Genomic DNA, 57,671 nt, shown 5'->3' with positions numbered 1-57,671 from the left:
TCTGTTCTGCAGCCTCATTTTCTGGTACATTATACCCTTTAACATTTGCATTACTAGAATCACTCAGTAATGCTAAAACACCTTTTTGTCCCAACGTACTTATTTTAACAATATCTGATTTGTATTCTTTACTTACTGATTGATCGAATTTAAATTCACCTGTGTAAACAATATTCCCTTGACTAGTTTCAATACATATTCCTAACGAATCGGGCATTGAATATGTAGTTTTGAAAAATGTAACATTAGCATTATTAAATTCATACTTGTTATTTTCTTTTACATAGTAGAACTTAATTCTACGTTTTATTCCTAAATGTTTCAAATGATTTTTTAATAAGTCAATAGTTAGTTTTGAACCATAAACAGGACATTTTAATTTATCAATTATATAAGGTATTGCCCCCATAGAACTAACATGTCCATTTGATAGAAAAATACCTTTTACTTTTTGTTTGTTACGCACAAGGTAACTTATATCAGGAATTACGGCGTCAATACCGATCATCTCCGTCTCAGGGAACATTAGACCAGCATCTAAAACAAATATTTCATCAGCTATTTCAACCATATACATGTTTTTTGCGACTTCTTCAACACCACCTAATGGTGTAATACGAATTTTTGCTATATTTTTTTTACTTCTATTTTCTTTAGAATTTATTATTGAGTTTGAATCTTTTTTATTACTTTTTATATTCTTTATTTCAGACTGTTTAGTAATTACTCTCTCATTAGCTTTTTTCTTAGCAACTACTTTTGTGTTTTTATTCTTATCTATTTTTTTATTATTTCGTTGCTTAGATTGAGTATTTTTTCTCTTACTAGATTGCAGATTCTTTGCAATACTAATATTATTGTTATTGTCCATTATTGCCTCCTCTTTTTATCATAGATTTAATAGGCTCGAAATCTCGTCTATGTATAGGCGTTATTCCATGTTTTCTTAAACCTTCTAAATGTTTTTTTGTTCCATAACCGGCATTATTTTCAAAATCATAATACGGATATTTACTAGCATATTTTTTCATTAAATTATCTCGGTATACTTTTGCTATTACTGAAGCAGCTGCAATCGAAACACTTTTTTCATCACCTTTAACCATACTATAATTAGGGATAGGATAATTTTCAAAAGGCATTGCATCAATTAGTAAAAAGTCTGGTTTTACATCTAGCTTTTCAACTGCTCGTTGCATAGCTATTCTTGCAGCATTGTATATGTTATATTTTTCAATTTCTTCATTATTTACTTCACAAATAGCATAAGCAATTGCTTCATTTGTAATTTTATCATATAGCTCTTCACGTTTTTTTTCTGATAGTTTCTTAGAATCATTTAATCCTTCAAAATAACTATCTTTCTTTAAAATTACCGCTGCCGCCACTACGGGACCTGCTAGCGGACCACGTCCTACCTCATCTATACCACAGATGTATTTACATCCTCTATTATAACATTTATTTTCATAAAATGATTTTTTTTCGTACTCTTTTTTATAAAAAAGTTTTTTTTCTTGCATTTTATCGTAGCTAGACAATAATTTTTTTACACCACTTCGTTCATCATTGCGTAATTCTTCTAGTACTTCTTTAGATATTTCATCTTGCTGAAGCAACTCTTTAATTTCATTAATCTTCATTATTTTCCTCATTATTAACTATTTCATCATAATTATCTAATGTTATTAATCCAAATTTTTGTGTTCTAAAATCTTGAATTAATAGCTTAATAGTTGAATCATAATCATAATCTCCGCCTATTTTTTTAAATCTTTTTTCTGCTATTTTTTCCATAATTGTTAGATTTTCATCTTCGGCTTTAACATTTAATTTATAATGATTATTTAAGTTTTCAAGATAATTATTTTTTAATAATTCAATTAAGTACAAACATACATCATCTAAAGGAGTTATATCATCCTTAATAGAACCAATTAAACTGAGCTTTTTCCCAATTTCTTGATTATCAAATTTAGGCATAAGTATTCCCGGAGTATCTAAAAGTTCTATGTCTTTATTTAATTTTAACCACTGTTGTTTCTTTGTTACACCTGGTTTATTGGCCGTATTAGCCACATTTTTCTTTATAAGTTTATTTATAAATGTCGATTTTCCAACATTCGGTACACCTATTACCATTGATCTAATCGCTCTAGGTTTTATTCCTTTAGCTACTTGTCTTGCTATTTTCTCCGCTAACTCTTCTTTTGCTTTATCTATGACTTTATTAAGATTATTACTATTTTTTGCGTCAGTATATACTACTACATAGCCTTTGTTTTCAAAATAATTTTTCCACTTTGCAGTTTCTTTTCTATCACATAAATCTATTTTATTAAATATAATTATTTTTTTCTTATCTTTAACTACTTCATCTAAATACATATTATGAGAAGACAAAGGACAACGGGCATCTACTAACTCAAAAACTATATCTACTAGCTTCAACTTTTCTTTAACTTCTCTTGTTGCCTTGGCCATATGACCTGGAAACCATTGAATAACCATAAATAACCTCCTTTTTCTAATTTACTATTGTTTTAACATCTTAACTATTTTATCATATTTTCAGCTATTTTTAACGTATTTTGGTAAAAATAAATAAAAAAAATAAAAAAAAGATAGTTTGATTACCAAATCACAAACTATCTCATTTTTTTGATTTATTATCTCTTATCTATTCTCTTAACTACAAAGTCTCCTAGTATTTGAATAGCAAATACTATTACTAATATTAATACTGTAGCTACAAATGTTAATGTATTATTGTTTCTTTGGAAACCATCTAAATAAGCAAGATTTCCTAATCCACCTGCTCCAATAACACCCGCCATCGCTGTTGATCCAACAAGTGCAATTGCCGTTACTGTTAATCCAGAAACGATTGCTGGTAAACTTTCTGGAATTAATACTTTAGTAACAATTGTAATTTTTTTAGCACCCATAGCTCTAGCTGCTTCAATAACACCTTTATCCACTTCACGAAGTCCAATTTCTACAAGACGAGCGTAAAATGGAGCTGCAGAAAGAATTAATGCTGGCATTGCTGCTTGAGGTCCACTTATAGAACCAACTAAAGTTTTTGTGAACGGTAATAATAGAACAATTAAAATAATAAATGGAATTGCTCTGAAAATATTAACTATTGCTGAAACAACTGCATAAAAAATACGTCCAAATGCTCCATTACTATTAGAGCTAAGGTATAGTAATAGACCTAAACATATCCCAATAATAACTACTGCTGCCAGTGATTCAAAAGTCATCACTAATGTTTCTATTGTTTTACTTTGTACTTTTACCCAACTAACACGAGAAAAATCAAACATTATAACACCTCCGTTAAAATACCTAATTCATTCAATCTAGATATTACTTTCTTAATATTTTCATCTGTTCCTAGTAATTGAACAAATAATGTTCCTATATTGGCATCCGCTGTTTTATCAATATGACCGTTGATGATAGTGAAATCAAACTCAATTTCTTTTAATAGCATGCTTAAGATAGGTTTCTTAGATGTATTGTTATCAAATGTAAATTTAATAATAATACCATCTGCAAATACTTTTTTCCATTCTTCAATATTTTCGCGCTCTTCTATTTCAGAAGCAAATGAAGTTTGACTTAAGAATTTTTTAGTTACTTCTTGCGTTGGGTGATAGAATACTTCAGATACTAATCCATTTTCAGCTATTGTACCACCATCGATAACAGCTACTTTAGTACAAATTGATTTAATTACATTCATTTCATGAGTTATAAGTACTACTGTTATATTTGTTTTTCTATGAATTTCTTTAATCAAGTTTAATACTTCAGCTGTTGTTTCTGGGTCTAAAGCACTTGTTGCTTCGTCACAAAGTAAGATTGAAGGTTTACCTGCTAATGCGCGAGCAATCCCTACTCTTTGTTTTTGTCCACCAGAAAGTTGTGAAGGGTAAGCATTTAGTCTATCTTCTAAACCAACTAATTTAGCTAATTCCTCTACTCTTTCTTTTATCTCATTTTTCGGTTTACCTAAAATTTCTAATGGAAATGCAATATTTTCTGCAACAGTTCTACTCCATAACAAATTAAAATGTTGGAATATCATTCCTATTCTTTGACGTTTTAAACGACGTTCTGATTCAGTAATCTTATTAAAGTCATCTCCTTCAATAATAACTTCTCCATCTGTAGCAATCTCTAATCCATTCAGTAATCTTACTAATGTACTTTTCCCAGCACCAGAATATCCGATTATACCGTAAATATCCCCTTCTTCTACTTTTAGATTAATATTTTTTAATGCATGAACTTTGTTATTATAAATCTTATTTACATTTTTTAATTCAATCATAGTATATCCTTTCTCTTTTTTATTATTTAAAAAAACACCCTTACTCTGCTATACAGAATAAGGGCGTTTTACGCGGTACCACCTTACTTTTTTACTTATACTACTAACATAGCTTATCCTATAACGTGGATACCCGAATAAAGTTTACAATCATTGTTTACTTCATTAACCACTCAAACCATTTTCCTAGATTACATAATATGCATTCTCAGCCTACTGCACTCTCTTTGATTATTTCACCTAGTACTTATAAGAGTATTGGTTTTTATTATAACTTTTTTTAGTATAGCATTATATTTTTTAACTGTCAAGACGTTTTTTTTTTGAATATATTCTTAAAATTTCTGAATATACAGTTATTTAAATAATTTATTACTCATTCTCTCTAATATATTCTGCTACAACTCTAGCCATATCATCAAGAAGATCATCTAGTTCTTCCCAATTTTTAACAGTTGCTCCACTAGCTAATGGGTGACCTCCACCAGCATATTTTTCTGCTAAAGTGTTAATAACTGGACCTTTTGATCGTATTCTAACTCTAACTTTATTCCCCTCGTCTATAGCAAAACACCATGCATATAGACCTTCTAAACTTCTAAGTAAATTAACACCTGTAGATACTTCACCTGGATCAACTCCATATTTATCCATATCTTCTTTAGTTATTTTTAAATACGCTACTCCATCTTGATAAACATCATATTTTTCAAATATAAATGCTCTAAAACGCATAAGATTTTCACTTGTTATTTCAAGCTTATCTAATAATTCACTCATATTAAAATTATATTTTATAAGTTCTGATGCAACTTGAAGTGTATTATTAGATGTGTTTGGGAATAAAAATCTTCCTGTATCACCTACGATACCTAAGTACAATAATTTTGCCGCTTCATCATTTAATCTTATACCATATTTCTTATTTAAATATGTATAAAAATTATAAATTAATTCACTACAAGATGATACTTCTGTATCTACTAAATTAATATTTCCATAGTCATCTAATGGTGGATGGTGGTCAATCTTAATTAAGAAATTGTTTTTTGTAAATAACTTGCCATCAATTCTAGGAAAATTAGCTGTGTCTGTTACTATTACTAAAGCATCTTTATAATCTTCTTCACTAACTTCTGTATTTGTAAATAAGAAGTTAAGAGAAGGTGAATCTTTTCCTACTGTTATTAATTCTTTCTCAGGAAAGTTTTCTCTAATTAGTTGATACATAGCACCCTGTGATCCATATGCATCAGGATCTGGTCTTTCATGTCTATGAATAATAATCTTATCATTTTCTTTTATTTTAAGAAAGATTTCTTCGTATAAGTTCTCATAAATTGTAGTCATTTAATTTCTTCTTTCTATTAGTTTCTTTGGAATACTTGACATGTAACCATAGCTTTTGCTACTAATTCTGTTTTATCAAATACTTCAACATCAAATTTTGCTGTTTTTCTACCGATATCTAAAATTGTAACTTTTGTAGTTACTGTTCTATCTAAAGGTACTGATTTTAAGAAGTATAATGTACTATTCTGCATTAACACTTCACTTCTATTGTAATTGTAACTTGTAATATGAATAGATTCATCAATAATACTTAATAAAGCAGAACTAGAAAAAGTACCAAATTGATCTAACATCTGAGGAATTACTTTTACCTGTAGTCCATCAGCACGAGGTACAATACCTTTTCTCATTATTTCATCAAACGTATCATTATTATGTCCTTCTTGATATCTATTGTTCGTTAATAATGAGTTTATTACTATTTTTCTAGTAACAACTCCTAGTAATGTATTTTTATTATCTATTACAGGCATTAGCTCATACCCTTCTGATAACATAGTATTAGCTACAGAAGATATTGGAGTATCTAGAGTAGTTGTAGCAACTTTTCTTTCCATAACCTCTTTTATTAATGTATCTTTTTCTTGTAAAAATACATCACGCGCTGTAACTATACCGACTAATTTTCCATATTCATTCACAACTGGATATCTAGTATGACCAACTTCTAACTGCAAATCATACCAATCTTTAACAGTACTGTTTAGATTTATTGTATATAGTCTCTCTGCTTTAATATAGATACTATCTACTGCAATAATATCTCTCTTAATAATTTGGTCATTTGTAACACGGTTTATTAAATGTGTCACTGAAAAAGTATCATGTGGTGTTACAATAAGTGGTAAATTCTTTTTATCAGCTATTGCTTTAATACTATCACTTGGCATATATCCACCAGTAACTAGAATTGCACATCCTTTTTCTAGCGACATTTCTATTATTTTTGGACGATTCCCGATTATTAATAACGTACCCTGTCTAATATGCTGACCAACTTGTTCATAATCCATGGCCCCAATTGCAAAGTCTTGAACGATTTCATGAACTCCACCACGACCTGCAACTAGCTGACCACTAACAATATTTACTATTTCAGAATAAGATAGTTTTTCTACATTATCTCGTTCTTTCTTCTGGATTCTTACAGTTCCAACACGTTCGATTGAAGACACAAAACCGCGGTTTTCCGATTCCTTAATAGCTCTATATGCTGTTCCTTCGCTCACTTTTAATTCTTTGGCTACTTGTCGTACTGAAATTTTACTACCAATCGGTAAGCTTTTAATATATTCTAATATTTTTTGATGTTTTGATTTCACTGCTTTGCCTCCTCATTTATTATTATAATACAATTATTTTTTCTAGTACACTTTCTCTTTATAGTAATTATATACTTTTCATCTTTTTATTTCAAGTTAAAAAAGAGTGAAATTATAGTTATTTCACTTATAATTCACTCTTTTCCTTTTTATATTTTCTTGTATATATAAATTAAAAATAATTCTTTCTTTTACTACTACAGATTAATAAATTATTTTTTTGTATAACAATTATTCATTTCCTTTAGCAAAATATATTGTTATTTTCTTCCAGCAGGTAATTTTTTAGCATATCCTACTTTATTCTCTTGTTTCATTCTAGCAATTACTAATGCATCATCTGGAACATTTTCAGTTACCGTAGTACCTGCAGCAACAACAACTCCATCACCGATCTCAAGTGGTGCTATCAAGTTAGAATTACATCCAACAAAAGTATCACTACCTACTTTTGTTTTAAATTTATTTTTTCCATCATAGTTAACTGTTATTGTACCACAACCAATGTTTGTATTATTACCTACAGTAGCATCACCTAAATAACTTAAATGAGCTGTCTTAGAACCATTTCCATATGTTGTATTTTTCAGTTCAACAAAGTTACCAATTCTTACATTTTCACCAAGCTCACAGTTATTTCTAATATGTGCATATGGTCCTACTGTCGTATGGTCTCCTACTTTAGAATCACTAATTGTTGAAGATAATACTTTAACTCCATTTCCTATTACAACATTTTCTAAGAACGAATTAGGTTTAATTTGACAATCTTCACCAATTACTGTGTTTGATTTAATAGTAACATTTGGATAAATTGTTGTATCACGTCCAATAACAGCATTTGGAGCAATATATGTATTATTAGGATCAACTAACGTTACTCCAGCAAGCATATGTTTAGTGTTAATTCTATTTCTCATTACATTTTCTGCATATGCCAGTGCTACTCTATCATTAACTCCAAAAGTTTCATCAAAATCATCACATAAATAAGTTTCGATTATTTCTTTTTGCTCACGAACTAATGCCAATACATCTGGTAGATAATACTCACCTTGTTTATTGTCATTTTTCACTTTCTCTAACATTTCAAATAAAAGCTTATTGTCAAAACAATATATACCTGAATTGATTTCTTTTATTTGTTTTTCTTTTTCAGTAGCATCTTTTTCTTCTACAATTTTAACAAGTCTTCCATTAACATCACGAATAATTCTTCCATACGCAAAAGGATCATCTGCTATCGCAGTAAGAACTGTTGCTTTAGCGTTTGTTCTTTCATGATGGTCTAACATGTTATTAATAGTTTCAGGACGAATTAGAGGAGTATCTCCATACATTACAATAGTAGTACCCTCTTTATCCTGTAATTCTTCTTTTGCCATTTTAACTGCATGAGCTGTACCTAATTGTTCTTCTTGAAGTACAAATTTTGTTCTTTCACCTAAAACTTCTTTTACTTTTTCAGCTCCATGACCAACAACTGTAATTACATCTTCCATCTCTAAATCATTTAAACTATCTAGAACAAGTTCAACCATCGTTCTATCACATACTTTGTGTAATACTTTATACAACTTAGACTGCATTCTTGTTCCTTTACCAGCTGCCAAAATTACTGCATATCTTTTATTACTCATTAGTTAAATCCTCTTTCTCTGCTTCTTTTAGTTTTTCTATTACATTACCTATTTTGACATCAAATGAACCATTGTACTCATCAATATTTTCTATTTTTGATAAATATAAATAATCATTTTCATGCTCTCTAGGTGAGTCATAACATTGTGTTAGTATAACTTTTCCTATAACTTCCACATCAAATTCATTCATCAAACTTTCCATACCTGTAAGTACGCCACCACCACGCATAAAATCATCTACTAATAATACTTTAGAATGATTGTTTAAGCTTCTCTTAGATAAAATCATTGTTTCAATTTTCTTTGTCGAGCCAGAAACATAGTTTATCGCAACAGTAGTTCCTTCCGTAACTTTATTATCTCGTCTTATTGTAATAACTGGTTTATTTAATATAGATGCTATTGCGTATGCTACCGGAATACCTTTAGTAGCCACTGTAACTACTGCATCAATTTCTTTATTTTTATACACAGTAGCTATAACTCTTCCAAGTTTGTTCATTAAACTTGGATTCCCTACTATATCCGACATAAATATATATCCACCAGCTAAAAGTCGATCACCCTCTGATATTTTTTCAATGAATTCGTCAAGTATTTTTCTTGCATCTTCTTCTACTAATGTAGGTGTGAAAATTACACCACCACTCACTCCAGCAAGAGTTTTTACTTCTCCAATATTCTCTTCTTTAAAACCTGTTTTTATAATATGAATATCTTCACTTATTGACGATTTTGCTTGATTAAATTTCGTCACAAAGTAAGTTAAAGGAATTAGTTTATTAGGATTATTTAATAAATATTCCGTCATTACTACTATTCTTTCACTTCGTTTTAATTTCATTTTATACTTCATACTCCTCAATTCGTATATTATAAGTATATAATACCATTATTGTTCGGATTAGTAAAGGGAAATTAATTTATTAAGCCATTACAATCTGTTTACAATAATATTTAAAACGTATTAATTTAATATTTTCTATATTATTATTTATTAATTTAACTAATACCGGATATTTCTGTGTAAATATAAAATAAAAATAACGAAAAAAAGAAACGATTGAAAATTTCCAATCGTTTCTTTATTATTTTTCTTTCCAAACCTCTAACGTTCTGATTTGGTGTTCTTCAACTTTTCTAACAACAAAAGTTAATTTATCTATTGAATATACAGCTCCGACTTTAGCCTCATATTTTTGCATATAAACATATGCACCTATTGTATCGACTTCCTCATGCGGCAATTGCACTTTAAATAGTGCATTTACATCTTGGATAGGAACCCAGCCATCTACTAGGTAATGACCATTTTTTAGTTTTTTAACTAAACTTTGTTCATCTTCATCAAACTCATCACGAATTTCCCCAGTTAGTTCCTCTACTATATCTTCAAGTGTAACTACTCCACTTGTTCCACCATACTCATCTGTAATAACAATCATATGTTCACGATTTTGTTTAATAATAGCTAATACTTGTGAGATTGGAGTATGTTCGAACACCTTAATAGCTGGTGTTATATATTCCTCTAAATCTTCTGTTGATTCAATTTTTTTATCTGTAAATAATAATTTTTTTACATTTAATATCCCTATTATTTGGTCTTTATCTCCATTCTCAATAACTGGATAACGTGTATATTCTTCTTGCTTCATTTGTCTCGTTATGATTCCTAATGAGTCGCTCAGGTCAATAGCTTCCACTTCTGTTCTTGGTGTCATTATTTCTTTTGCTATTTTATTATCAAACTCAAATACTCTTTCTACATAACGATACTCTATATCATTGATTTGTCCGTGAGCACGAGATAACTTCATAATAGTTCTAAGTTCTTGCTCACTGTGTATATCATCATGTTCAGATGCAGGTTCAAATCCAAATAATTTTGCAATTATATTTGCTAATGAATTTAATATCCATACTAGTGGACGCATTACTTTATCAAACCAATACATTGGCCAAGCAACTTTAAAACAAGTTTTTTCTGCAGACTGAATCGCTATTGTTTTAGGTACTAATTCACCTAATACAACATGAAGTAACGTCATAAATCCAAACGAAACAACTAATGAGATAGTATGAGTTAATGTTTCATTTAACTTAAACACTTCAAATATAGGATTGAACAATGCATGAAATGTTGATTCACCAAGCCAACCTAGTCCTAAAGACACAATAGTAATACCTAATTGTGTGGCTGATAAATAGTGATCTAATTGATCAACCATTTTTAGGAGTATTTTAGCCGTTTTATTTCCATCCTCAGCTATTTCTTTAATTCTTGTAGGTCGTAACTTTACTAATGCAAATTCGAACATTACAAACACCGCTGATGCTGCTAATAATAATATTATTACTGTAATTTTAATTAAGATACTGAGATCCATATGGTTTAATTTAACCTCTTTCTTTTATGTATTAATTAAATAATTTTACTATATTTTTAAAAGATTTTCAAATATTATGAAAGTAAAAAAAGATATACATTAAATGATTATCTAACGTATATCTTTTAAAATTAATTTTCTGCAACTTTTATACGAGTAAGAGCCTTCGCAAGTGCAAGTTGAGCTCGACGAACATCTAAACCTTCTTGATTTTCAGCAATTCTTTTCTCTGCTCTCTCTTTAGCACGTTTTGCACGCTCTACATCTATATCTTTGTCCAATTCAGCCGTTTGGACAATTACAGTTATTTTATCTTTATGTGTTTCTACGAAACCTTCGCTTACTGCTAATATTTCTTCTTTTCCATCAGGAAAAACCACTTTTAATGGACCAATTTTTAATGAAGCAACCATAGGAACATGGTTAGCCATTATCCCTACTTGTCCACTTGTAGTCCCTAATACAACCATAGAAGCTTCCTCAGCTCTGTAAGCTTCTCCATTAGGAGTAACAATACTTACATTTAAAGTATTCATTTATTTACCTCCTGTTGTATTATACTTCTACTCCTAGTTTACGAGCTTTTTCTAATACATCTTCAATTCCACCTACAAGACGGAAGCAGTCTTCAGGAATATTATCATATTTACCATCTAAGATACCTTTAAATGCTTGAACTGATTCAGAAACAGGTACATATGATCCTGGTTGCCCTGTAAACTGTTCAGCAACGTGGAAGTTTTGTGATAAGAAGAATTGAACACGACGTGCTCTATCAACTGTTTTCTTATCTTCATCACTAAGTTCATCCATACCTAAGATAGCAATGATATCTTGTAATTCACGATATTTTTGAAGAGTTCTTTGAATTCTTGTCGCAACTTGGTAGTGTTCTTCTCCTACGATTTCAGGAGCTAAAGCTCTTGATGTAGAAGCTAGTGGGTCAACCGCTGGGTAGATACCCATCTCTGTTAACGCACGTTCAAGGTTTGTTGTAGCATCTAAGTGAGCGAACGTTGTAGCTGGTGCCGGATCAGTATAGTCATCGGCAGGTACATAAATCGCTTGGATAGATGTAACAGATCCTTTTTTAGTAGATGTAATACGTTCTTGTAAACGTCCCATCTCTGTAGCAAGAGTTGGTTGGTAACCAACGGCTGATGGCATACGTCCTAATAACGCAGAAACCTCAGATCCTGCTTGTGTAAAACGGAAGATGTTATCGATGAATAAAAGAACGTCTTGTCCTTCTTCATCACGGAAGTATTCTGCCATTGTTAATCCTGTTAATGCAACACGCATACGTGCACCAGGTGGCTCATTCATTTGTCCGAAAACCATGGCAGTTTTGTTTATAACTCCTGAATCTTTCATTTCATAGTATAAGTCATTACCTTCACGAGTACGCTCTCCTACTCCAGTGAATACTGAAAGTCCACCGTGTTGTTGAGCAACGTTATTGATAAGTTCTTGGATAAGAACCGTTTTACCAACTCCGGCACCACCGAATAGACCGATTTTACCACCTTTAATATATGGAGCAAGTAAGTCAATAACTTTAATACCTGTTTCTAATACTTCAACGTGTGTAGATAATTGTTCAAATGTTGGAGCTTCTTTATGAATTGACTCTTTTTGTACTTCTGCTCCAGGTTCTTCACCGTGGTCTACTGCTTCTCCTAGCACGTTAAACACACGTCCTAATGTATAATTTCCTACAGGAACAGAAATTGGAGCTCCTGTATCTACTACCTCAGCTCCTCTATTTAATCCATCAGTTGATGACATTGCAATTGTTCTTACAACGTTATCACCAATTTCTAAAGAAACTTCAAGTACTAATTTTTCTTTTTTTCCATCACCTTTATCTACAAATACTTCAAGTGCATTTAATAGATTAGGCATATGCCCTGATTCGAATTTTACGTCTACTACAGGTCCCATAACTTGGAGAATATAACCTTTATTCATATGTTGTTTGCTAACTTAATAGCTTCTCCTTTCTTATTTACTATTTTGCCGCTGCTGCTCCACTTACAATTTCTGTAATTTCTTGAGTAATAGCAGCTTGTCTTGCACGATTATATTTAATCGTAAGTGTATCAATAATATTACCTGCATTATCAGTCGAATTTTTCATCGCTGTTTTTCTTGCAGAATGTTCACTAGCTTTACTATCCAATATACTTCCATAAATCATACTTTCAGCATATTGTGGTAGCAAGACATCTAATACCGCTGTTTCACCAGGTTCAAATTCGTAAGCACCTGTTACTTTATTGTTAGAATCCTTAAATTGATTAGTGTCTTCTATAGGAAGAACTTGGCTTTCTGTAACAACTTGTTGAATCATACTAACAAAGTGATTGTAGTGTAAATAAATTTTATCGTATTCTTTATCAATAAAGTAACCTACTACCTTATTAGTAATCTCTTTAACCTGTGTGAAACTTGGCTCATCTGGTATATCTCTAAAACTATCAATTACATTATAGCCATTTTTTCTAAAGAATTCTGCCCCATAGTTACCTATTGCAACAATACCATAATCACCTTCAGTATGTCTTTCATTTACTGTGTTGACAAAATTTCTAATTATATTAGAATTGAATCCACCACACAATCCACTATCACTAGTGATTACTACATAAAGAGTTTTCTTAGCTTCTCTTTTTTCTAACATTGGGTGTTTTATATTCGCATTACCTCCGAAAATTGTCCCCATAACTTCTTGCATTTTATTCATGTATGGATAAAATTTCTGAGTGTTAGTTTGTGCTTTTAACAATTTTGATGTTGATACCATCTCCATCGCTTTAGTTATATGACTAGTTTTCTTTGTAGAATTGATTTTGTTTTTAATATCTCTAAGTGACGCCAATTAGTTCACCACCTTTTCTCTACTTTTGGATTCTAAGAAAAAGTTTTTTTGAAAGCTTCAATTGCTTCATTCATTACTTTTTCATCTGGTAAGTCTTTAGTTTCTACTATATGTTTAACTGCTTCTGTTTCATGAGCATCTAAATAAGCATATAGTTCTTGTTCAAATCTATGAATATCTTTAACTTCAACATCATCTAAATACCCATGAGTTAAAGCATAAAGAATCATAACTTGTTTTTCTACAGGTAGTGGTTTATGTAAGTCTTGTTTTAATACTTCAACTGTACGTTTACCACGTTCAAGTTTTTCACGAGTTGCAGGATCTAAGTCAGAACCGAACTGAGCAAAACTTTCTAATTCACGATAAGATGCTAAGTCAAGACGTAATGTACCTGAAACTTTTTTCATCGCTTTAATTTGCGCTGATCCACCAACCCTAGATACTGAAAGTCCAGCGTTAATAGCTGGTCTAATACCAGAGAAGAATAAATCAGATTGTAAGAAGATTTGTCCATCTGTAATTGAAATTACGTTTGTAGGAATATATGCTGAAATATCTCCAGCTTGAGTTTCTACGAATGGAAGAGCAGTAATACTTCCTCCACCAAAATCTTCATTTACTCGAGCAGCACGTTCTAGAAGACGACTATGTAGATAGAATACGTCCCCTGGATATGCTTCACGACCTGGTGGTCGTTTTAATAATAATGATAATTCACGATATGCAGCAGCTTGTTTTGATAAATCATCATAAACAATAACTACATCTTTACCATTAAACATAAACTCTTCTGCCATTGCTACCCCTGCATAAGGTGCAATGTAAAGAAGTGGTGCTGGTTGAGATGCCGCAGCTGTAACTACGATTGTATAATCTAATGCACCATGTTCTTTAAGAGTTTCTACAACACTACGTACAGTAGATTCTTTTTGACCTATTGCAACATAGATACAGATAACATCTTGTCCTTTTTGTGCTAATATCGAGTCAATAGCAACAGCAGTTTTCCCTGTTTGTCTATCTCCAATGATAAGCTCACGTTGTCCACGTCCGATTGGTACTAATGCATCAATCGCTTTAATGCCTGTTTGGAAAGGAACAGATACCGATTTACGTCCCATAACACCAACTGCTGGTGATTCAATAGGACGACGTTTTGTAATATTTATTGGTCCACGTCCATCAACTGGTTGACCTAATGGGTCAACTACACGTCCAATTAGCTCTTCACCAACAGGAACGTCCATAACACGTCCAGTACGACGAACTTCATCTCCTTCTTTAATATCAGTAGTTGGCCCTAAAATTACAATACCAACATTTGTATCTTCAAGGTTTTGAGCAAGTCCCATAACTCCAGTCTTAGTGAACTCTACTAGTTCACCACTCATTATTTCATTTAGACCGTATACACGTGCTATACCGTCCCCTACTTCTATAACTGATCCGACATCTGTTGACTTAACTTCAAACTGATAATTTTCTATTTGTGATTTTAGTAATGCACTAATCTCTTCAGCTTTAATAGCCATTTATGTCCCTCCTTGTTTCAACTTCTTTTAGACAGCAGAAATTTTTGATTTCAAAGCATTTAATCTAGCCTTAATACTAGCATCAACAACTTTATTATTATAAGTTATTTTTAAGCCACCTATAAGACTTTCATCAACTAAATTATTAATTTCTACTTTATCTAATTCTAACTCATTCTTAAGTTTCTCTTTTAGATTTTCTAACTGAATTTCAGTTAATGGCGAAGCTGATTCAACTTTAACAACAACGCTATTTGAATATCTACTATACAATTCATCAAATTGTTCTAAGACAAAATTTATTAATGAGATTTGCAGATTATCTGCTAAAATTTTTACTACATTTATTATGTGTTTATTCACACCAACAAATGAAGCATCTATCAAATTGATTTTTTTTATTCTTTCTATATTAGGGTTGTTCATCAATGTAACAAAATCCGAATTTTCATTTATTACTTTTGCAACTTCATTTAATTCATATGAAACTTCTTTCAAAGAATTATTTTCTTTTGCAACTTCAAATAATGAATATCCAATTTTATTAGCTAATACTGATTTACTCATTATTTCACCCCTACCTCTTTAATGACTTTATCAACATATTCACTTTGTGTTGAGCCATCTAATTCTTTTTCTAAAATTTTCGAAGCTACAAGCACAGATAAATCAGCAATTTGTTTATTGATTTCTTCAAGTGCTCTTTTCTTCTCATCCTCAATATCTCTTTGAGCATTTACTTTTAATTGTTCTGCTTGTTTACGCGCTTCTTCAAGAATAGCTTGTTTTTCAACCTTAGATTGTTCACGAGCATCTTCCATCATAACTTTGATTTCTTGTTGCGCATTTCTTAATTTTTCCTGATTTTCTTCAAGTAAATTCAACGCTTCTTTTTGATTTTTAGCAGCATCATCTAGTTGACCTTCAACTAATTTTTGACGCTCATCTAACATATCAATAAGTTTGTCCCAAGCAAATTTTTTCAGTAATACTAATAAGATTAATACAGCTACAATGTTAATAGCCATATTTCCTAGATTAAAACCTTGATGAGAAGAGTGTTCAGTAGCTAAAAATACTAAATTTTCCATTTACTAACTGCTCCTATTCTTCTTAGTTATTTTATTTTAATACTAAAATTAACTATTTTGCTAAAATGATGAATGAGATAACTATTGCTAAGATAGGTACCGCTTCTACAAGTGCGAATAATACGAAAGCATTTGATTTTAATCTTGACTCTAATTCTGGTTGGCGAGATACACCTTCTATAAATTTACCGAATAAAAATCCGTTACCGATACCAGCACCAACTGCTGCTAATCCTGCTGCTAATCCTGCTCCAATTAATTCTACCATAATTATATTTTCCTCCTTGGATAATAAATGAATTTTATTAATTATTAGATTTTTGCACTTTTAGTGCGTTTTTTAAATTAATGTTCATCACTAATTTTATGTGATAAATAAATGAATGTTAATACAGTAAAGATGTATGCTTGGATAAATCCAATAAATAGCGAGAATCCTTTCCATACTACTAAACCTGCCATTCCAGCTATTGCACCAAAGAACCCTGCTGTTGTAAGTGTAGCTAATAGTGCTAATAATATTTCACCTGCATAGATATTACCGTATAAACGCATTGAAAAAGTCATTAAGTTTGTAAACTCTTCAATAATTTTAAATGGTGTAATACCTATACCTGATGATGTATAAGTTCCTACATAATGCTTTGGCCCTTTATACTTAAGTCCAGCATAATGGGTAAACACAATAACTAAAACAGCCATTGTAAACGTAAATGTTGGATCTGCAGTAATAGAGTTAACATATATAACTCCATCATAGCTCACCTCAATTAGCACCCCTATGGTATTTGCAACAGCTATAAATGTAATTAATGTTAAAGCAGTTGCCCATAAACCTTTACCATATTTTTTCCAGTCCACATTACCTTTAATAACATTATCACTAACAAAAACAGCTAGTAGCTCTGCAGCATTTTGACGCTTGCTATCTGGTCTTAACTTTACTCTGCTAGTTAAAAACATTACAAATATAAAGGTTAAAATAACTGTTAATAAGGTTGTTATTACACTAGGAATATTGACTGTAATATCATAACCAAATAATTTGGTAATAAGGTAAGTATGCTCTTCCATATATTCCCCTCACCTCTTTTCGCTTGGAAATTATTATTACTATATTTCAAAAATGTTTATTTTCATAAATTATAAGAAATATATAATAATTATATTACTTTTTTTTTCAATTTACTAGTTATTTCTTAAATTTTATACAACTTTTTGAAAATATTTTTATTTTTTACTTAGTTCCAAATATTCTGTCGCCGGCATCCCCTAATCCAGGCACGATGTAACCGTGGTCATTAAGTTTTTCATCTAAACCTGCAATAAATATTTCAACATCTGGGTGGGCAGTGTGTAATGCTTCAACCCCTTCTGGAGCTGCTATTAAACACATAAATTTAATGTCACTAACACCTCTTTGTTTTAATGAATCTATAGCGGAAATCGCTGATCCACCAGTTGCTAACATCGGATCTACTACAATGAATAAACGTTCTTCTGGATTACTTGGTATTTTTACAAAGTACTCATGTGGTTGAAGTGTTTCTGGATCACGATATAATCCAACGTGTCCAACTCTTGCTGAAGGTATTAAATTCATTAATCCATCTACCATTCCTAGTCCAGCACGTAAAATTGGAACAAACACAACTTTCTTCCCTGCTAATCTCTTACAAGTTGTTTTTTGAATCGGTGTTTCAACTACTACATCTTCTAAAGGTAAATCTCTAGTAATTTCGTAAGCCATAAGTGAGCCTACTTCATTAGTTAGCTGTCTAAAATCTTTAGATCCAGTCTTTTTATCCCTTATAAATGATAATTTATGTTGAATCAACGGATGATCAAATACATGAACTTTTGCCATTATTTTATTCTCTCCTTTTATTGTATTATTATAATTATTTTACTCTAATTATAAGATTTTCACAAGTGTAAATTAAAACGCTATTATACTTTCAAAAAAATATTATTATATTATCTTATACAAATTACTAGACTTGAAATAAATAAAATATTACAATTATATGTAAAATAACATTTTGGAGTTAAATTATGGACAAAAGAACTTTATTTTACAATTTTGCGTTATCAATTGGACTGTACTATCTTATACCCTTATTATTTATAAAATATTATAATGGTGCCAGTGATAAAGCAGGATTTACTTTAATATTAATGTATACTTTTTCTTCTTTTGCTATTACCTTATTAATATCATATTTTTGCGAAAGAAAAATCTATACACCTATATTAAGTATCATAATTTCATTACCACTATTGTTAATATTTAATACAAGCGCTATAGTTGTCATAATAATAATTGTTGTATTTTCATTTATCTCATATTTAATATCTGGTCTATTTACATAGAAGTTCGGAGGTTTTATATGACAATACTAAAAAGAAATAACTTTGTAGCAACACTTATTTATGTTTTATTTTACTTCTCGCCAATACTAGCCAATCCATTTGCCTATTTAAACATAATGGAAGCTGCTGTATTAGCATTATTAGTTTATGGGTGTTCTTACTTACATTATATTTACTTTTATACTACAAAAAGTAAATTATCAATTCAAACGAAAAATACAATTATCACTATTATTGTCTTGCTTATTGCGGCAATGATTTACTTTGATTTTATTAAGTTCCCTGTAATTTTCAATATTATAATCAATAGATATCTTGCGGTTATTTTATTAGTTTTATTACTCGGATTATTAATATTTTTTGCTAGAAAAATTAAAAGCTCGTTTGTATTTTTTCTATTATTTAGTCCACAAATTATACAAGGAATATTAATGAGAACTTCATATAGTGCCACTATTTTTTATGTTAACAATCCTAATTTTAATATATATATTATATTAGCTATCCTATTTGGATACTATATATATAATGGTAGAAAAAATAAATAATTATAAAAGATTTAGTAATAATTGAAAACTATTACTAAATCTTTTTTTTTTTCTCATTTTTTGATATAATTATAATTAAAAATAATATATGGGGAGAATAAATTTATGATAGATAAAGACAATATATGGGCTCTTTGGGCTATTATCATTTTTATAGCTACACTTAGTATTTATTTAGAAGGAAAATATAAGTGGGCGGCTAAAGTTAGCGGGGCCATAATTGGACTTGTAATAGCTGCAACACTTAGTAATCTTAAAGTTATCCCACTTGAATCACCGGTTTATGATAGTATTTGGGGATATGTTGTTCCTATAGCTGTTGCCATGCTTCTCTTCCAATGTGACCTAAGAAAAATTTGGCAAGATAGTGGAAGGATGACTATTATTTTCCTTATAAGTTCTGTTGGAACAATCATAGGTGCTGCCATAGGTTACTTAGCATTACATAACTTTATACCAGTTTTAAACAAAATAGCTGGAATGATGACAGGATCTTATATAGGCGGTGGCGTGAATTTTGTTGCAGTCTCTTCTGCATTTGAAGTCCCTGGAGATTTAATATCTGCTGCAACAGTCAGCGATAATTTACTTATGGTATTATATTTCTTCGTATTAATATTAATTCCTAACATAACTTTCTTTAAAAAGTATTTTAAGACTTCATATTCTAATGACGTAGAAATCAAAGAGCAAAGTAGTTCTTCAAAAGCCACAGTAGGTGTTACTGATATTGCATTTACTTTTGCTACAGCTGTAGTTATTGTAGCAATTAGTTTTACCCTTTCTAAATATATAGGCAATTTAGGAGACTCATCTTTAATTACATTTATTTCAAATAAATACTTACTAGTAACTACATTAACTGTTGGATTTGCATCAATATTTCCAAAATATTTTAATTCATTTAACGGAGCAAACGAAATAGGTACATTCTTAATATACATTTTCTTTGTTGTTATAGGAATTCCAGCTTCTATAGAAGCAATTATTGAGAAGTCACCTTTATTACTTCTGTTTTGTGGAATTATGGTATTAATTAATATGCTTGTAACATTTATTGCGGCAAAAATATTTGGTTTCACCTTAGAAGAAGCTATTCTTGCATCAAATGCAAATATTGGTGGTCCAACCACAGCAGCTGCTATGGCCATTTCTAAAGGATGGCAAAAACTAGTAGCTCCAAGTATGTTAGTTGGAACTCTAGGTTATATTATAGGTACTTATATAGGAATACTAATTGGACAGTATCTAGGATAAAATAAATAGACCTAAAACATTAAGTTTTAGGTCTATTATTCTAATTATCTATTTCTACTTTTAAAATTTTACCAGTAACTGCATCAACTTTTATATCATATTCAAGACCGTTAGCTCGTGCTTCTACATCATAAATATATAACGATGATCCATTGTTTTTATAAGAATGGTCATCTTTATACTTAGGTCTAACTTTAGTAAAATTAATATCTTGTTCAGACGTTGATATTGCTTCTGAAATTATTTTACGAATATCCTCTTGTGATTTCATATCTTGTAGATTTTGTTGAGTAACATTTGAATTTGAATTACTTTCATCAGTGTTATTATTATTTTCAGAATTCGTTTGTGTACCAACATTCATCTTAATTTTAGAATAAGCTTCTTCTATTTTTGCTTTTTGTGTAGTTTCATACTTATCGTAAGCGTAGACTCCTGCTCCTCCAACCACTAAAGTAGATAATGCTCCGATGATAATTGGTTTTAAGAATCTCCTTCTATTTTTCTGCGATTCTTCCTTAAATTCATTTTCTGTATAGCTTGTATTTTCTGTATCTACACCTTCAGTTGTTTCAATTTCATTGTTATTAATTTTGTTTACCATTTTTATTTCTCTCCATTCTTTTGTATTATTTATTTATTTTATTGGCTAATGTAAAATAAAAGTCCACATCTTTTATTTGTATTTTTATTATATCTATGTATTATGAATATAAAATGAAGATTCTATTTTTTTTGTAAAAAAAAAAAAAAAAGACATACATCATATTTTGTATGTCCTCTAATTTTTATAAATTTACCACAAATTTTGCTCCATTAGGATTATTGTCAAGTACCCCTATTTTCCAATTGTGTAAATCTATAATTTTTTTGGTGATTGATAAACCTAATCCTGAAGAATTATCTTCAGTTGTAGTCCTTGATTTATCTACTTTATAAAATCTATTCCAAATATTAACTTTTTCCTCATCACTTATACCAATACCGTCATCAGCAACCTCAAGAATTATACTATTTTTCTTTGCCAAAACTATATTTACCTCTGATTTAGCATATTTTAAAGCATTAGATAATAAATTATCTATCATTCTCATTATCAATATCTCATTTCCAAATACCTTAATGTTATCTTCAATATCTTGTGTTAATTTAATATTCTTATTATTAAATAGTATTTCATAATCTTTAAGTGTCTTCTTAAGTTTATCTGAAAATAAAATTTCTTCCTTAGTTATTTCAATTTTACTATCTAATCTTGCTAACTCCAGAATTTGGTTTATCATAACTGTCATTCTCTTACTTTGCCTATCAATAACCTCAAAAGATTCTTTTGCTTCTTCTAAAGAGTCTGTATGTTTTTTACCATATTCACTTTCTGCCATAATAACTGAAATTGGTGTTCTAAGTTCATGAGAAACATCCGAACTAAATTGACGCTCTCTTTTTGAAGATTTTTCTAATGAATCTAACATTTCATTAAATACTGAACCTAGTTTATGAATCTCATCAGATCCTTTATCAATATTTATTCTTTTACTTAAATCATTGCTAGTAGCTATTGTCGCTGCTGTTTCTGTCATATCTCTTACAGGTTTTAAAGAATTTTTAATAATTAAATAACCTCCATACATAATTATAACTATCACAATTAAACTCCCTAGAATGATAATAAGTGGTAAAATCCATCCTGTAATATTTTTAGAAACTTGTACTACACCTCTAACATATTTCCCGTTTCCTAATTTATTTGAACTTGATTCTAAATCATAATATATATATCTATTATTACTTGTATCTTTATATTCTGTAGCGACTCCTATACTAAAATCATTAACTTTAAATTTTTTTGGAACAGTACCTGCAATCAAATTCCCATCTTTATCATATACAGACAAGGTAATTCCATCCTCATAGGCTGTAAAGCTATCCGAACCATTTGCTATTTCTGTTACTTCTTCAATTAGCTTTTTCTTACTATTTTTTTCAATAACATTATCTCCTACAAAAAATGCACCTGCCACAAGCGAGCCAATTAGTAACACAATAAATGTTGTATACCATAAAGTAATTTTAAAAGTTAATGACACTTTTTTATGTGGGTAAAACTTTATTCTTTTTATTTTATTTAACAAAATATCCTAACCCCCTTTTTGTATAAATAATTGTATTTCCTTCTCCTCTATCTAGTTTTTTTCTAATGTTTTTTATAATTACATCAACTATGTTAGAAGCTCCCACATATTCATAATCCCATACATGATTAAGGATTTGGTCACGACTTAATATACTACCTTTATTCTTCATTAAGTATTCCAGCACTTCATATTCTTTCCCTGTCAAGTCGATAATTTCACCACTTTTTACAACTTGTTTTTTTGCTATATCTAAAGTAACTTCTTCTATTTGAATAATATTTGTTGCTAGCCCATAATTTCTTCTCATTAAAACCCTAATTCTAGCCAGTAATTCTTCAAATTCAAACGGCTTAACTATATAGTCGTCAGCACCACTATCAAGTCCTACTATCTTATCTTCCAATGTATCTTTTGCAGTAAGCATAATTACCGGTGTATTATTTTTATTTGCACGAAGTTTATCTATAAATTCATAACCATTAACATTTGGCATCATAATATCAGTAATAATCAAATCATATTCACTATAACTAATAAAATCTAATGCTTCTTGTCCATCAAAACAACTATCAACACTATAGTTATTTTTCTTTAAGTGTTTTGTAATTATTCTATTTAAATCACGTTCATCTTCCACAACAAGTATTTTCATAACATTCTCCTCACTTGAATTTCAACTATATTTTACTTAATTAACGTTAAAATGTAAAACAATACTTATCTAACTCTATCATAGCTAACAATTTACATTAAATATATAATCTTTAAATATACATATATTAAACTACATATATTCAATTACTACTGTACATGATTATTATGAATATAAGATGAATAAAACTGATTCCATATTTTTGAAATCAGTTTTAGTATAATTATTCATTTTCTTCTAAGTTATATAATAATTCGTATAGTGCTTTTGCATCTAGTTTTTCTTTTTCTTCTTTCCCTATGTCTCGAACTAACTCTCCTCTATGAAGTACTATTATTCTATTTCCATATTTTACAGCATCTTGAATATTATGAGTAATCATAAGAGCTGTTAAATTTTTTTCTTCAATCTTTTCTCTAGTTAATTCCATTATTTTCTTCTGAGTTTTTGGATCTAATGCAGCCGTATGCTCATCTAGAAGCAAAAGTTTTGGCGTTGTCATTGTCGCCATTAGAAGTGCTATAGCTTGACGTTGTCCACCAGATAATAATCCCATTTCACTATCTAATCTATCTTCTAGACCTAAGTCTAATGTTGATAATAATTCTTTAAATAACTTTCTATCTTCTTTAGTAGTTCCTATTTTAAAACCTCTGGTTTTACCACGTCTAAGAGCCAATGACATATTTTGAGCAACCGTCATACGAGGAGCTGTTCCATCTAAAGGATTTTGGAATACTCTACTAATAAATGCTGCCCTTTTATGTTCAACAATATTACTTACATCCTTACCTTCGATAAGAATTTCACCAGAGTCGACTGAGAAAGAACCTGCAATAGCATTTAAAAATGTTGATTTCCCTGCTCCATTCCCACCTAAAATAGTAATAAAGTCTCCATCTTTTATTTCTAAACTTATATTTTTTAGAGCATGTTGCTCTCTTATTGTACCAGGAAAGAACGTTTTATCTATTTTATTTATTTTTATAAATGACATCTCTATACATCCTTTCTCTTAGCTTTTAATTTTAACTGTGGTAATGTAAGGAATAGTGCAATAACTAAGGCAGAAACTAATTTAAAATCATTAGCTCCTATAATATTTAATTTTAATACCCCTACAAGTAATAATCTATATATAATTGCACCAAATATTACACACGCTAATCGCGTTGTAAAGCTAACATCCTTAAACACAACTTCACCAATTATAATCGCTGCAAGAGCAACTACAATAACTCCAATACCACTATTTACATCAGAATATCCATTGTTTTGTGCAAGAATTGCTCCAGCTAGAGAAATAATTCCATTTGCAAGCATAAGCCCTAAAATAGTCATTGTTTTTGTAGATATTCCTAATGCTGTTGCCATTTTCTCATTATCACCTGTAGCTATTAAACTTTGTCCTAATTCTGTTGCAAAAAATAATGACATTGCCCCAATTATAAGACATGATAGAATAAATCCTACAAGAACTGTATCATAATGAGTTGGTAGATTTAAATTCTGTAATTTACTAAAGATAGTCTCTTTATTTATTAAACTTAAATTTGGTCTACCCATTATTCTTAAATTTACTGATAGTAAAGCAGTCATTGTCAAAATCCCTGCTAATAAACTTGGTATTTTACACACTGTAATTAAAAAACCTGTTACTAATCCTGCAATCATACCTGCTAATATTGAAATCAACGTAGCTATTATCGGATTAATACCATTATGAATACAAATAACACAAACTGCTGCCCCTAAAGGGTACGCTCCTTCAGTTGTCATATCAGCTATATTTAAAACTCTAAAACTTATAAATAATCCAAGCGACAATATTCCCCAAAGCATACCTTGAGAAATCGCTGAAATAATTAAATCCATCCTCTACCTCTTTAATACTTATTTAAAAAATTTTGTAATATTGACTCTTAATACCTAATTATTTTGGAGAGAAAGTTCTTCAAAAAACTTACTCTCCAAATATCATAACAAATTAACTATTTTTTATCTACAACTTTTGCTTTTTCTTTAACTTCATTTGGAATTTCTATTCCTAATTGTTTTGCTTTAGCTTCGTTTAAGTAGATAACACCCTCATTAGCAAGTACTATTGGCATATTTTTAGTATCTTCACCTTTTAATACTTTTGCTACAACTTTTGCTGTTTCAACACCTATTTGATATTGGTCAACACCAATTCCTAATACCCCACCATCTGCTACCATTGTATCTGCTGAAGGGAATACTGGAATTTTTTTAGCATCAGTAACTTTTACAACTGTTGACATTGCACTTGCTATTGTATTATCGATTGGTACGAAAATCGCATCTGTTTCTGAAGCAAGGCTTTCTGTTACTTGTTGAATATCATTTGTATTTGCAATACTAGATACTTTAACTTCTAATCCCAATTCTTTAGCTAGTTTTTCAGCTTCTTGTGCTTGTTTTACTGAATTATCCTCACTTGCTGTATATAAGATACCCACTTTTTTCATTTTAGGTAATACTTTTTTCATAATTTCTAATTGTTGTTTTATTGGAGTTCTATCACTTACACCAGTAATATTATTTCCAGGTTTATCTTCTGATTTTATAAGTCCTGCCTCAACTGGATAAGTAATACCTGCCATTATAATAGGTTTATCTTTTGTTGCGTTTGATAATGATAAAGTTGCTGGTGTTGTTATACCTACTAATATATCATTGTTATCAGTAACTAACTTTTGCCCCATACTCGCTAGGTTACTTTGGTCACCTTGAGCATTTTGAAGATCTATTTTTAAGTTTTCTCCTACTTTATATCCTTCTTTAGCAAGTCCATCCTCTAAACCTTTATAAATCTGATCTAATGCTGGATGACTTAATAATTGAAGAACTCCTACTTTTACCTCTTTATTTTGTGTTTTATTAGTATCTTCTCCTTTATTGCTTGAATATACTCCATAACCTAAAACACAAACTAATAATAATGCGAATGCTATAAAAATTTTATTTAATTTCATTTTCCTATCTCCTTTTTTGTTAATAATAAAATTTTATATTTTTAAGAAGCGTATCCATATAAAAAGACCACTAGTTACTATCTAGTGGTCTTTACATCCTATAAAATATAAAACAAAAAACCACCTAGATAACTCTATGTGGTCTTAATTATATCATCACAAATAATCCACATAGATACTAACTTCTCACTGAGAGTCGTATCTATGCTTTATAATAAAGAAACAAGATCGACTCTGTATCTAGTGGCTTTGCCAACGAATATTTAGTTGTAATATGTCAACACGATACAGTTTCATTAATCTTTTTTTTCCTTACTTTTAATTCTTGACTACATTATAACAACAGTTTTTTTTATTGTCAATATATTTATTGAATTTAATTAAAAAAATTCTGAAAATTCTAAATCACTTTATTTAAATATCTTGTTTTATCTATTTATTCAATTCATATTATTTTTTTTATAAATTTTTTTTTAAAAATATATTAATTAGATTTTATATGAATTTTTTGAACAATATACTTTCTTAAATATGCTCTTGCTACTATATTAATATTATTGAAAATAATTCGTTTTCATTTGCATAACTTGGCATATAAGGTGTATTACTCATCTAAAACCAGAACAAAATCGTTGATTTATCAAGCTTTATAATTAGTACTATTTTTTAATCTAAATCATGTAAATAAAATTTAATATCTATCATTTTTGAAAATTTTTCCCTATTGCAAAACTATTTTCATAGGAGTATTATAGATATTATGTGATTTTTAAACTATATTTTAACTAGGAGAACTTTAATGGATAGTCAGATAAATATTCAAAAAGAAAAATTATTCAACACAGGCTTTATAACAATAACAACAATTAACTTTATTGTATTTTTAATATATTACTGTTTCGTAGTAATTACCGCTAAATTCGCAACATCAGAACTTGGTGCTAGTCCAGCTCAAGCCGGATTTGCTGCAGGTATTTATATTATTGGTACACTAATTGCCCGTCTTTATATCGGTAAAAAATTGGAACTAATCGGACGCAAACAAATGTTACGATTTGGTGCTATTATTTATTTAATAACTACAATTGCTTACCTTATTTCAACTAATATTATTATTTTAGATACTGTTAGATTCCTTAATGGATTTGCATACGGTACTATTTCTACAGCGGCTAACGCTATTGTAACAGCATATATTCCAAAATCACGCAACGGTGAAGGAATTAACTATTATGGTCTAAGCACAAGTTTAGCAGCTGCAATAGGTCCATTTATTGGGATATTATTATTACCAATTGTTGGTTTTAAATCAGTAATCATTCTTGCAATTGTTTTATCAGTATTAGTAACTGTAGCTTGTTATTTATTCCCTGTTCAAAATATTGAACTAACTGATGATCACAAAAAATTACTTAATAGCTGGTCATTAAATACTTTCATAGAATATAAAGTATTATTTATTTCTATTGTAGCATTCCTTATCGGTCTATCTTACTCAAGTGTACTTGGATTCTTATCAATATATGCAGATAACTTAGGACTTTCTACTGCAGGAGCATTCTTCTTTGTAGTATATGCCTTAATCATAACTTTCACTAGACCATTTGCAGGACAAATTTTTGATGCAAAAGGAGAAAATGCCGTTATGTATCCAAGTTTTATTTTTCTTGCAATTGGATTATTAACACTAAGTTATACTACTACTAGCTTTATGCTATTATTATCTGGTGCATTAATCGGTCTTGGTTACGGAACATTTATGTCAAATGGACAAGCTGTGTGTTTAAAACTTGTTGAACCTTCTAAAGTAAGTATTGCACTTTCAACTTACTTTATTGGATTAGACTTAGGTCTTGGTTTTGGTCCTTATGCATTAGGTACTGTTCATTCATTCTTATCATACAGTGGTATTTATGTACTTTGCGCAGTACTAACTGTAGGAGTAGCCATTCTATACGCTATTTTCTACAAAGGAAAAGATGCTAAAGCCTTAAATTAATAAAAACGAAAAGTACAAAGGTAATTTCCTTTGTACTTTTATTTTTCTTCTGGATAGCGTTTCGCTACATCTTCTAATTTTTCTTTTATTAATTCTTTTGGATCAATATCCATATGATAGCACATGGCTAATGAGTATATTAGTATATCTGCTATTTCATAACTTACTTCTTTCTTATTAAAATCATTTTCGTTCCATTGAAAATGTTCTAGTAGTTCAGCTGCTTCAATAATTATACTTTTTGCTAAATTACTTTCACTGTCATATTTATTCCAATCTCTCTTTTTTCTAAAACTAGTAATAATTTCTTTAACTTCTTCCATAAAAAATTCCTTTAAATCAAATCATTATTTTTCAAATTATTATATAAATTATAAAATTCTCTTAAAGATAGAGTTTCACTTCTTCTTGTCGAATCTATTTCACTATCTAAACAAGAATTCTGAAGATCTTGTTTTTTATCCTTACCGTAACTTGAAATTAAATTATTCAACAATGTTTTTCTACGTTGAACAAAGCAAGAACGAACAAATTTAAAGAATTTACTATCTGCTTCAAACTCTTTTTCATCTTTTGTCATTATTTTAACTACCGCACTTTCTACATTAGGTGCTGGCACAAATACTTTTTTAGGTACTGTAAATAAATATTCCACATTTGTATAGTAGTTTAAAAGTATTGTCAATGAATTATAGTCTTTTGTTCCTACTTTTGCATTTAATCTATTAGCTACTTCACGCTGCATCATTACTACATATCCATCTATTCTTTTAGTATTTTCAATTAAATGAGTTAATATTGGTGTAGTAATATAGTATGGTAAATTCGCAACTACCATAATTTTCTCACAGTCAGACATCTTCTCTTCAATTATTTTATCAACATCTACTTTTAAAATATCGTTGTTTATTATTTCTACATTTGAATAATCAGCTAGTGTCTCAGATAAAATCGGTAATAATCTTCCATCTATTTCAAACGAAATTACTCTTTTTGCTCTTTTGGCTACAGCTTCTGTTAACGAACCTATACCTGGACCAATTTCAATTACTCCAACCTTATCGTTAATTCCTGCACCATCTACTATCCTATTTAATATATTTGCATCTATTAAGAAATTTTGTCCTAAACTCTTTTTAAATGTAAAACCATGTTTCTTTAGAATCTCAAAAGTTTTCTTTGGTGTTCCTATCATTATTTTTGTCCTTTACTTATTTTTTTCATTTCATTAATTAATCTATCTTTAGATATATTATACATATTCAACTTATTTAAGAGTTGCTTAGCATTGGTATATCCTATATTGATTCTTTCACATAACTGCTCTCTTAATATTTTTGATGTAGCACCACCTACTAAACCTAACTCTATTAATAATTCATTTGTAATATCATTTTTGACTTCATCCATAGGTGTATAATGATTTTTTATTGCAGCAATTATATCCTCTTTACTCGCTGCTTCAATTCCTATTTTTCCTTTGCTATCCACTGCTTTTTTATTAGAAATATAAGCATGTTTAGCTGTTGGTATATTTTTTTCTATAATATTTCTAATCCTTTTACCTGCGTAATCAGGATCAGTTAATACTATTAATCCACGTGTTTTCTCCAAGAAAATTAATCTTTCTATTTTCTTCTTAGTAAGAGCAGAACCATTAGTTTCAAAAGTATCACAATCAATAGCTTCCTTCACTCTATTTGTATCGTCTCTTCCCTCTACTACTATAATCTCTTTTATCTTCATCTTTTTATCCTTTAAAATTTCCATCAGTATATTATATCATATTTAATCTATTTTTGCTTATTTTTTTAATATCGCTAAGAAGAAACCCAAGCTTTTTAAACAGTCTCAACTAAAAATAAAAAATCTCGTAGAATACATATAGTCTACGAGATTTTTTATTAGTGAATATCTTTTTTCTTAAAGTTACCACCACTTACTTCACTAACTGTACCGATAGATAAGAATGCACCTCTATCATTTTTAAAGACAATTTTCTTAAGCTTAGACTCCTCTATACGAGTAATTACACAAAATATAATTTTTGTTTCATGTCCTGTGTAACCACCTTCTCCATGAAGAAGTGTAACTCCACGTCCTAGTCTATCTTGAATTTCTTGACTTATAACTTGGTAATTACTACTTATAATCATTACCGATTTAGAGTCATTAAGCCCTTCAATTACAATATCCATTACTTTTGATGCAATGAAATAACTGATCATCGAATATAGTGCTGCTTCCCATGAGAAAACAAAGCCAGAAGCAATAAATATTATTACATTTATTCCTAATACCATCTCACCTACTGATATAGGTAATTTTTTTGTAGCATATATTGAGAACATCTCACTACCATCCAAAGTACCACCATTTCTAATAACAAGCCCTACTCCAATTCCAAGTATTATTCCCCCAAAGACACACGCTAAAAATGGGTCTGTTATTAACGGAGGAAACTTATGTAAATATGAAGTAGCTACAGATAGTACGATAATTCCAAATACTGAAGCTACTGAAAATCCTCTCCCTATCTGTTTATAACCTAAAAATAAAAATGGAATATTAAATAGAAATATAAACACCCCTAGCGGCAATCCAATGTAATGACGAGCAATAATTGATACACCTATTACTCCTCCATCCAATATATTATTTGGAATTAGGAAAAATTCTAATCCTGCTGCAAAAATAAGCGATCCTATTATAATACTTATGTATTTTTTCGAAAATTCTATTGTATTCTCCATACAATCCCCTTTCGTTTATTAATTTCTTTTTTGACAAACTGGACAATAATGACTCGATCTGCCTTTGATATTAATATTTTCAACATCATGTCCAAGTGGACATTTCTTCTTACCATATATTTGATGGAAATTCTGCATATTACCTTCGCCTCCATCAGCATGTACATAATCAGATATAGTAGAGCCTCCCTCCTTTATAGCCCATTCTAATATAAAAACTAACTCATCAAATAAATCTTCTTTTTCCTTTAGTGTCAATTCACAAGGTTTAGTTAGTGGATGAATTCTTTTTCTATATAGAACTTCACAGTCATATATATTTCCACATCCACAAAATACATTTCCATCTAATAATAGTGCCTTAATAGATTGATCTTTATATTTTTTCTCTAATAATTTATCTAAAAAATACTGTTTAGCTTTTTTTTCAAATGGTTCTGGGGCTAAATTCACAAATGGTTTGAATTCACCAATTTTTTCAACATACCTTAATTCACCAAAGCGTCTAATATCGCTAAAAACTAGCTTTTCGTTAGTATCTAATTCAAATATTACATGTCTATGTTTATAATAATTTTCATTTGTAATTTCAGCTATGTCATTTACCAAGAAAAATGCTCCTGTCATACCAAAATGCGTAATAATATATCCTTTATTCAAAGCCAAGTATAAATACTTACCTCTTCTAGACAATTCTTTAATTTTTTTACCTACTACATTATTCGAAAAATCAATAAGACTTTGTTTAACTATTGGCATTTTATTTAAATCATGTCCTTCTTTCACTGTATTCGAAAAAGTAACACTTAAAATTTTTTTATTTTTTAAACTATCTTCTAAACCTAGTTTTATATTTTCAACCTCAGGTAATTCTGGCATAATAAGCTCCTATATATCAATATTACTACTTTTATTTTAATATATAGACTAAATTTTATCAAAGATTTTCCCTTAAAATTAAATTTTTTATGGTAATACAGAATAAATTGTAGTATAATAAGAAAATCAAATGTAAATTATTAAAGAGGTTATTTCAAAAATGGATGAAAGAATATCACGAAGAGATAGAAAGAGACAAGAACAAGAACAACAAAGAAAGAAAAAAGGAAAATTAAAACCTATAATTATTTCTATAATTACTATAATTTTATTAGCAACAGGAGCATTTGCATTATATACAATATATAATTTCAACAACTCTACTAATAAAGGCTATAAAAAAGTAGATTATCTTGCAGAAGTTGATCCAAACTTCAATAAGTTTTCTATTCTTATGCTAGGTATTGATGAAAATGATTCACGTGCAGCTGAAGGACAGACAAGAGAAAATAGTAGAACCGATTCAATGATTCTTGCTACAGTTAACAAACAAAAAAATCGTATGGACATGGTAAGTATCCCTCGTGACTCACTTACGTTAATGCGTAAAAAAGAAGATGAAGGTGATAATAGTGCATATTTCTTTGACAAAATTACTCATGCTCACTCTTATAACGATGTAAAAGGTACTGTTAATGCAGTAGAAAACTTACTTGATACACCTATAAACTTCTATGTATTAATTAATTTCAAAGCCTTTGAACAAGCTGTTGATTCTTTTGGTGGAATTGATCTTTATGTTCCATTTGATATGGATGAACAAAATGCTAATGGAGAAATGAATACTATTAAATTAACTAAAGGTTGGCATACACTTAACGGAGAACAGGCGCTTGCTTTCGTACGTAGTAGATATTATGATAGCGATATTGAGCGAGGTCAACGACAACTACAAGCTATTCATGCATTAATTGATAAAGCTAAAAGTTTAAATGCACTAACTAAAATTAATGAAGTTATAAATATAGCTGGAGATAATACAGAACACAACCTTACTTCAACACAAATCGCTTCTGCGATTAAAATGTTTATCAACAACGATATGAAAATTGTTTCTCATAGAATAGATGGTTACAATGTAATGCATAACGGCGTATACTATTATTATCCAAAACCAAGCTCTCTACTTTATACGTCATCTGCTTTACGAAATAACTTAGATTTAGAATTACCTAAAGCTACTGACTTACTGAATATTTACTATCAAAATCATATTCAAATCTTAGAAAAAGAATATAAGATTAAAAATCTACTTCCTAGACGTCAGTATGGCTTATCTTCATTAGTTCACTTTGATTCAGATGATCAACTAACTAATCTTCCTGATAGACTCTCTGAATCAGATCTAAATAATGATCCAACAGTAAGTAATGAAAATAGACCAGACGGTAATGATAACAACAATAAAAATAATTAAAAAACAAGAACTTAGAGATAAAATTTCTCTAAGTTCTTTTTCTTTTTCTCCTAGTTAAGTTTACTTACTTATTGACTTTTTCCATAACCTATATAATAATTATTAATACATGTTAAATTTTCAAATTTTTAAGGAGAGTATATGGCAAAGAATTTTATTACAATTAAAGAAGATTCTTATGATGAATTTGTAGAAAAAAAATCTACTTTTATTACTCATCTTATTAGAATTAATAGCGAAGAAGAAGCTCGAGACTTTATACAAAAAATGAAGAAGAAACACTACGATGCGACTCATGTTTGTTCTTGTTATGTTATAGGAGACAATAATGAAATAACTAGAGCAAATGATGATGGTGAACCTAGTGGTACAGCAGGAGCACCTATGCTTGATGTCCTTGTTAAAAATAATATAAAAAATGTCTGTGCTACTGTGATACGTTATTATGGTGGTACAAAATTAGGAACAGGTGGGCTAGTACGTGCTTATGGCGGTGGAGTTATTAATGCATTAAAGAATGCTACATTAGTCGAAAGAAAAGATGCTTTTGAAATAAAGTTAGAAATAGATTATAGTTTAAACGGAAAAATAGAATATGAAATAGATAAAACTAATTTTATTGTTAATAATATTGATTATACTGATAAACTTATATATACAATATATGTAATGCAGGAAGACTATAATAATTTTGAAACGTGGATTGCAAACCTGACTAATGGTCAATTTAAGATTATTTCTTCTCGTGAAAAACAACTTGAGTTTGATATTCAGTAAAAAAGTGAACAAGTTACGTACTTGATCACTTTTTTTATTTTTATAATGAGTTAATATGCTTTATTAGTTCTTCTTTTGTATTTTCTACTATTGCTTGTTTATCATTATGAACTAAGTCTAATCCTTGAGAACGAATAATTTTAACTTTATCAATTCCTATTACACTAAAGACTCCCCTAACATACTGAACAGCAAAGTCTAAATTTACATATTGAATATGGCTATCAAATTCTCCACCGCTAGTTATAACAAAAGTAACTTGTTTATTTGTATTATCCAAACCTACCATTGTTTCTATTTCACACTTAAATGTTTCATTAACAATAACAATATTATCTATGAAATCTTTAAACTTTGAAACAACATTAAAATTATGCAATGGCATATAAATAAATACACAATCAGACTTTTTCCAAATATTAAGTAGTTCTTCTTGTCTTGTCTTATCAGCTTCTTCCTGCTTAGTTAATTCTTTATCATCATAATTAAACATATGTTTGTCCATTACAGGAATATAACATTTAGGATCATATAGATTTAATGTTGTAATATTATTATATTTTTTCCTTAACTCTTCTTCTCCTAATTCTGCTAATAGATTTGAAATTCTATTTTTATTATCATAATCTGGATGGGCTAAAATCTGTAATATCTTCATTATCTTCTCCTTATTTTCAGTAAAATAAAGTTTCTTAAAAAACTTCCTAACACATTAGTAATGTTAGAAAGTTTTTTATTAACTATTTAAATTCATCATATAGTGTATTTATAGTTTTTTCATAATCTCTATTGTTCACACCAACAATGATATTTATTTCATCATTTGTTTGTGAAATTAACGCTATATTAACACCTACTTTTCCTAGGGCACCAAATAATCTTGCAGAAACACCTAAAGTATTCTTCATAGCTTCACCTACTGTAGCGATAAGAGCTATTTCATTCGTAACATTTATTTCATCAGCACCAATTTCTTCTTTAATTTTGGCAACAAGCTCATGGATAAATGGTTTTACATTATTAGTTTCCACAACGACAGAGAACGAATCAATACCACTAGGGATATGTTCAATACTCACATTAAATGCTGCAAAGATTTTTAGCGCTTTAGCTATTAATCCAACTTCGTTTGCCATATGACGTTTTTTTATTGTAATAATAGAAAAATCTTTCTTACCTGCTATTCCAGTTACAATCTGATCTGAACTAGCACATTTTTTATCACTAATTATAGTTCCTTCAGCAGTTGGGTTATTAGTATTACGTATTTGAATTGGGATATCTTTATCACGAACAGGGAAAATAGCCTCTTCGTGTAATACACTAGCTCCCATATATGATAATTCTCGTAATTCTGTATAGCTAATTACTTTTATCTCACGAGGATTATCAATAATACGAGGATCAGCCATTAATATTCCTGAAACATCTGTCCAGTTTTCATAAACACTTGCATCAGCTATATTCGCTACAATTGCTCCACTAACATCTCCCCCACCACGTGTCATAATTTTAACTTCACCTGTTGGACGACTTCCATAGAAACCTGGAATTATTAATCTATCATGTTCTTTAATAATATTATCAAATGCATTTTGTGTTTTTAAATAATCTATTTTTCCATTATAATTATAGAAAATTAAATCTTTTGCATCTACAAAATGATATCCTAAGTATTCTGCCATTAATAAACCAGTTAGATACTCCCCACGACTTACTAAGTATTCTTCATCTATACCTTTTTTTATCTCACTTTTTAATTTAGCAAGCTCACCTTCTATATCATAATTTAATCCCAATTCATTTTTTATATTAATGAATTTGTCTTCAATCATCTTAAAGATATTATCAAAATTAATATTATACTTAATGTGTGCATAACAAAGATACAGTAAATCCGTAACTTTATTATCATCTTTATCTGCTTTACCTACAGCACTAACTACAACAAAACGTCTTGAATCATCAAGCTCAACTATATTTTTAACTTTTCTAAATTGTTCAGCACTCGCTACTGAACTACCACCAAACTTAGCTACTCTAACCATTATTTGTCCTCTTCCATAATTATTTTTACTTAGTTATATATTACATCTAATATGAAAATATTTCAATGTATTTCCAAAATTATTACCAATATTAATGGAATTTAGCCACTAAGTACTTATCATCTTTTTCTTCTAATTCTTTAGTTAACTCTCTTAATTGATTTAATGAGATTTCTTTAGTTTTAATGTAAAACTCATTTTCATATTTTTCAATAGATTCAATTAATTCTCCTGCTAGTTCAGAAGATGAGCGAAGTAAATATTTCTTACTAGTTAATTCATTTGATTGAACTAATTCATTTTTTATTACTACATCTTTTCTTGGAATATTTGAGTATATATCTACTATGTCTTGAACTATCGCATTACCTGTTGGTAGCTTCCCAGCTCCTTGCCCATAAAACTTAAGTTCTCCAATAAACGAACCATCTAAAGTAATTATATTATTATTTAATTCAACAGCCGCTTCTTGTGAACCTTTATCAAAAATAGATAACATTACTGAAGTTTCATACTTACCATCCGCAACATTAGTTTCACCAATATATTTCACAGCATAATCATATTTTTTCAAGTAATCAATATCATTTTTTGTTATATTTCTCATAGAATATGTTGGGAAGTTTGGCTCAATATGAATATCAAACGCTAAAGCATTACTTAATATTATTTTATTAATAACATCTCCACCATCAATATCAGCACTTGGATCCGCTTCTGCATATCCTAAATCTTGAGCTGTTTTTAAAGTAGAATCAAATTCTTGTTCATTTCTATACATATTATCTAAAATATAATTACTAGTTCCATTAAATATTCCATATACTCTATTAATCTCATCAACACGTCTAGTTCTTTCTAAATTAACTAACCATGGGATACCACCACCAACACTAGCTTCAAAAATAAACTTAACATTGTTTTCCTTAGCTAAAGAAACGAATTCATCTAAATATTTTGCAGCAACAGCCTTATTGGCAGTAACAACATGTTTCCCACTCTCTAGACTTCTTTTAATAAATTCATACGCAGGATTTAATCCTCCTAAACACTCAACTACTACTGATATTTCATCATCATTAATAATTTCATTTATATCATCAGTAGCAAGGTGCATTTTGTCACGACTTCTAGCAAAAACACTTTTTACTTCTATATTCTTTAATTCTTCACTCTTACCATTTGTAATAATTTCATAAACTCCACTTCCAACAGTTCCGTATCCTAAAATTGCTACTTTCATACACTTTTCTCCTATCATTTTTTATTTTTAAGTATGTTTAATAATTTATATATATCTTCTTTTTATCTATATTTATCATAATTTTTTGAAAAAAGTAGATTTTTTTTAATTTACACTGTTTTTACAGCAAATTTTGTTGTAAAATTATAGTTGTATAATTTTTTATGTTCTTTTTGTAAAAAACACTTGTATTTTTATAGAGAACATTGTATCATATATACAACGATAAAGCAAGGAGATTTTACATGATTTACGAAAGTACACGTGATATAAATAGAAAAATAAATCCGAGTGAAGCTATTCTTCAAGGTTTAAGTGAAGAAGGTGGGCTTTTCGTCTTAAGAGATTTAGGAAAAAATAAATTAGATTTAAAAAATTTAGTTGGAAAAAATTATTATGAAGTTGCAGAAGAAGTATTAAAACTATTCGTTGATTTTAGTGAACAAGAAATCAAAGCATGTGTTGAAAATGCATATAAAGGGAAATTCTCTAATGAGAAAATCACTCCCCTTGTTGAGCTTAACGATAGCTATGTTCTAGAATTATTTAATGGCCCTACTAGTGCTTTTAAAGATGTAGGACTTTCACTTCTACCTCAACTTACAAAAACAGCACTTACTAAAGTTAATGATAAAAATGATATTTTAATTTTAACAGCTACTAGTGGTGATACTGGAAAAGCTGCATTAGAAGGATTCAAAGATGTTGATAGAACAAAAATAATGGTATTTTATCCAAATGATGGTGTAAGTACTGTTCAGAAAACTCAAATGCAAACTCAAGAAGGAAAAAATACAAAAGTTTGCGCAATACATGGAAATTTTGATGATGCTCAAAGTGGAATTAAAGAATTATTTGTTGATGAAGAGTTTAAAAAAGAATTACTTTCTAAAAATATTAAGTTATCAAGTGCTAACTCTATAAATATTGGACGATTAATTCCTCAAGTAGTTTATTACGTAGTTTCATATTTAGAATTAGTAACTACTGATAAAATTAAATTAGGAGATAAAGTAAATTTCGTTGTACCTACTGGTAACTTTGGAAATATTCTAGCAGGTTACTACGCTGAACAAATAGGCTTGCCTGTTAATAAACTTATTTGTGCTAGTAACAATAACAATGTTTTATATGATTTCTTACAAACTGGTGTATATGATAAAAATAGAGATTTTCTAAAAACTGTTTCTCCTAGTATGGATATTCTTATCTCTAGTAATTTAGAAAGATTACTATACTATGTAAGTGGTTGTGATAATGCTTATGTAGCTAGTCTAATGAAAGACTTAAAAGAAACTGGACGTTTTGAAGTGACAAAAGAAATACTTACTAGAATTCAAGAAAAATTCCAAACTGGTTTCGCTAATGATCTTGATACTAAAGAAACTATTAAGAAAATCTACGAAAAAGATTCTTACTTATTAGATACACATACTGCAGTAGCCTATAAGGTGTTATTAGATAACTTAGATAAAGAACATGTTAATGTTGTTTTATCTACTGCATCACCATATAAATTTACAGAAAGTGTCTATACCTCTTTAAATGAAGCTACTAATGAAGATGAGTTTACTCTTATGAATAAACTTCATGAACAAACTAAAGTAGCTATACCAGAAAACTTAAAAGACTTAGATAAAAAAGAAATTAGACATAAAGATGTCATTAATAAAACAGAAATGAAAAAATATATTTTAGAGAAATTAGGTGATTTATAATGGTTAATGTTCGCGTACCTGCAACTTCTGCTAATGTTGGTTGTGGTTTTGATAGTTTAGGTATCGCACTTACACTCTACACTACTTTTGGATTTGAAAAGTTAGATAAAGGTGTAGAATTTGTTGGATTTGAAGAACGTTTTTCTAACGAAGACAACTTAGTGTATCAAACATTACTAACAACATTAAAAAAATTAAATAAAACTATTTCAGGTGTTAGAATTTCTATAAAAAACGATGTTCCAATTTGTCGTGGTTTAGGTAGTAGTTCTACATGTGTTGTTGCTGGAATATATGGAGCTTATTTATTAACTGATACCCCTGTAGACAAACAAGAAATATTTACAATTGCTAATGATATTGAAGGTCATCCAGACAATGTGTCACCTGCAATCTTTGGTAGTTTAAGTTCTTCTTGTACTACAGACAATAAAGAAGCAGTAACGGTAAAATATGATGTTGATGAAAGATTTAACTTCTTAGCTCTTATACCAGACTTCGAAACATCAACAGAAGAAGCACGAAAAGTTATGCCTGAAAATATTAAACTGCAAGATGCTATTTACTCATTATCTCGTCTTGGTTCAGTTATTAAGGCATTTGAAACTTATGATTTAACACTTCTAAAAAAAGTTATGGGTGATAAAATACATGAACCTTATAGAAAAGTAATCATCCATGAATATGAAGAAGTTAAGAATATCTGTGAAAGTATAGATAGTGCAGCATTCTTTATTTCAGGTAGTGGTTCAACACTTATGAATATTGTAAGTGATGAAAAAAATATTGAGAAAATCCAATCAGAATTAGATAAGTTAAATTATAATTGGAAAGCTATTCTACTTAAAGTAGATAAAGAAGGAACAGTTGTTCTAAATTAATTTTTTAAAATAAGAAAATTAACTTAGCTCACAGAGTTATTAGATTAAATAAAATATTATACAAATACAAGGAGAGAAAAATTATGCAAAAATCAAGAGTAGCCGTATTAGGTGCAACAGGAATGGTAGGACAACGTTTATTAGTATTATTAGAAAACCACCCATATTTTGATGTAGTTAAACTAGCTGCATCACCTCGTTCTGCTGGAAAAAAATATGCAGACTTAATGGAAAACCGTTGGAAATTAGATCAACCTATCCCAGAATATACTAAGGAATTAGTAGTAGAAGACTTATATAAAATAGATGAAGTATCAAAAGATATCGATATGGTATTTTGTGCTATAAACTTAGACAAAGAAGCATTAGTTAAACTTGAAGAAGATTATGCTAAACATGAAGTTGTAGTTGTTTCTAACAACTCAGCAAATAGGAATAAAGAGGATATTCCTATGATTATCCCTGAAATTAACTCAGCTCACTTAGATGTTATTCCTTCTCAAAGAGAACGTCTTGGTACAAAAAAAGGATTTATTGTTACTAAACCTAACTGCTCTATCCAAAGTTATGTACCAATATTTGAAGCAATTAAAGAATATGGTATTAAAGAAGCATCTATTTGTACTTACCAGGCTATCTCAGGAAGTGGTAAAACATTCAACGAATGGCCAGAAATGGTAGAAAACATCATTCCTTACATTGGTGGAGAAGAAGAGAAAAGTGAAAAAGAACCACTTAAAATTTTCGGTGAAGTAAAAGATGGAAAAATTGTTCCAACAGATTCTATGAACCTTTCTGCTCAATGTATTCGTGTTCCAGTACTTGATGGACACCTTGCTTGTGTATCATTCAATTTAGAAAATAACCCAGGACTAGAAACTTTAGTTGAAAAAATTAAAAACCATGTTCCAGAAATTTCTAAATATGAACTACCACTAGCTCCAACACCATTCATTAAATACTATGAAGAAAATGATCGTCCACAACCAGTTCTAGATCGTGATAATGAAAAAGGAATGCAAATTACTGTAGGTCGTCTTCGTGAGGATAACCTATTTGATTACAAATTTGTAGGACTTTCTCACAATACACTACGCGGGGCAGCTGGAGGAGCAGTATTAACTGCAGAATTAATCAAAAAATTAGGATACTTAGATTAATAAGCAAAAGAGGTATGGCCTTAACCATACCTCTTTTTTAGTTATAAAAAAAGCTTAAGGACACCTCCTTAAGCTTTGGTAATATTTAAATTATTTAACGTCTAGAACTTGTCTACCTTTGTACATACCAGTTTTTCTATCAACACGGTGACCCATTACATAGTTACCGCTTGTTGCATCGATAGAAATTGATGGTGCAGATAGTTTTTTGTGAGTTCTTCTTTTTCTTTTAGCTGTTTTTGATGTTCTTCTAAAAGGAACTGCCATAGTTAATTTCCTCCAATTATTTTAAATAATTCTTATTCTTCTTTAAATAAACCATTAAGGGCTGCAAATGGTGATTCCTTCTTCTCTTTAACTTCTGTTAAATCAGTTTCAGAAACCAACTCCCAGTCATTACCGGAAACCATCTCCAACTCTTCTTCATCTTGTGAAGTTGTAATTGGAATATTTAAAATTATAAGCTCATGTACTAAAGATGTAAGATCTATATACATATCCATTAAATTAACATCGAATACATCTTCTCCCATAAAAAGAGATTTATCGACATATTCTTCTCTCTCTTCGATTTCAAAAGGTACTATAACATTTTTTAATGTTTTCCCTGAAATCATTTCGAAATTTCCTTTAATTAATAGATCGGCATATATTTTATCTTGGCCACCTCGAGTTAATTTACCACTAACAACAACATCTCTAATATCTTTAAGAGAATTATCGTAGTGTCCTACATTAACATTTATTTTTTCTTCAAAAACAAAAGTATCACTATTATTTTTGAATAACGAAGATCTTAACCATTTCATTAAATATCACCTCATAAACACATTATTTATTATATATCTTTTATCGCCTGGTGTCAACAAAAAAAGTTGACAAGTTTAATTTATTTTAAAATTATATTTATTATATTTGCTAATGACATTATAAATCCTATGAAAATTGTTAAATTTGCTGTCAGTAGCATATATGGTGCCATTGTTTTATTATTAGTGTTAGCTTTAAAGCCTTTTATTATTTTTATAGCTAACGGTATTGTGACAAGTACTAATAAATATGATATCGATCCATATTTAGTAATTGAAAAAAATATATTTAATAAATACACTAAAACAAAACTAGCAGCTAATGTCTTAATAGCATTCTCTCTTCCTACTAATATGGCATAAGTTCTTCTCCCCGATTCTTTATCATTTTCTATATCTCGGATGTTGTTAGCCAATAATATAGCTGCTATCATTAAAAATATCGGTAAAGATACTAATATAATATCAATATTAATATAACCTGTTTGAAAATAAAAAGCTAGTGCAATAATAATTGTACCCATAAACAATCCAGAAACAATTTCTCCAAAAGGAGAATACGCTATAGGATACTTACCGCCTGTATAAAAATATCCTGTCAACATGCATATTATACCTACTAAAAAAATATAATAACTTGTCATTAATGTTAAAATTATACCAAGAATTAATGAAACCGCATAAAGTACTATCGCTCCGTTCATCACTTCTTTTGCACTTAACTTACCTTTTACAATTGAACCTGAAATACCTTCAGAATCAATTTTATCTAATCCATGTTTATAATCAAAAAACTCATTAAATAAATTAGTTGCTGCTTGTATAAGTAAACACGCTATAAGAAATAAAGAAAACTTCAAATATGAAACACCATTACTATATACCAATCCATATGTTGTTCCAAATAACACGGGCGCTATTGCTGCTGGAAAACTGTGTGGTCTAGTACATAAAAAGAATTCTTTTATTTTACCTTTATTCAAAGCTACCTCCTAAATATCTTTATTATCTAGATTATTATAACATATTTTACAACATATGATATAATTAAAAATATAATATAAATAATCGGAGGATTTCATTATGAAAATTGCATGGATTGGTACAGGTGTTATGGGAGAAAGTATGGCTGGTCATCTACTAGATGCAGGGCATGAACTTTATGTATATAATCGTACAGTATCAAAAACAGAAAATCTAGTTAATAGAGGGGCTAAACTCCTTACTGAGATAAAAGATGCTCCACTTAATGCAGATGTTGTATTTACAATGGTTGGATATCCTAAAGATGTTGAAGGTGTTTATCTAGGGCATGACGGTTTAATTACTACTGCTAAAGAAGGACAAGTATTTGTTGATATGACTACTTCTTCACCTACTATTGCAAAAAAAATCAGTGAAGAATTTGCTAAAGTTGGTGCTAGCGCATTAGACCTACCCGTAACAGGTGGAGATATTGGTGCAAAAAATGGTACTTTATCTATAATGGCTGGTGGCAACAAAAAAGTTTATGAGGAAAAAGTTCTACCACTTGTTCAACACTTAGGAAAAAATATTACTTATTTCGGAGAAGCTGGAAAAGGACAATATGCAAAACTTGCCAACCAAATAGCTATTGCCACTACTATGATTTCTGTTGCTGAAAGCTTTAAATTTGCTAAAGAGGTGGGTCTTGATTTAGAAGATTTCTTCAAAACTGTTTCAACAGGTTCAGGAGGAAGCTTCTCGATGACATCTTACGGACCAAGAATTCTTAAAAATGATTTTAAACCTGGTTTCTTTGTTCATCACTTTATAAAAGATATGCGTCTAGCACTTGAAGAATGTGAAAAAATGAATATTACACTACCAGGATTAGAAGTAGCTTATAAACTATATAATGAATTAGAAGAAGAAGTAAGAAATACTAATGGTACTCAAGCTATTTCTAAATGGTATAACCTATAATTAATAGAAAAACTTTCAGAGTAATTTATCTACTCTGAAAGTTTTTTTATATTTATTCTACCACCTATAGTAATCATTTTAGAATTTATATCATGCCCTACTTCACTTGTCTTAACTACTGGTAAATCTTTATCTATAAAATCTTTGACTATACTATAAATATCATTTTTATTATATATTTTTTCAATATTAGTAAAAGTTCCAAGTAATAAACCTGAAATTTTATCAAAAACACCCATTTGTTTTAATTGAGTTAGATGAGTAATTAATGATTCTACTGTTGTACCTAGTCCTTCTAAAAATAATACTCTATTTTCTAAATCTGGAAAATACTGAGTGCCTGCTAGTTTAAGAAAACACCTAATGTTTCCACCTGCAACTATCCCGCTAATTTCTTCACCTTGAAAAAAGTTCCATGATATATTTGTTAAATCTGGTTCATTATACATCACTGTTTTCTTAAAACTATCTCTTATATTTTCATTTCCAATAATATTCAATACTTGGTATAAATATGTAGGTTCTCCTGTTTTAACCGTTATTGCATTTAATACTACACTTAGATCACTATATCCAAAAAATGGTTTAATATTCTTTTTAATAATATCATAGTCTAAATAATCTAATATTTCATTAGAAAGATCTCCACCAGAAATATCAAAAATTGCCTTTATACTTTTATCACTAAAAAATTTCATCAGTTCTTCACTACGTATTTTAGCATTAGCACTTCTTCCAAATTTATCTTTATATAAATAGTTACTATAAACAGGAACTAAGCCTAGACTTTTTAATATTTCTTCTAATTTATCTAATTTAATTTTATCTTCCCTAGCTTTGCCGTTAGAACAAACTACTAAAGCTACTTTATTATTTTTCTCTAACATATTAGTTTAGTTCCATACTCTCTATATAGTATTTAGAACGAGATTCTCCACCTTTATATTGTTTATTATTTAAACGTAATATATATTTTCCTACAATTTTATTATCTTTAGATGCATCCTTAATTGGAATTATTAATCTATCCCCTTCGATAGTCCAGCTACTTTCCTCAGAAGGTGTATATTGAGTTGCTCCTCCAATTCCTCCCATTCCTGTTATATAAACTTTATCTTTTTTAAAGAATACTGTTTCTCCTAACACAAGAGAATTATTATACTTATCTTCATTACCTGAATAACTATCATCTACTTCTCTATATTTTATATTTTTCAGTGACGGTATATCTTTGTAAACATCATCTGCACTATATGTACTTTTGTATGCAGTATTATAAACATCTGTTAATTCAGCCAATGACATTTTAGTTACATGATAATCCTTACCACTTACAGTGACGTTTTTATCTATATCAACTAAATAGCCAAATAATGCTACTGGCTCTAATTTTCTTCCTCCATGAGTTACGAAGAAATACTTTTTAAGAATTTCTTTCGCCGCAGATTTATTATGCTCTGTATTTTTTAAATTTAGGTCCGTCCATTTTAGCTTACTAGCATCTATATTAGATGAAACTTTTTTAATATCTTCACTAACAGGTGTTAACTTTCCATCTTTTACATCATATGCACCTATTAGTTCATTTTTACCTACAATTTTATTATTTGAAATATGTCCACCTTGTCTTAGGTAGATTTTAGTTCCTCCATTGCTGCTATCTACTGAATAACTAACCGTCGGAGCAAAGTTTTTCAGTTCAGCTATAGTTTCTTGAGATAAATTCAATTCAGATTTTAACGCATCTAAATCTGTAATAGTACGTATTTTCTCTACAACTACTGTAGTTTCCTTATCTAAATTTTTACCATCTACACTGCCTAAATTTTCACTATTATTAGTAGTTGTAGTTTCCTTTGATTCCTCATACTTAATAATACCAAAAACACAAATTACTGCAGCCACAAAAATAGCTACAAAACCTAATATATATTTAACTGTTTTATTCATAATATTTTCCTTAAATTCTCCTAATTATTTATTTTCATTAACATCGAATGTAGGTACATAGAAATGTCGACCTTCTAAACCAAATAACTTATCACTAAAAGTTCCTGGTTCTACATTTGATAAGTTTTTATCGAACATCATCATACGAGCATCAATATTATCTATAAAATTAATAATTTCTGCCTCTTTTACCATAGGTAATTTTGGTGAACCAAATTCATATTTCCCATGATGAGCAAGTATAATGTGTCGAAGTAGTATAATCTCTTCCCCTTCTATACCTAATTTTTCCGCTACTTTAGAAACTTCATCGCTCATAATAACGATATGCCCTAATAATTCCCCTTCTAAAGTATATGAAGTACCTATCGGACCACTTAGCTCTATAGTTTTTCCTAAATCATGTAAAATTATTCCACTATATAATAAATCTTTATTTAAAGATGGATAAATTTTCAATAATGCTTTAGCAATTTTTAACATTGTTATTGTATGATAGATTAATCCAGAATAGAAGTCATGGTGCATTGATTTTGCAGCTGGATAACTTACAAATTGTTTTTTATATTTATTTAATAATTCTATCGTAACTGCTTTTAATTTTTGATTACTGATTTCCTTTAAAAAATCATTTAATTCGCTAATCATAATTTCTTTTGATAATGGCGCTGTTTGAATATAGTCTTGAATATCTATTGAATCATTATCATTTGCTAATCTATAATTCTTTATTTTAAGCTGCAATTTCCCTCTATAATCTAAAACCGTTCCTTCTATAAATACCATAATTCCAGCTTTTAAATTTTCAGTGTCTTCTTCTTTAACTTCCCAAATTTTTCCATCGATGGATCCGGTTTTATCTTTTAAATATAATGTTAAGTAAGGTTTACCACTAGTAGCTATTCCTCTTACTACATTATCCAACAAGAAAAACATACGTACTTCTTGATCGGTTTTAAACTCATTTATATACATCTTATCCCTCCTAAAATTTTCTTATATATTTAATACTAACTGCTCATATACTATTTTACTAGCTGTTAATAAAAATTTCAAACTAAAATTACAGAAATATTATTCTAGTTAGAAGTTAGGAACTATAAATTAAATTTCTAAATCATCTTTGTTTTAAAATAATTCATAAGCTAGTTTTGATTTTCTGATTATAATCAACATTCTTGACAATTCATCTACCTCATGATTTAATATACCCTATAAGGGTATATTAGGAGGTATATTATATATGTTTTATTTATTCACAAAAGTAGCTAGTATTTCTACTATCGAACTAGAACAAAAACTTAAAGAAAATATTCAATTAATAGATGTAAGAACACCCGATGAATTTCGAAAAGGACATATAAAAAATGCAAAAAATGTTCCACTTAATGTGATTGGTCAATTTACTCCAATAACAGATAAAACAGTATATGTTATTTGTCACTCTGGAGCTAGAAGCAAACTTGCAGCAAAAAAACTAAAAAAGAAAGGCTACGATGTTATTAATATCCAAGGCGGTATGCATGCATGGAGAGGAAAAATAGTCTAATATTACTAATATTGAAAGGAAGAGATCATGAAAAATAATATTTCAATGCAAGATTTTTATGAAAAGTATAATAATGAGGAACTTACGATTCTCGATGTAAGAGAAAATCACGAGTACGAAGTAGGTCATATACCTTCTGCTAAAAATTTTCCTTTGAGTAGTCTTGGTATAGATTTCACTAAATTAGATAAAAATCAAAAATACTATGTAATATGTCAAGCAGGTGGACGTTCAGCTAAGGCATATGATTTTTTAGAGGCTCAAGGATTCGATATAATAAATATCGAAGGTGGTATGAATAATTGGCCTGGAGAAACAAAGTAAAATATTAAACAATAAAAACAACCAATTTTTACTCTATTAAATTCTCTTTAATATAAAATTAATACATCATCAAAAAAGCCTTGTTTCTAAGATTATTCAGGAACAAGGCTTTTTTATTATTTTTTTAAACTATTTACTCTTTACTATATATTTTATAGCTTTTTCTATTTTTTCTTTCTGTTCTACAGGATTTTCTAGAGGATTATTAATACATTCCATAAGATTTTCTGTTATTAGTAACTCAATAACACGATCAACACTTGAACGAACTGCACTTAATTGAGTTATTATATCAATACAATCTCTCTCTTCTTCTATCATTTTTTGAATCCCTCTTAGTTGCCCTTCTGAGCGCTTAAGACGTGTAATATACTTTGAATTTGCCATATTTATTTTCCTCAGTAGATTTTTTTTCATTATACCGTGAAAAATTTATTTTGTCAAAATTTAAAAAATTTTTATGTTTTTATATTGAAAATTCTTAAAAATCTAATTCCAATTATTCTTTCAAAATAATAAATCTGATTCAAAGATTTCCTTGTATACTCAGTGTATTAACAATTAATTTTTAAAGTAAATTTACTTCCTTTACCATATTCACTTTCTACTAATATGTCTCCATTTATTTGTAAGGCTAACTGTTTCGCTATTGCTAAACCTAAGCCATAACCACCTGTTTTCATATTTCTTGATGCTTCAACACGATATAATCTTTTAAAAATATTATCAATCTCTTCTTCTTTTATACCGCAACCTTCATCAATTATAGAAATAGATAATTCTTGATTTTTTATTTCGGCAACTATTTCTATTTTTGTACCGCTTGGTGAATACTTAAATGCATTACCTATTAAATTCACGATAATTCTTTGAATTTTATTGTAATTACTTACTATCTTAGCATTCTCAGGAATAACTTTAATATAGATATCTCTTTTTTCTTTTTCTGCTCTCAACTTAAACTCTGACATGCAGTCAATCAATAATTTATCTAAAAATATTGTTTCATTTTTATCATCTTCACTAGTGTCTTTTACACTTAATGTTAAATAATTTAATTCTTCAACAAGTTTATTCAATCTTGTCGTTTGTCGACAAATTGTTTCTAGATAATATTTATATTCTTCTTCCTTTATTATTCCGTCTAACATTCCTTCCGCAGTTGATTGAATTGAAGTTATAGGAGTTTTTATATCATGAGATAACTGGGCTATCATAAGAGATTTTTCTTTTTCACTTTCTTCTAATGAATCAAAACTTTCTTTTAAATGTTTTGCCATTTCATTGAATGATAATGATAATTCTCTAAACTCAGTAGGACCTTCTACAGTATTGCTAAAATCAAAATTTTTCTCACTTATACTAATCATTTGTCTTTTTAATACATGTAATGACTTAAATACACCTTTTAGTAATATAATGCTAATCGTAGCTCCAATTAGTCCTGCAATTATTGTAATCGCAACTATAAAATATGTATCTTTTTTTTCAATTAACATTAAATTTGAAGCCCAAAAAACAGCCATAATAGTTATTAAAAATGACAAAATATATCCAACAATAATATAATCTCTTAATTTCATTCTATATTTCCTTTCCATTTTTAAACTTGTTTTTCCATTTTGTATCCTAGACCCCATACCGTTTTTATACTCGGTGTTTTTTCTGTTGAATATTTTGTTAAGATTCTCCTTAATGAGTGTATATGCACATTTAGCGTATTTGCATCTTCTACATATTCACCTTGCCAAATTTTTTCATACAATTCTGTTTTAGAAAAAACACGATCCGGATTATTAGCCAGTAGCCATAATAATTCAAAAGATTTCACGGTTAGTTCTAATTGTCTATCATTTACCATAGCAATTCTACTATTATAGTTAATTTTCAAATCACCTAAAGTTAAAATATTTTCACTACTATTTTTCTCGATTCTACGTAGTATATTTCTAACTCTTAAAACTAATTCTCTTGGACTAAATGGTTTTACTATATAGTCATCTGCCCCCAAACTTAAAGCGTAGATTTTATCTGGTTCTGTTGTTTTCGCTGTTATGAATAAAAATGGTTGTTCCTCATCTAAATACTGTACTTCGCTGATTAAATCATAGCCATCTATATTGGGCATCATTATATCTGTAATTATTAAAGAATATTTATTTTTCTTGTATTTCTCTAAAGCTTCTTTACCATCATTAGCGATATCAACACCATATCCACCTTGCTCTAAATATCGTTTATTTATCTCCGTTATTTCTATTTCATCATCTACTAATAAAATTTTATTAACCATACTTAACTCCTCTTATCAAAATAGTACTATACAATAAAAGTATAGCACTATTTCGATAAAATATACAAGTTTATTTTATTTATTAATTATTTTTTCTTCTGAATCCTAATATACCTAAGAAGCTTGCAATGATTAATCCTAGTATTCCAGTATTTGATGAATTTGTTGAACTCATTGTTCCTTCAGGTGCCGCACTTGTTTTTGGTAGCATACCTTTTTTCGTCATTCCATTACTCATATGAGTATTCATAGCCATATTATCTTGCATCATATCTTTATTCATATGAGAATCCATAGTCATATTTTCTGGCATCATAGCTTTATTCATACTAGATTTCATAGACATACTATCAGATTTACTCATATTCATTACTTTTCCACTTACATTTGAATTCATTGAACCAGTAGCTGTATTATTTTGCATCATATCTTCTCCTGGTTTCATATCCATTTGCTTAGTTTCTTTATGTAGATTTATAGTCACTTCTTTTGTTGCCACTACGTTTGTTAGATCTGCCTTTCCATCTTTTTCACTGTATACTTTGATTGTTGCTTTGTAGCTTTGTGTTCCATTAGCTTTTAATAAGTCTAATAGTTCTTTATCTTGTTTTCCTTGTGTTCCTGCTAAATCTACTTCATAGAAATATAATCCATGTCCTAATTTCTCTACTGGAGGAAGCGCTGGATTTTTCGCTGATCCGTTATCTGACCATGGTGCTTTGTCTGATGATTTCAAAATTAATCTTGTTAACATTCCATCTCCACCGAAGAATTCATAAGGAATTACTTGGTTTACTCCTGCTGTAAATGGTCCTGGGAAGTTTGCTTTGTCTAAGTATTTAGCTGGTACATCTACTGTATCTTTTGTGTTCTTCATTACTGCTTTTTTAACTTCTTGAACACTTGTTAATCCATTTAGATTTACATCAATATCTTTTGTTGCCACTACGTTTGTTAGATCCGCTTTTCCATCTTTTTCACCGTATACTTTGATTGTTGCTTTGTAGCTTTGTGTTCCATTAGCTTTTAATAAATCTAGTAATTCTTTATCTGATTTTCCTTTTGTTCCTTCTAGGTCTACTTCATAGAAATATAATCCATGTCCTAATTTCTCTACTGGAGGAAGCGCTGGATTTTTCGCTGATCCGTTATCTGACCATGGTGCTTTATCTGATGATTTCAAGATTAATCTTGTTAACATTCCATCTCCACCAAAGAATTCATAAGGAATTACTTGGTTTACTCCTGCTGTAAATGGTCCTGGGAAGTTTGCTTTGTCTAAGTATTTAGCTGGTACATCGACTATATCTTTTGTGTTCTCCATTACTGCTTTTTTAACTTCGTTAACACTTGTAAGGCCATTTAGATTTACATTTACATCTTTTGTTGCCACTACGTTTGTTAGATCTGCTTTTCCGTCTTTTTCACCGTATACTTTGATTGTTGCTTTGTAGCTTTGTGTTCCATTAGCTTTCAATAAATCTAGTAATTCTTTATCTGATTTTCCTTTTATTCCTTCTAGGTCTACTTCATAGAAGTATAATCCTTTTCCTAGTTTTTCTAATGGTAATAATGCTGGATTTTTCGCTGATCCGTTATCTGACCATGGTGCTTTGTCTGATGATTTCAAGATTAATCTTGTTAACATTCCATCTCCACCGAAGAATTCATAAGGAATTACTTGGTTCACTCCCGCTGTGAATGGCCCTGGGAAGTTTGCTTTATCTAAGTATTTAGCTTGTACATCTACTGTATCTTTTGTATTCTCCATTACTGCTTTTTTTACTTCAACTGGAGTTGTTTGTGGTTCTGCTACATCTTTTGCCTGTTTTATTAAATTATTCACATCAGTTTCTTTTGATTCAATACTTACTTCTTTTTCTGATTTTACTTCAGGTTGTTTCTCAGCACTTACAACATTTTTTGCTTCAACTGTACTTTTCTCAACTTGTTTTGTTTCTTTTCCTACAGTATTTACTTTGTTTTCAATTACTTTAGATTCAGTTGAATCATCTAATTGTTTATTTTCTACATTTTGAACTACAGGAGCTTTATCTTGTAAATCACTCGCATGAGCTTCTCCACTGCCAACAACTATAAAAATTCCGCTAGCAATTGCAGCTGACACCACACCAACACTAACTTTTCTGATTGCCCATTTTGTAAAATTTTCTGATTTAATAAAGTTATTTTTCATTTGTATTTCTCTCCTCTTATTTAATACTTTATTACCAAAACTTTTTGTTTGATGAATACAGTATACCTTATGGATATTAACTAACTATTAGTAAAAGTTAAAATATTTCTTAAATAGTTATTATTAAAATATTATCTTTAAAATATATTAATATATATGGTCTTCCTTAGATTTCTGACAATTCCGGAAAAAGTTTTTAATTTTTTCACTAGAAAGTGTTGACAAAGAAAAAGACTTATGTTACTATTTCTTTAACAGTTTTAAAAGCGAAGAAGTGAAGAGCAATATTACTTAATTATTAGAGACCTTTTGGTTGGTGAAAAAAAGGATTTGGGTGTATTGTAAATGGTCACAGAGCTGAACTAATGACTATTAATGAGTTAGTTCCGGTTGATTACCGTTAATAATCATTGAGGTAAGATTAAAAGTTTATTTTAAGATTATAAAATTGGGTGGTAACACGGTCATTTCGTCCCTTGTGTTACTACCCTTTTGTCGTATTTAAGACTGAGTACAAATTATTTTTACAAATTAATATAATATAACATTGAAAAGATGAGTAAAAAAAAGGATTTACAACAGAGAATCTCGGTAGCTGAAAAGAGATTAATGAGTTTTTTTGAAAATGGTCTTTGAGTTTTAATTATTGAGCTGAATAATATTCGGTAAAATAATTACGCATTAAACGCGTTAAAATTTTAATGAGGTGGAAAACTAAAAAATTCAATTCACAATTTTAGATTTTCCATAAAATAAGGTGGTACCACGTATGAAACGCACGTCCTTAGACAATATTAATTTATTGTTTAAGGGCGTTTTTATTTTATTATTAAGAAATTTATATTTACATTTTAGGAGGAAAGAAAAAATGACAAAAATTTCAAGTTTAGGATACCCTCGTTTAGGGGAAAAGAGAGAATGGAAAAAATTAATTGAAGGATACTGGGCTCGTACAGTTCGTCAAAACGAGTTATTTGAAGAAGCTGGAAAATTAAGAAGAGATTTCTTACAAAAACAATATGACTCTGGATTAGATTTAATCCCTGTAGGAGATTTCTCACTATATGATCACATTTTAGATTTATCAGTTCAATTCAACGTTATTCCACAACGTTTTGAAGGAAGAGAAGTTGACGTAGATTTATTCTTTGATATCGCTCGTGGTAACAAAGATAATGTTGCATCTGCACTTAAAAAATGGTTTAACACTAACTACCACTACATCGTACCTGAGTGGCAAAATGTTGAACCTAAGTTAAATAATACTCGCCTACTTGATTTATATAAAGAAGCACGTGAAATAGTTGGTGATAAAGCTAAACCAGTTATTACTGGGCCTATAACTTATGTTGCTCTATCTAGTGGCTTAGAAGAAGGAGAATTTGAAAAAGCTGTAGACAAATTAGTTCCACTATACACACAAGTATTTAAAGAACTAGTAGAAGCTGGTGCTTCATACATCCAAGTAGATGAACCAATCTTTGTAACTGACGAAGGTAAAAATTATGTGGAATTAGCTCATAAAGTATATAACCATTTCAATAATGAAGTAAATGCTAAATTCATCTTCCAAACTTACTTTGAAGCTTTAGTAGAAGCTGAAAAACTTGCTGATTTACCAGTAACATTCGGATTAGATTTCGTTCATGGTAGAGAAGAAAACCTAGCTAATGTTAAAGCTGGATTATTTAAAGATAAAGAAGTATTTGCTGGTGTTGTTGATGGACGTAATGTTTGGAGTAACGACTTTGAAGATAGTTCAAAATTACTAGAAGAGATTAAACAAAATGTTGCTGAGTTAGTAATCCAACCTTCATGTTCTCTATTACATGTTCCTGTTACAACAAAACATGAAACTGAACTTGAAGAAACTCTTCTTAATGGATTAGCATTTGCTGATGAAAAACTTGTAGAACTTAATTTATTAGCTGATAAATTAGATGGAAATGAATCTGATGCATATAAAAAACATGTTGAAGACTTCCACAAATTACAAAATGCTGACTTCAGAAATCTAGAATTAGAATCAAGTGAAAATGTTCGTTCTACTCGCCCTTCTGATTACAAAGTACGTCGTGAAGTTCAAAACAAAAAATTCAACTTACCATTATTACCAACTACAACAATTGGATCATTCCCTCAATCTAAACAAGTACGTCTTCAACGTGCGTTATGGAAAAAAGGTGAATTATCTAATGAAGACTATGAAAAATTCATTGAAGAAGAAATCGCTCGTTGGATTAAAATCCAAGAAGACCTTGACATTGATGTATTAGTTCATGGTGAGTTTGAACGTACAGACATGGTTGAATTCTTTGGTCAACGTTTCGCTGGATTTGCATCAACTAAATTTGGTTGGGTTCAATCATATGGTTCTCGTGGGGTTAAACCACCAATCATTTACGGAGATGTAAAACATATTGAAGCTGTTACAGTTAAAGAAACTGCTTATGCTCAAAGCTTAACTAACCGTCCTGTTAAAGGTATGTTAACTGGACCAGTAACAATCCTAAACTGGTCATTTGAACGTAGTGATATTCCTAAAGCAGAAATCTTTAACCAAATTGCTATAGCTCTTAAAAATGAAATTGAACTACTTGAAAAAGCTGGTATTGGAATTATCCAAGTTGATGAACCTGCTCTTCGTGAAGGTTTACCACTTAGAGATAGTAAAAAAGAAAAATATCTTGAAGAAGCAGTATTTGCATTCCGTCTTGCTACTTCATCAGTAAATGATGAAACACAAATTCACACTCATATGTGTTACTCTAACTTCGATGAAATTATCGATTCTATTAGAGCATTAGATGCAGACGTTATTTCTATCGAAACAAGTAGAAGTCACGGAGAATTAATCTCTGCATTTGAGACAGCAATCTACCCTCTAGGTATTGGTCTTGGAGTTTATGATATCCACTCTCCTCGTGTACCTACAAAAGAAGAAGTTCGTACTAATATCTTACGTCCACTTCAAAAATTATCTACAGAACAATTCTGGATTAACCCTGACTGTGGTCTAAAAACACGTGCAGAAAAAGAAACAATCGAAGCACTAGAAGTTTTAGTTGAGGTAACAAAAGAAATCCGCTCTGAACTAAAAAAATAGTATTGGAGGGAGATTTATGAGAAACCTACTAGAGAGATTAGAAAATAATGTACTCGTAGCCGATGGGGCTATGGGTACAACTCTCTACAGTAATGGATTAGAAAGTTGTCATGAATATAACAATATTTCAAATCCTAGTGCTGTAGAAGAAATCCATAGAGCTTATATCGAAGCCGGAGCTGATATAATTCAGACTAATACCTATGCTGCCAAAAAGTGTCAATTAAAAACTTATGGATATGAAGATAAGTTTGAAGAAATTAATATTCGCGCAGCTGAAATCGCACGTTCTGCTGCAGGAGAAAAAACATTTGTTCTAGGTACTATTGGGGCTATAAGAGGGCTTCGTGAATGTGAGCTAACTTTAGAATCTATAGTTAATGAAACACTAGATCAAGTTAAGGTTCTTTTATCTACAGAAAAAATTGATGGCTTATTATTTGAAACATATTATGATCAAGAAGAAATTCGTACTATTTTATCTGAAGTAAGAAAACTTACTGACTTACCTATAATTACTAATATTTCATTATTAGAAGCTGGTATTACTCAAAATGGGGAGAAAGTAACTGATGCACTAAGTGCTCTTGTAAATTTAGGTGCAGATATTGTCGGCTTAAACTGCCATCTTGGACCTTATCATATGATAAAGAGCTTTAAACAAGTTCCTTTATTTGCTCAAAGCTATTTATCAGCATATCCTAATGCTAGTTTAATGCAACTTACTCAAACTATTAATGGAAATGAATATCGTTTTAGAAAAAATTCATCTTACTTTGAACAAAGTGCAAAACTATTAGTAGAAGAAGGAGTAAGACTAATTGGTGGGTGTTGTGGAACTACACCAGAGCATATTCGCGCTATAAAAAAAGGAATAAAAGGTTTAAAACCAGTAAAAAGAAAAACAATAACTCCTCTACCTGCTGAAGAAGAACTTATTCGTGTAGCGTCTAATAAACCTACTATAGTTGATAAAGTAAAAAAACAAGTTACAATAATAGCAGAATTAGATCCACCTAAGCATTTAAATATTGAGAAATTTATTGAAGCTGCTAAAACTATTGATAAAAAGAATATTGAAGCTATTACTTTAGCTGATAATTCATTAGCAAGTACTAGAATTTGTAATTTAACGGCTGCAGTTTTATTGAAAGAACATATAACTACGCCTACTCTATTACATCTAGCTTGTCGCGATCACAATCTTATTGGATTACAATCTCGACTAATGGGTCTTGATCTACTTGGTATTAACAACATTCTAGCAGTTACAGGTGATCCTAGCAACCTCGGGGATTTCCCAGGTGCAACAAGTGTTTTTGATGTTACAAGTTTTAAACTAATACCATTTATAAAACAACTTAATGAAGGACTTGGATATAATGGAGCATCACTTAAAAAGACTACTAACTTTACTGTTGCTGCAGCCTATAACCCAAATGTTCGCGATATAAGTAAAACAAAACGCTTAGTTGAGAAGAAAATCAAATCTGGAGCAGATTACTTTATCACTCAACCAGTATTCGAAGAAGAAAAAATTGTTAAATTATCAGAATTAGCTTCAAACTATCCTGATACTCCATTTTTTGTAGGAATAATGCCAATTACTAGTTATAATAATGCCATATTCTTACACAATGAAGTTCCAGGAATTAAATTATCAGAAGAATTTTTATCTAGATTGGAAGAAGTTAAAGATGACAAAGAACTTTGTCAAAAGATTGCTTTAGATGAAAGTAAAAAATTAATTGATGTTGCTTTAAAACACTTTAATGGAATTTACTTAATCACTCCATTTACTAGAGCAGATTTAACTGTTGAGTTAATCGATTATATTGAAACAGTTAAAACTAAATAATTGCAAACTTACCTCTTAAAATATAAAAAAGAAGTTGATATAAACAACTTCTTTTTTCAGATTGTTGACAAAAATACCGAAATATCAAGCTAGTATTGATGTTATGGTATTTTTTTTCAAAAAAAATAAGCCTTAAGGCAAAAATTTAGTAGTATTAAGAGGTTTTATACCTCTCTTAATGCTATTGTTTTCATATTTTGAACGCAACAAGACAGCCAAGCGTACGACTGTACTTTGGCTTT

At 29.6% G+C, this 57,671-nt stretch carries 56 protein-coding genes and 1 other annotated feature (1 of these 57 running past the window's edge); of the genes, 13 read left to right on the top strand and 43 right to left on the bottom strand.

Annotated features, from left to right (window positions below; genetic code table 11):
* From T369_RS0104215 to upp, 19 genes are all read right to left on the bottom strand, one after another.
* On the bottom strand, positions 1-871 hold the beginning of the coding sequence (locus T369_RS0104215; protein WP_081821898.1) for a ribonuclease J. The gene continues 1,025 nt to the left of window position 1, outside the view; only the first 871 of its 1,896 coding nucleotides appear in the window; its start codon is at positions 869-871; its stop codon lies beyond the left edge, outside the window.
* Positions 861-1,643, bottom strand: a complete 783-nt coding sequence (locus T369_RS0104210) for a ribonuclease HII (RefSeq protein WP_031552152.1) — start codon at positions 1,641-1,643, stop codon at positions 861-863. The genes T369_RS0104215 and T369_RS0104210 overlap by 11 nt, the downstream gene beginning before the upstream one ends.
* Complete coding sequence (ylqF, locus tag T369_RS0104205; protein ID WP_031552149.1) at positions 1,633-2,511, bottom strand: ribosome biogenesis GTPase YlqF; 879 nt, start codon at positions 2,509-2,511, stop codon at positions 1,633-1,635. The genes T369_RS0104210 and ylqF overlap by 11 nt, the downstream gene beginning before the upstream one ends.
* Positions 2,512-2,669: 158 nt before the next feature.
* Positions 2,670-3,332 (bottom strand): methionine ABC transporter permease, encoded by a 663-nt coding sequence (locus T369_RS0104200; protein ID WP_006363484.1) that lies wholly within the window; start codon positions 3,330-3,332, stop codon positions 2,670-2,672.
* Entirely contained in the window at positions 3,332-4,345 is a 1,014-nt protein-coding gene (locus tag T369_RS0104195; RefSeq protein WP_031552146.1) for a methionine ABC transporter ATP-binding protein, read from the bottom strand. The genes T369_RS0104200 and T369_RS0104195 overlap by 1 nt, the downstream gene beginning before the upstream one ends.
* Positions 4,346-4,717: 372 nt before the next feature.
* Entirely contained in the window at positions 4,718-5,695 is a 978-nt protein-coding gene (locus tag T369_RS0104190; RefSeq protein WP_031552143.1) for a DHH family phosphoesterase, read from the bottom strand.
* Between the two features lie 17 nt (positions 5,696-5,712).
* Positions 5,713-7,020 (bottom strand): DRTGG domain-containing protein, encoded by a 1,308-nt coding sequence (locus T369_RS0104185; protein WP_006363487.1) that lies wholly within the window; start codon positions 7,018-7,020, stop codon positions 5,713-5,715.
* A gap of 260 nt (positions 7,021-7,280) precedes the next feature.
* On the bottom strand, positions 7,281-8,660 hold the full coding sequence (gene glmU / locus T369_RS0104180) for a bifunctional UDP-N-acetylglucosamine diphosphorylase/glucosamine-1-phosphate N-acetyltransferase GlmU (RefSeq protein ID WP_031552131.1): 1,380 nt from the start codon (positions 8,658-8,660) through the stop codon (positions 7,281-7,283).
* Positions 8,653-9,507: a pur operon repressor gene (purR, locus tag T369_RS0104175; protein WP_031552128.1), complete on the bottom strand. Its 855-nt coding sequence runs from the start codon at positions 9,505-9,507 to the stop codon at positions 8,653-8,655. The genes glmU and purR overlap by 8 nt, the downstream gene beginning before the upstream one ends.
* 244 nt (positions 9,508-9,751) lie before the next feature.
* Positions 9,752-11,053 (bottom strand): hemolysin family protein, encoded by a 1,302-nt coding sequence (locus tag T369_RS0104170; protein WP_031552124.1) that lies wholly within the window; start codon positions 11,051-11,053, stop codon positions 9,752-9,754.
* 131 nt (positions 11,054-11,184) lie between these two features.
* On the bottom strand, positions 11,185-11,589 hold the full coding sequence (locus tag T369_RS0104165; RefSeq protein WP_031552121.1) for a F0F1 ATP synthase subunit epsilon: 405 nt from the start codon (positions 11,587-11,589) through the stop codon (positions 11,185-11,187).
* A gap of 19 nt (positions 11,590-11,608) precedes the next feature.
* The gene (gene atpD, locus T369_RS0104160) at positions 11,609-13,024 is read right to left on the bottom strand and encodes a F0F1 ATP synthase subunit beta (protein ID WP_031552119.1); all 1,416 of its coding nucleotides are present in this window, start codon (positions 13,022-13,024) and stop codon (positions 11,609-11,611) included.
* A gap of 40 nt (positions 13,025-13,064) precedes the next feature.
* Positions 13,065-13,934, bottom strand: coding sequence for an ATP synthase F1 subunit gamma (gene atpG, locus T369_RS0104155; protein WP_031552116.1), 870 nt, complete (start codon positions 13,932-13,934; stop codon positions 13,065-13,067).
* 32 nt (positions 13,935-13,966) lie between these two features.
* A complete protein-coding gene (atpA, locus tag T369_RS0104150) occupies positions 13,967-15,469 on the bottom strand; it encodes a F0F1 ATP synthase subunit alpha (protein WP_031552113.1) in 1,503 nt (500 codons plus the stop codon).
* 27 nt (positions 15,470-15,496) lie between these two features.
* The gene (gene atpH, locus T369_RS0104145; RefSeq protein WP_006363495.1) at positions 15,497-16,036 is read right to left on the bottom strand and encodes an ATP synthase F1 subunit delta; all 540 of its coding nucleotides are present in this window, start codon (positions 16,034-16,036) and stop codon (positions 15,497-15,499) included.
* Positions 16,036-16,560, bottom strand: coding sequence for a F0F1 ATP synthase subunit B (gene atpF, locus T369_RS0104140; protein WP_006363496.1), 525 nt, complete (start codon positions 16,558-16,560; stop codon positions 16,036-16,038). Before atpF ends, atpH begins: the two co-directional genes overlap by 1 nt.
* Positions 16,561-16,612: 52 nt before the next feature.
* Complete coding sequence (gene atpE / locus T369_RS0104135; protein ID WP_006363497.1) at positions 16,613-16,828, bottom strand: F0F1 ATP synthase subunit C; 216 nt, start codon at positions 16,826-16,828, stop codon at positions 16,613-16,615.
* 77 nt (positions 16,829-16,905) lie between these two features.
* Positions 16,906-17,634, bottom strand: a complete 729-nt coding sequence (gene atpB / locus T369_RS0104130; RefSeq protein ID WP_006363498.1) for a F0F1 ATP synthase subunit A — start codon at positions 17,632-17,634, stop codon at positions 16,906-16,908.
* Positions 17,635-17,797: 163 nt separating this feature from the next.
* Positions 17,798-18,427 (bottom strand): uracil phosphoribosyltransferase, encoded by a 630-nt coding sequence (gene upp / locus T369_RS0104125; protein WP_031552110.1) that lies wholly within the window; start codon positions 18,425-18,427, stop codon positions 17,798-17,800.
* A 523-nt stretch (positions 18,428-18,950) separates the two neighbouring features.
* Between upp and T369_RS0104120 the strand changes: the two genes are divergently transcribed.
* The gene (locus tag T369_RS0104120) at positions 18,951-19,481 is read left to right on the top strand and encodes a hypothetical protein (protein WP_006363502.1); all 531 of its coding nucleotides are present in this window, start codon (positions 18,951-18,953) and stop codon (positions 19,479-19,481) included.
* Positions 19,482-19,586: 105 nt separating this feature from the next.
* Positions 19,587-20,738, top strand: coding sequence for a DUF819 family protein (locus T369_RS0104115; protein WP_031552107.1), 1,152 nt, complete (start codon positions 19,587-19,589; stop codon positions 20,736-20,738).
* A 40-nt stretch (positions 20,739-20,778) separates the two neighbouring features.
* On the opposite strand, the gene T369_RS0104110 is transcribed toward T369_RS0104115, so the two are convergent.
* The 6 genes from T369_RS0104110 to trpX all read right to left on the bottom strand — a co-directional run bounded on the left by T369_RS0104110 (position 20,779) and on the right by trpX (position 26,521).
* A complete protein-coding gene (locus T369_RS0104110; protein WP_031552104.1) occupies positions 20,779-21,342 on the bottom strand; it encodes a PepSY domain-containing protein in 564 nt (187 codons plus the stop codon).
* Positions 21,343-21,526: 184 nt separating this feature from the next.
* Positions 21,527-22,870, bottom strand: coding sequence for a HAMP domain-containing sensor histidine kinase (locus T369_RS0104105; protein WP_031552102.1), 1,344 nt, complete (start codon positions 22,868-22,870; stop codon positions 21,527-21,529).
* Entirely contained in the window at positions 22,860-23,525 is a 666-nt protein-coding gene (locus T369_RS0104100; protein WP_031552100.1) for a response regulator transcription factor, read from the bottom strand. The genes T369_RS0104105 and T369_RS0104100 overlap by 11 nt, the downstream gene beginning before the upstream one ends.
* Before the next feature lie 223 nt (positions 23,526-23,748).
* Positions 23,749-24,522 (bottom strand): ABC transporter ATP-binding protein, encoded by a 774-nt coding sequence (locus T369_RS0104095; RefSeq protein WP_006363507.1) that lies wholly within the window; start codon positions 24,520-24,522, stop codon positions 23,749-23,751.
* A 2-nt stretch (positions 24,523-24,524) separates the two neighbouring features.
* Positions 24,525-25,400 (bottom strand): ABC transporter permease, encoded by an 876-nt coding sequence (locus T369_RS0104090; protein WP_006363508.1) that lies wholly within the window; start codon positions 25,398-25,400, stop codon positions 24,525-24,527.
* Between the two features lie 116 nt (positions 25,401-25,516).
* Positions 25,517-26,521 carry a tryptophan ABC transporter substrate-binding protein gene (gene trpX / locus T369_RS0104085; protein WP_031552099.1) on the bottom strand — a complete coding sequence of 335 codons (1,005 nt, stop codon included), beginning with the start codon at positions 26,519-26,521 and terminating at the stop codon, positions 25,517-25,519.
* A gap of 799 nt (positions 26,522-27,320) precedes the next feature.
* Between trpX and T369_RS0104080 the strand changes: the two genes are divergently transcribed.
* Positions 27,321-28,520 carry an MFS transporter gene (locus T369_RS0104080; protein ID WP_031552098.1) on the top strand — a complete coding sequence of 400 codons (1,200 nt, stop codon included), beginning with the start codon at positions 27,321-27,323 and terminating at the stop codon, positions 28,518-28,520.
* 38 nt (positions 28,521-28,558) lie between these two features.
* Here the strand turns inward: T369_RS0104080 and T369_RS0104075 are convergent, their stop codons facing one another.
* From T369_RS0104075 to mutM, 5 genes are all read right to left on the bottom strand, one after another.
* The gene (locus T369_RS0104075; RefSeq protein WP_031552097.1) at positions 28,559-28,843 is read right to left on the bottom strand and encodes a nucleotide pyrophosphohydrolase; all 285 of its coding nucleotides are present in this window, start codon (positions 28,841-28,843) and stop codon (positions 28,559-28,561) included.
* An 11-nt stretch (positions 28,844-28,854) separates the two neighbouring features.
* Positions 28,855-29,715, bottom strand: coding sequence for a 16S rRNA (adenine(1518)-N(6)/adenine(1519)-N(6))-dimethyltransferase RsmA (gene rsmA / locus T369_RS0104070; RefSeq protein ID WP_031552096.1), 861 nt, complete (start codon positions 29,713-29,715; stop codon positions 28,855-28,857).
* Entirely contained in the window at positions 29,715-30,266 is a 552-nt protein-coding gene (rnmV, locus tag T369_RS0104065) for a ribonuclease M5 (protein WP_006363513.1), read from the bottom strand. Before rnmV ends, rsmA begins: the two co-directional genes overlap by 1 nt.
* A gap of 158 nt (positions 30,267-30,424) precedes the next feature.
* On the bottom strand, positions 30,425-31,273 hold the full coding sequence (locus T369_RS0104060; RefSeq protein ID WP_006363514.1) for a YitT family protein: 849 nt from the start codon (positions 31,271-31,273) through the stop codon (positions 30,425-30,427).
* A gap of 18 nt (positions 31,274-31,291) precedes the next feature.
* Positions 31,292-32,152, bottom strand: coding sequence for a bifunctional DNA-formamidopyrimidine glycosylase/DNA-(apurinic or apyrimidinic site) lyase (gene mutM, locus T369_RS0104055; protein WP_031552092.1), 861 nt, complete (start codon positions 32,150-32,152; stop codon positions 31,292-31,294).
* Between the two features lie 160 nt (positions 32,153-32,312).
* On the opposite strand from mutM, the gene T369_RS0104050 reads away from it, so the two are divergent.
* Together T369_RS0104050 and T369_RS0104045 are read left to right on the top strand one after the other, a co-directional pair.
* On the top strand, positions 32,313-33,569 hold the full coding sequence (locus T369_RS0104050) for an LCP family protein (RefSeq protein WP_031552089.1): 1,257 nt from the start codon (positions 32,313-32,315) through the stop codon (positions 33,567-33,569).
* A gap of 141 nt (positions 33,570-33,710) precedes the next feature.
* Entirely contained in the window at positions 33,711-34,346 is a 636-nt protein-coding gene (locus tag T369_RS0104045) for a YigZ family protein (protein ID WP_031552086.1), read from the top strand.
* A gap of 40 nt (positions 34,347-34,386) precedes the next feature.
* Here the strand turns inward: T369_RS0104045 and T369_RS0104040 are convergent, their stop codons facing one another.
* The 3 genes from T369_RS0104040 to T369_RS0104030 all read right to left on the bottom strand — a co-directional run bounded on the left by T369_RS0104040 (position 34,387) and on the right by T369_RS0104030 (position 37,637).
* Positions 34,387-35,004 (bottom strand): NAD(P)H-dependent oxidoreductase, encoded by a 618-nt coding sequence (locus T369_RS0104040; protein WP_031552083.1) that lies wholly within the window; start codon positions 35,002-35,004, stop codon positions 34,387-34,389.
* 82 nt (positions 35,005-35,086) lie between these two features.
* Positions 35,087-36,394: an aspartate kinase gene (locus T369_RS0104035; protein ID WP_031552079.1), complete on the bottom strand. Its 1,308-nt coding sequence runs from the start codon at positions 36,392-36,394 to the stop codon at positions 35,087-35,089.
* Positions 36,395-36,485: 91 nt separating this feature from the next.
* Positions 36,486-37,637 carry a homoserine dehydrogenase gene (locus T369_RS0104030; protein ID WP_031552076.1) on the bottom strand — a complete coding sequence of 384 codons (1,152 nt, stop codon included), beginning with the start codon at positions 37,635-37,637 and terminating at the stop codon, positions 36,486-36,488.
* Between the two features lie 245 nt (positions 37,638-37,882).
* On the opposite strand from T369_RS0104030, the gene thrC reads away from it, so the two are divergent.
* The 3 genes from thrC to asd all read left to right on the top strand — a co-directional run bounded on the left by thrC (position 37,883) and on the right by asd (position 41,396).
* Positions 37,883-39,355, top strand: coding sequence for a threonine synthase (gene thrC / locus T369_RS0104025; RefSeq protein ID WP_031552073.1), 1,473 nt, complete (start codon positions 37,883-37,885; stop codon positions 39,353-39,355).
* Positions 39,355-40,236, top strand: a complete 882-nt coding sequence (gene thrB, locus T369_RS0104020) for a homoserine kinase (protein WP_031552070.1) — start codon at positions 39,355-39,357, stop codon at positions 40,234-40,236. Before thrC ends, thrB begins: the two co-directional genes overlap by 1 nt.
* An 83-nt stretch (positions 40,237-40,319) precedes the next feature.
* Positions 40,320-41,396 carry an aspartate-semialdehyde dehydrogenase gene (asd, locus tag T369_RS0104015; RefSeq protein WP_006363525.1) on the top strand — a complete coding sequence of 359 codons (1,077 nt, stop codon included), beginning with the start codon at positions 40,320-40,322 and terminating at the stop codon, positions 41,394-41,396.
* Positions 41,397-41,486: 90 nt separating this feature from the next.
* Here the strand turns inward: asd and rpmF are convergent, their stop codons facing one another.
* From rpmF to T369_RS0104000, 3 genes are all read right to left on the bottom strand, one after another.
* On the bottom strand, positions 41,487-41,663 hold the full coding sequence (gene rpmF / locus T369_RS0104010; RefSeq protein ID WP_006363526.1) for a 50S ribosomal protein L32: 177 nt from the start codon (positions 41,661-41,663) through the stop codon (positions 41,487-41,489).
* A gap of 32 nt (positions 41,664-41,695) precedes the next feature.
* Entirely contained in the window at positions 41,696-42,205 is a 510-nt protein-coding gene (locus tag T369_RS0104005) for a YceD family protein (protein WP_031552067.1), read from the bottom strand.
* Positions 42,206-42,285: 80 nt separating this feature from the next.
* Positions 42,286-43,188: a 1,4-dihydroxy-2-naphthoate polyprenyltransferase gene (locus T369_RS0104000; RefSeq protein WP_031552064.1), complete on the bottom strand. Its 903-nt coding sequence runs from the start codon at positions 43,186-43,188 to the stop codon at positions 42,286-42,288.
* Positions 43,189-43,288: 100 nt separating this feature from the next.
* On the opposite strand from T369_RS0104000, the gene T369_RS0103995 reads away from it, so the two are divergent.
* Positions 43,289-44,152, top strand: a complete 864-nt coding sequence (locus tag T369_RS0103995; RefSeq protein ID WP_031552061.1) for an NAD(P)-dependent oxidoreductase — start codon at positions 43,289-43,291, stop codon at positions 44,150-44,152.
* Positions 44,153-44,181: 29 nt separating this feature from the next.
* Here the strand turns inward: T369_RS0103995 and T369_RS0103990 are convergent, their stop codons facing one another.
* The 3 genes from T369_RS0103990 to T369_RS0103980 are packed head-to-tail and all read right to left on the bottom strand — an operon-like array spanning position 44,182 to position 47,077.
* A complete protein-coding gene (locus T369_RS0103990; RefSeq protein ID WP_031552058.1) occupies positions 44,182-45,039 on the bottom strand; it encodes a S66 family peptidase in 858 nt (285 codons plus the stop codon).
* 1 nt (position 45,040) lies between these two features.
* Positions 45,041-46,102, bottom strand: coding sequence for a hypothetical protein (locus T369_RS0103985; RefSeq protein ID WP_031552055.1), 1,062 nt, complete (start codon positions 46,100-46,102; stop codon positions 45,041-45,043).
* Positions 46,103-46,126: 24 nt separating this feature from the next.
* Positions 46,127-47,077, bottom strand: a complete 951-nt coding sequence (locus tag T369_RS0103980) for an HD domain-containing protein (protein WP_031552052.1) — start codon at positions 47,075-47,077, stop codon at positions 46,127-46,129.
* A gap of 268 nt (positions 47,078-47,345) precedes the next feature.
* Between T369_RS0103980 and T369_RS0103975 the strand changes: the two genes are divergently transcribed.
* Positions 47,346-47,651, top strand: a complete 306-nt coding sequence (locus tag T369_RS0103975; RefSeq protein WP_031552049.1) for a rhodanese-like domain-containing protein — start codon at positions 47,346-47,348, stop codon at positions 47,649-47,651.
* A gap of 27 nt (positions 47,652-47,678) precedes the next feature.
* Positions 47,679-47,975, top strand: a complete 297-nt coding sequence (locus tag T369_RS0103970) for a rhodanese-like domain-containing protein (RefSeq protein ID WP_031552045.1) — start codon at positions 47,679-47,681, stop codon at positions 47,973-47,975.
* A gap of 129 nt (positions 47,976-48,104) precedes the next feature.
* Here the strand turns inward: T369_RS0103970 and T369_RS0103965 are convergent, their stop codons facing one another.
* The 4 genes from T369_RS0103965 to T369_RS0103950 form a co-directional block, all read right to left on the bottom strand.
* Complete coding sequence (locus tag T369_RS0103965; RefSeq protein ID WP_006363536.1) at positions 48,105-48,362, bottom strand: metal-sensitive transcriptional regulator; 258 nt, start codon at positions 48,360-48,362, stop codon at positions 48,105-48,107.
* Positions 48,363-48,529: 167 nt separating this feature from the next.
* The gene (locus tag T369_RS0103960) at positions 48,530-49,558 is read right to left on the bottom strand and encodes a sensor histidine kinase (RefSeq protein ID WP_031552041.1); all 1,029 of its coding nucleotides are present in this window, start codon (positions 49,556-49,558) and stop codon (positions 48,530-48,532) included.
* 20 nt (positions 49,559-49,578) lie between these two features.
* Positions 49,579-50,268, bottom strand: coding sequence for a response regulator transcription factor (locus T369_RS0103955; protein WP_031552038.1), 690 nt, complete (start codon positions 50,266-50,268; stop codon positions 49,579-49,581).
* An 82-nt stretch (positions 50,269-50,350) separates the two neighbouring features.
* The gene (locus T369_RS0103950; RefSeq protein WP_031552035.1) at positions 50,351-52,465 is read right to left on the bottom strand and encodes an SSURE domain-containing protein; all 2,115 of its coding nucleotides are present in this window, start codon (positions 52,463-52,465) and stop codon (positions 50,351-50,353) included.
* A 260-nt stretch (positions 52,466-52,725) separates the two neighbouring features.
* Positions 52,726-52,945: a binding site (T-box leader), on the top strand.
* A 388-nt stretch (positions 52,946-53,333) separates the two neighbouring features.
* Here T369_RS0103950 and metE point away from each other — a divergent pair.
* Together metE and T369_RS0103940 are read left to right on the top strand one after the other, a co-directional pair.
* Positions 53,334-55,571, top strand: a complete 2,238-nt coding sequence (gene metE, locus T369_RS0103945) for a 5-methyltetrahydropteroyltriglutamate--homocysteine S-methyltransferase (RefSeq protein ID WP_031552032.1) — start codon at positions 53,334-53,336, stop codon at positions 55,569-55,571.
* A gap of 16 nt (positions 55,572-55,587) precedes the next feature.
* Positions 55,588-57,429, top strand: a complete 1,842-nt coding sequence (locus T369_RS0103940; protein ID WP_031552031.1) for a bifunctional homocysteine S-methyltransferase/methylenetetrahydrofolate reductase — start codon at positions 55,588-55,590, stop codon at positions 57,427-57,429.
* The last annotated feature ends 242 nt before the right edge of the window (positions 57,430-57,671 follow it).

Source organism: Gemella sanguinis ATCC 700632, assembly GCF_000701685.1.
GTDB lineage: Bacteria > Bacillota > Bacilli > Staphylococcales > Gemellaceae > Gemella > Gemella sanguinis.
This window is presented reverse-complemented; position numbering and strand designations above follow the sequence as displayed.

Excerpts from the sequence above, each read along its gene's own strand:
- T369_RS0104210 (WP_031552152.1), bottom strand. The coding sequence starts at position 1,643 with ATGAAGATTAATGAAATTAAAGAGTTGCTTCAGCAAGATGAAATATCT.
- ylqF (WP_031552149.1), bottom strand. The coding sequence starts at position 2,511 with ATGGTTATTCAATGGTTTCCAGGTCATATGGCCAAGGCAACAAGAGAA.
- T369_RS0104200 (WP_006363484.1), bottom strand. The coding sequence starts at position 3,332 with ATGTTTGATTTTTCTCGTGTTAGTTGGGTAAAAGTACAAAGTAAAACA.
- T369_RS0104195 (WP_031552146.1), bottom strand. The coding sequence starts at position 4,345 with ATGATTGAATTAAAAAATGTAAATAAGATTTATAATAACAAAGTTCAT.
- T369_RS0104190 (WP_031552143.1), bottom strand. The coding sequence starts at position 5,695 with ATGACTACAATTTATGAGAACTTATACGAAGAAATCTTTCTTAAAATA.
- glmU (WP_031552131.1), bottom strand. The coding sequence starts at position 8,660 with ATGAGTAATAAAAGATATGCAGTAATTTTGGCAGCTGGTAAAGGAACA.
- purR (WP_031552128.1), bottom strand. The coding sequence starts at position 9,507 with ATGAAATTAAAACGAAGTGAAAGAATAGTAGTAATGACGGAATATTTA.
- T369_RS0104170 (WP_031552124.1), bottom strand. The coding sequence starts at position 11,053 with ATGGATCTCAGTATCTTAATTAAAATTACAGTAATAATATTATTATTA.
- T369_RS0104165 (WP_031552121.1), bottom strand. The coding sequence starts at position 11,589 with ATGAATACTTTAAATGTAAGTATTGTTACTCCTAATGGAGAAGCTTAC.
- atpD (WP_031552119.1), bottom strand. The coding sequence starts at position 13,024 with ATGAATAAAGGTTATATTCTCCAAGTTATGGGACCTGTAGTAGACGTA.
- atpA (WP_031552113.1), bottom strand. The coding sequence starts at position 15,469 with ATGGCTATTAAAGCTGAAGAGATTAGTGCATTACTAAAATCACAAATA.
- atpH (WP_006363495.1), bottom strand. The coding sequence starts at position 16,036 with ATGAGTAAATCAGTATTAGCTAATAAAATTGGATATTCATTATTTGAA.
- atpF (WP_006363496.1), bottom strand. The coding sequence starts at position 16,560 with ATGGAAAATTTAGTATTTTTAGCTACTGAACACTCTTCTCATCAAGGT.
- atpE (WP_006363497.1), bottom strand. The coding sequence starts at position 16,828 with ATGGTAGAATTAATTGGAGCAGGATTAGCAGCAGGATTAGCAGCAGTT.
- atpB (WP_006363498.1), bottom strand. The coding sequence starts at position 17,634 with ATGGAAGAGCATACTTACCTTATTACCAAATTATTTGGTTATGATATT.
- upp (WP_031552110.1), bottom strand. The coding sequence starts at position 18,427 with ATGGCAAAAGTTCATGTATTTGATCATCCGTTGATTCAACATAAATTA.
- T369_RS0104120 (WP_006363502.1), top strand. The coding sequence starts at position 18,951 with ATGACAATACTAAAAAGAAATAACTTTGTAGCAACACTTATTTATGTT.
- T369_RS0104115 (WP_031552107.1), top strand. The coding sequence starts at position 19,587 with ATGATAGATAAAGACAATATATGGGCTCTTTGGGCTATTATCATTTTT.
- T369_RS0104110 (WP_031552104.1), bottom strand. The coding sequence starts at position 21,342 with ATGGTAAACAAAATTAATAACAATGAAATTGAAACAACTGAAGGTGTA.
- T369_RS0104100 (WP_031552100.1), bottom strand. The coding sequence starts at position 23,525 with ATGAAAATACTTGTTGTGGAAGATGAACGTGATTTAAATAGAATAATT.
- T369_RS0104095 (WP_006363507.1), bottom strand. The coding sequence starts at position 24,522 with ATGTCATTTATAAAAATAAATAAAATAGATAAAACGTTCTTTCCTGGT.
- T369_RS0104090 (WP_006363508.1), bottom strand. The coding sequence starts at position 25,400 with ATGGATTTAATTATTTCAGCGATTTCTCAAGGTATGCTTTGGGGAATA.
- trpX (WP_031552099.1), bottom strand. The coding sequence starts at position 26,521 with ATGAAATTAAATAAAATTTTTATAGCATTCGCATTATTATTAGTTTGT.
- T369_RS0104080 (WP_031552098.1), top strand. The coding sequence starts at position 27,321 with ATGGATAGTCAGATAAATATTCAAAAAGAAAAATTATTCAACACAGGC.
- T369_RS0104075 (WP_031552097.1), bottom strand. The coding sequence starts at position 28,843 with ATGGAAGAAGTTAAAGAAATTATTACTAGTTTTAGAAAAAAGAGAGAT.
- rsmA (WP_031552096.1), bottom strand. The coding sequence starts at position 29,715 with ATGATAGGAACACCAAAGAAAACTTTTGAGATTCTAAAGAAACATGGT.
- rnmV (WP_006363513.1), bottom strand. The coding sequence starts at position 30,266 with ATGAAGATAAAAGAGATTATAGTAGTAGAGGGAAGAGACGATACAAAT.
- T369_RS0104060 (WP_006363514.1), bottom strand. The coding sequence starts at position 31,273 with ATGGAGAATACAATAGAATTTTCGAAAAAATACATAAGTATTATAATA.
- mutM (WP_031552092.1), bottom strand. The coding sequence starts at position 32,152 with ATGCCAGAATTACCTGAGGTTGAAAATATAAAACTAGGTTTAGAAGAT.
- T369_RS0104050 (WP_031552089.1), top strand. The coding sequence starts at position 32,313 with ATGGATGAAAGAATATCACGAAGAGATAGAAAGAGACAAGAACAAGAA.
- T369_RS0104045 (WP_031552086.1), top strand. The coding sequence starts at position 33,711 with ATGGCAAAGAATTTTATTACAATTAAAGAAGATTCTTATGATGAATTT.
- T369_RS0104040 (WP_031552083.1), bottom strand. The coding sequence starts at position 35,004 with ATGAAGATATTACAGATTTTAGCCCATCCAGATTATGATAATAAAAAT.
- T369_RS0104035 (WP_031552079.1), bottom strand. The coding sequence starts at position 36,394 with ATGGTTAGAGTAGCTAAGTTTGGTGGTAGTTCAGTAGCGAGTGCTGAA.
- T369_RS0104030 (WP_031552076.1), bottom strand. The coding sequence starts at position 37,637 with ATGAAAGTAGCAATTTTAGGATACGGAACTGTTGGAAGTGGAGTTTAT.
- thrC (WP_031552073.1), top strand. The coding sequence starts at position 37,883 with ATGATTTACGAAAGTACACGTGATATAAATAGAAAAATAAATCCGAGT.
- thrB (WP_031552070.1), top strand. The coding sequence starts at position 39,355 with ATGGTTAATGTTCGCGTACCTGCAACTTCTGCTAATGTTGGTTGTGGT.
- asd (WP_006363525.1), top strand. The coding sequence starts at position 40,320 with ATGCAAAAATCAAGAGTAGCCGTATTAGGTGCAACAGGAATGGTAGGA.
- rpmF (WP_006363526.1), bottom strand. The coding sequence starts at position 41,663 with ATGGCAGTTCCTTTTAGAAGAACATCAAAAACAGCTAAAAGAAAAAGA.
- T369_RS0104005 (WP_031552067.1), bottom strand. The coding sequence starts at position 42,205 with ATGAAATGGTTAAGATCTTCGTTATTCAAAAATAATAGTGATACTTTT.
- T369_RS0103995 (WP_031552061.1), top strand. The coding sequence starts at position 43,289 with ATGAAAATTGCATGGATTGGTACAGGTGTTATGGGAGAAAGTATGGCT.
- T369_RS0103990 (WP_031552058.1), bottom strand. The coding sequence starts at position 45,039 with ATGTTAGAGAAAAATAATAAAGTAGCTTTAGTAGTTTGTTCTAACGGC.
- T369_RS0103985 (WP_031552055.1), bottom strand. The coding sequence starts at position 46,102 with ATGAATAAAACAGTTAAATATATATTAGGTTTTGTAGCTATTTTTGTG.
- T369_RS0103980 (WP_031552052.1), bottom strand. The coding sequence starts at position 47,077 with ATGTATATAAATGAGTTTAAAACCGATCAAGAAGTACGTATGTTTTTC.
- T369_RS0103975 (WP_031552049.1), top strand. The coding sequence starts at position 47,346 with ATGTTTTATTTATTCACAAAAGTAGCTAGTATTTCTACTATCGAACTA.
- T369_RS0103970 (WP_031552045.1), top strand. The coding sequence starts at position 47,679 with ATGAAAAATAATATTTCAATGCAAGATTTTTATGAAAAGTATAATAAT.
- T369_RS0103965 (WP_006363536.1), bottom strand. The coding sequence starts at position 48,362 with ATGGCAAATTCAAAGTATATTACACGTCTTAAGCGCTCAGAAGGGCAA.
- T369_RS0103960 (WP_031552041.1), bottom strand. The coding sequence starts at position 49,558 with ATGAAATTAAGAGATTATATTATTGTTGGATATATTTTGTCATTTTTA.
- T369_RS0103955 (WP_031552038.1), bottom strand. The coding sequence starts at position 50,268 with ATGGTTAATAAAATTTTATTAGTAGATGATGAAATAGAAATAACGGAG.
- T369_RS0103950 (WP_031552035.1), bottom strand. The coding sequence starts at position 52,465 with ATGAAAAATAACTTTATTAAATCAGAAAATTTTACAAAATGGGCAATC.
- metE (WP_031552032.1), top strand. The coding sequence starts at position 53,334 with ATGACAAAAATTTCAAGTTTAGGATACCCTCGTTTAGGGGAAAAGAGA.
- T369_RS0103940 (WP_031552031.1), top strand. The coding sequence starts at position 55,588 with ATGAGAAACCTACTAGAGAGATTAGAAAATAATGTACTCGTAGCCGAT.